This window comes from Streptomyces caeni, assembly GCF_042678285.1.
Taxonomy (GTDB): Bacteria; Actinomycetota; Actinomycetes; order Streptomycetales; family Streptomycetaceae; genus Streptomyces; species Streptomyces caeni.
Genome location: NZ_JBHUDX010000012.1, coordinates 1 through 57671, shown reverse-complemented (window position 1 = coordinate 57671; position 57671 = coordinate 1). Strand labels below are relative to the sequence as shown.

At 69.4% G+C, this 57671-nt stretch carries 51 protein-coding genes, 3 tRNA genes and 2 pseudogenes (1 of these 56 running past the window's edge); 31 read left to right on the top strand and 25 right to left on the bottom strand.

All coding sequences use genetic code 11. From position 1 onward, the window contains the following. The 7 genes from ACFSL4_RS05285 to trxA all read left to right on the top strand — a co-directional run. A protein-coding gene (locus ACFSL4_RS05285) for a DUF6049 family protein (protein WP_381079019.1) crosses the window boundary here: on the top strand, positions 1-883 show its end. Its footprint begins 1577 nt before the window's first position; only the last 883 of its 2460 coding nucleotides appear in the window; the start codon falls outside the window, past its left edge; its stop codon occupies positions 881-883. Between the two features lie 45 nt (positions 884-928). Next, positions 929-3244, top strand: coding sequence for a murein biosynthesis integral membrane protein MurJ (gene murJ / locus ACFSL4_RS05280; protein WP_381079017.1), 2316 nt, complete (start codon positions 929-931; stop codon positions 3242-3244). 118 nt (positions 3245-3362) lie between these two features. After that, positions 3363-5081, top strand: coding sequence for a protein kinase family protein (locus ACFSL4_RS05275; RefSeq protein ID WP_381079015.1), 1719 nt, complete (start codon positions 3363-3365; stop codon positions 5079-5081). Positions 5082-5105: 24 nt separating this feature from the next. Then, on the top strand, positions 5106-5819 hold the full coding sequence (gene sigM, locus ACFSL4_RS05270; RefSeq protein WP_381079013.1) for an RNA polymerase sigma factor SigM: 714 nt from the start codon (positions 5106-5108) through the stop codon (positions 5817-5819). After that, the gene (locus ACFSL4_RS05265) at positions 5816-6730 is read left to right on the top strand and encodes an anti-sigma factor family protein (RefSeq protein WP_381079011.1); all 915 of its coding nucleotides are present in this window, start codon (positions 5816-5818) and stop codon (positions 6728-6730) included. Before sigM ends, ACFSL4_RS05265 begins: the two co-directional genes overlap by 4 nt. Positions 6731-6912: 182 nt before the next feature. Continuing rightward, complete coding sequence (trxB, locus tag ACFSL4_RS05260; protein WP_381079010.1) at positions 6913-7884, top strand: thioredoxin-disulfide reductase; 972 nt, start codon at positions 6913-6915, stop codon at positions 7882-7884. 42 nt (positions 7885-7926) lie between these two features. Continuing rightward, positions 7927-8259, top strand: a complete 333-nt coding sequence (gene trxA, locus ACFSL4_RS05255) for a thioredoxin (RefSeq protein WP_381079009.1) — start codon at positions 7927-7929, stop codon at positions 8257-8259. A 117-nt stretch (positions 8260-8376) separates the two neighbouring features. On the opposite strand, the gene ACFSL4_RS05250 is transcribed toward trxA, so the two are convergent. The 3 genes from ACFSL4_RS05250 to ACFSL4_RS05240 form a co-directional block, all read right to left on the bottom strand. After that, positions 8377-8994 carry a GNAT family N-acetyltransferase gene (locus tag ACFSL4_RS05250; RefSeq protein ID WP_381079008.1) on the bottom strand — a complete coding sequence of 206 codons (618 nt, stop codon included), beginning with the start codon at positions 8992-8994 and terminating at the stop codon, positions 8377-8379. Between the two features lie 321 nt (positions 8995-9315). After that, positions 9316-10419, bottom strand: coding sequence for a ParB/RepB/Spo0J family partition protein (locus tag ACFSL4_RS05245; protein ID WP_381079006.1), 1104 nt, complete (start codon positions 10417-10419; stop codon positions 9316-9318). Continuing rightward, positions 10416-11489, bottom strand: coding sequence for a ParA family protein (locus tag ACFSL4_RS05240; RefSeq protein ID WP_381079053.1), 1074 nt, complete (start codon positions 11487-11489; stop codon positions 10416-10418). Before ACFSL4_RS05240 ends, ACFSL4_RS05245 begins: the two co-directional genes overlap by 4 nt. Positions 11490-12209: 720 nt before the next feature. Here ACFSL4_RS05240 and ACFSL4_RS05235 point away from each other — a divergent pair. After that, positions 12210-12389, top strand: coding sequence for a hypothetical protein (locus ACFSL4_RS05235; RefSeq protein ID WP_381079004.1), 180 nt, complete (start codon positions 12210-12212; stop codon positions 12387-12389). A 462-nt stretch (positions 12390-12851) separates the two neighbouring features. On the opposite strand, the gene rsmG is transcribed toward ACFSL4_RS05235, so the two are convergent. The 6 genes from rsmG to rpmH all read right to left on the bottom strand — a co-directional run bounded on the left by rsmG (position 12852) and on the right by rpmH (position 16445). Beyond that, positions 12852-13568, bottom strand: coding sequence for a 16S rRNA (guanine(527)-N(7))-methyltransferase RsmG (gene rsmG, locus ACFSL4_RS05230; RefSeq protein ID WP_381079002.1), 717 nt, complete (start codon positions 13566-13568; stop codon positions 12852-12854). Between the two features lie 160 nt (positions 13569-13728). After that, a complete protein-coding gene (locus tag ACFSL4_RS05225) occupies positions 13729-14241 on the bottom strand; it encodes a Jag family protein (protein WP_381079000.1) in 513 nt (170 codons plus the stop codon). A 15-nt stretch (positions 14242-14256) separates the two neighbouring features. Then, positions 14257-15558 carry a membrane protein insertase YidC gene (yidC, locus tag ACFSL4_RS05220; protein WP_381078998.1) on the bottom strand — a complete coding sequence of 434 codons (1302 nt, stop codon included), beginning with the start codon at positions 15556-15558 and terminating at the stop codon, positions 14257-14259. Positions 15559-15561: 3 nt separating this feature from the next. After that, on the bottom strand, positions 15562-15918 hold the full coding sequence (gene yidD / locus ACFSL4_RS05215; RefSeq protein WP_381078996.1) for a membrane protein insertion efficiency factor YidD: 357 nt from the start codon (positions 15916-15918) through the stop codon (positions 15562-15564). Then, complete coding sequence (gene rnpA, locus ACFSL4_RS05210; RefSeq protein WP_381078994.1) at positions 15915-16289, bottom strand: ribonuclease P protein component; 375 nt, start codon at positions 16287-16289, stop codon at positions 15915-15917. Before rnpA ends, yidD begins: the two co-directional genes overlap by 4 nt. Before the next feature lie 18 nt (positions 16290-16307). Next, positions 16308-16445: a 50S ribosomal protein L34 gene (gene rpmH, locus ACFSL4_RS05205; RefSeq protein ID WP_003956500.1), complete on the bottom strand. Its 138-nt coding sequence runs from the start codon at positions 16443-16445 to the stop codon at positions 16308-16310. Between the two features lie 424 nt (positions 16446-16869). Between rpmH and dnaA the strand changes: the two genes are divergently transcribed. The 9 genes from dnaA to ACFSL4_RS05160 all read left to right on the top strand — a co-directional run bounded on the left by dnaA (position 16870) and on the right by ACFSL4_RS05160 (position 29640). Further along, complete coding sequence (gene dnaA / locus ACFSL4_RS05200) at positions 16870-18798, top strand: chromosomal replication initiator protein DnaA (RefSeq protein ID WP_381078992.1); 1929 nt, start codon at positions 16870-16872, stop codon at positions 18796-18798. Between the two features lie 894 nt (positions 18799-19692). Next, positions 19693-20823 carry a DNA polymerase III subunit beta gene (dnaN, locus tag ACFSL4_RS05195; protein WP_381078990.1) on the top strand — a complete coding sequence of 377 codons (1131 nt, stop codon included), beginning with the start codon at positions 19693-19695 and terminating at the stop codon, positions 20821-20823. A gap of 193 nt (positions 20824-21016) precedes the next feature. Then, positions 21017-21892 (top strand): phosphogluconate dehydrogenase (NAD(+)-dependent, decarboxylating), encoded by an 876-nt coding sequence (gene gnd, locus ACFSL4_RS05190; protein ID WP_381078988.1) that lies wholly within the window; start codon positions 21017-21019, stop codon positions 21890-21892. Positions 21893-21944: 52 nt separating this feature from the next. Further along, positions 21945-23066 carry a DNA replication/repair protein RecF gene (gene recF, locus ACFSL4_RS05185; protein ID WP_381078986.1) on the top strand — a complete coding sequence of 374 codons (1122 nt, stop codon included), beginning with the start codon at positions 21945-21947 and terminating at the stop codon, positions 23064-23066. Next, positions 23063-23596, top strand: a complete 534-nt coding sequence (locus ACFSL4_RS05180; protein WP_381078984.1) for a DciA family protein — start codon at positions 23063-23065, stop codon at positions 23594-23596. The genes recF and ACFSL4_RS05180 overlap by 4 nt, the downstream gene beginning before the upstream one ends. A gap of 360 nt (positions 23597-23956) precedes the next feature. Continuing rightward, positions 23957-26041, top strand: a complete 2085-nt coding sequence (gyrB, locus tag ACFSL4_RS05175; RefSeq protein ID WP_381078982.1) for a DNA topoisomerase (ATP-hydrolyzing) subunit B — start codon at positions 23957-23959, stop codon at positions 26039-26041. 42 nt (positions 26042-26083) lie between these two features. Beyond that, entirely contained in the window at positions 26084-28678 is a 2595-nt protein-coding gene (gyrA, locus tag ACFSL4_RS05170; RefSeq protein WP_381078980.1) for a DNA gyrase subunit A, read from the top strand. An 18-nt stretch (positions 28679-28696) separates the two neighbouring features. Next, the gene (locus tag ACFSL4_RS05165) at positions 28697-29449 is read left to right on the top strand and encodes a DUF3566 domain-containing protein (RefSeq protein WP_381078978.1); all 753 of its coding nucleotides are present in this window, start codon (positions 28697-28699) and stop codon (positions 29447-29449) included. A 114-nt stretch (positions 29450-29563) separates the two neighbouring features. Next, positions 29564-29640, top strand: a tRNA-Ile gene (locus tag ACFSL4_RS05160). A 68-nt stretch (positions 29641-29708) separates the two neighbouring features. On the opposite strand, the pseudogene ACFSL4_RS05155 reads toward ACFSL4_RS05160, so the two are convergent. After that, positions 29709-30248: pseudogene (locus ACFSL4_RS05155) on the bottom strand (tyrosine-type recombinase/integrase); the annotation flags it as partial. Positions 30249-31143: 895 nt separating this feature from the next. Further along, positions 31144-31506, bottom strand: coding sequence for a DUF6344 domain-containing protein (locus tag ACFSL4_RS05150; protein WP_381078974.1), 363 nt, complete (start codon positions 31504-31506; stop codon positions 31144-31146). A gap of 347 nt (positions 31507-31853) precedes the next feature. Between ACFSL4_RS05150 and ACFSL4_RS05145 the strand changes: the two genes are divergently transcribed. Further along, entirely contained in the window at positions 31854-31982 is a 129-nt protein-coding gene (locus ACFSL4_RS05145; protein ID WP_003999697.1) for a DLW-39 family protein, read from the top strand. A 229-nt stretch (positions 31983-32211) separates the two neighbouring features. After that, entirely contained in the window at positions 32212-33666 is a 1455-nt protein-coding gene (locus ACFSL4_RS05140; RefSeq protein ID WP_381078972.1) for a hypothetical protein, read from the top strand. Positions 33667-34007: 341 nt separating this feature from the next. Here ACFSL4_RS05140 and ACFSL4_RS05135 read toward each other — a convergent pair whose 3' ends face one another. Together ACFSL4_RS05135 and ACFSL4_RS05130 are read right to left on the bottom strand one after the other, a co-directional pair. Then, positions 34008-35666, bottom strand: a complete 1659-nt coding sequence (locus tag ACFSL4_RS05135) for a serine/threonine-protein kinase (RefSeq protein ID WP_381078970.1) — start codon at positions 35664-35666, stop codon at positions 34008-34010. A 93-nt stretch (positions 35667-35759) separates the two neighbouring features. Further along, complete coding sequence (locus tag ACFSL4_RS05130) at positions 35760-36308, bottom strand: helix-turn-helix domain-containing protein (protein WP_381078968.1); 549 nt, start codon at positions 36306-36308, stop codon at positions 35760-35762. 181 nt (positions 36309-36489) lie between these two features. On the opposite strand from ACFSL4_RS05130, the gene ACFSL4_RS05125 reads away from it, so the two are divergent. Beyond that, positions 36490-36562, top strand: a tRNA-Ala gene (locus tag ACFSL4_RS05125). A 452-nt stretch (positions 36563-37014) separates the two neighbouring features. On the opposite strand, the gene ACFSL4_RS05120 is transcribed toward ACFSL4_RS05125, so the two are convergent. Then, the gene (locus ACFSL4_RS05120; protein ID WP_381078966.1) at positions 37015-37716 is read right to left on the bottom strand and encodes a DUF5324 family protein; all 702 of its coding nucleotides are present in this window, start codon (positions 37714-37716) and stop codon (positions 37015-37017) included. Between the two features lie 285 nt (positions 37717-38001). Between ACFSL4_RS05120 and ACFSL4_RS05115 the strand changes: the two genes are divergently transcribed. Together ACFSL4_RS05115 and ACFSL4_RS05110 are read left to right on the top strand one after the other, a co-directional pair. After that, positions 38002-38535, top strand: coding sequence for a peptidylprolyl isomerase (locus ACFSL4_RS05115; RefSeq protein WP_381078964.1), 534 nt, complete (start codon positions 38002-38004; stop codon positions 38533-38535). Between the two features lie 111 nt (positions 38536-38646). Next, the gene (locus ACFSL4_RS05110) at positions 38647-39561 is read left to right on the top strand and encodes a rhomboid family intramembrane serine protease (RefSeq protein WP_381078962.1); all 915 of its coding nucleotides are present in this window, start codon (positions 38647-38649) and stop codon (positions 39559-39561) included. A 304-nt stretch (positions 39562-39865) separates the two neighbouring features. On the opposite strand, the gene crgA is transcribed toward ACFSL4_RS05110, so the two are convergent. Beyond that, complete coding sequence (gene crgA / locus ACFSL4_RS05105; protein WP_381078960.1) at positions 39866-40120, bottom strand: cell division protein CrgA; 255 nt, start codon at positions 40118-40120, stop codon at positions 39866-39868. Positions 40121-40262: 142 nt separating this feature from the next. On the opposite strand from crgA, the gene ACFSL4_RS05100 reads away from it, so the two are divergent. Genes ACFSL4_RS05100 through ACFSL4_RS05075 form a run of 6 tightly spaced genes read left to right on the top strand, consistent with a single transcriptional unit; the run spans position 40263 to position 44723 of the window. Next, positions 40263-41066 carry a DUF881 domain-containing protein gene (locus ACFSL4_RS05100; protein WP_381078958.1) on the top strand — a complete coding sequence of 268 codons (804 nt, stop codon included), beginning with the start codon at positions 40263-40265 and terminating at the stop codon, positions 41064-41066. A gap of 37 nt (positions 41067-41103) precedes the next feature. Further along, the gene (locus ACFSL4_RS05095) at positions 41104-41790 is read left to right on the top strand and encodes a class E sortase (RefSeq protein WP_381078956.1); all 687 of its coding nucleotides are present in this window, start codon (positions 41104-41106) and stop codon (positions 41788-41790) included. 52 nt (positions 41791-41842) lie between these two features. Further along, positions 41843-42004 (top strand): hypothetical protein, encoded by a 162-nt coding sequence (locus ACFSL4_RS05090; protein ID WP_381078954.1) that lies wholly within the window; start codon positions 41843-41845, stop codon positions 42002-42004. Beyond that, complete coding sequence (locus ACFSL4_RS05085; protein WP_381078952.1) at positions 42001-42639, top strand: aminodeoxychorismate/anthranilate synthase component II; 639 nt, start codon at positions 42001-42003, stop codon at positions 42637-42639. The genes ACFSL4_RS05090 and ACFSL4_RS05085 overlap by 4 nt, the downstream gene beginning before the upstream one ends. After that, complete coding sequence (locus ACFSL4_RS05080) at positions 42636-43916, top strand: class E sortase (RefSeq protein WP_381078950.1); 1281 nt, start codon at positions 42636-42638, stop codon at positions 43914-43916. Before ACFSL4_RS05085 ends, ACFSL4_RS05080 begins: the two co-directional genes overlap by 4 nt. Before the next feature lie 45 nt (positions 43917-43961). Further along, positions 43962-44723 carry a class E sortase gene (locus ACFSL4_RS05075; RefSeq protein ID WP_381078948.1) on the top strand — a complete coding sequence of 254 codons (762 nt, stop codon included), beginning with the start codon at positions 43962-43964 and terminating at the stop codon, positions 44721-44723. 145 nt (positions 44724-44868) lie between these two features. Here the strand turns inward: ACFSL4_RS05075 and ACFSL4_RS05070 are convergent, their stop codons facing one another. From ACFSL4_RS05070 to ACFSL4_RS05040, 7 genes are all read right to left on the bottom strand, one after another. Continuing rightward, the gene (locus ACFSL4_RS05070) at positions 44869-45414 is read right to left on the bottom strand and encodes a hypothetical protein (protein ID WP_381078946.1); all 546 of its coding nucleotides are present in this window, start codon (positions 45412-45414) and stop codon (positions 44869-44871) included. Between the two features lie 133 nt (positions 45415-45547). Beyond that, positions 45548-47539 (bottom strand): Stk1 family PASTA domain-containing Ser/Thr kinase, encoded by a 1992-nt coding sequence (gene pknB / locus ACFSL4_RS05065; RefSeq protein ID WP_381078944.1) that lies wholly within the window; start codon positions 47537-47539, stop codon positions 45548-45550. 170 nt (positions 47540-47709) lie between these two features. Next, positions 47710-49197 (bottom strand): peptidoglycan D,D-transpeptidase FtsI family protein, encoded by a 1488-nt coding sequence (locus ACFSL4_RS05060; RefSeq protein WP_381078942.1) that lies wholly within the window; start codon positions 49195-49197, stop codon positions 47710-47712. After that, the gene (locus ACFSL4_RS05055) at positions 49194-50639 is read right to left on the bottom strand and encodes an FtsW/RodA/SpoVE family cell cycle protein (RefSeq protein WP_381078940.1); all 1446 of its coding nucleotides are present in this window, start codon (positions 50637-50639) and stop codon (positions 49194-49196) included. The genes ACFSL4_RS05060 and ACFSL4_RS05055 overlap by 4 nt, the downstream gene beginning before the upstream one ends. 27 nt (positions 50640-50666) lie before the next feature. After that, positions 50667-52205, bottom strand: coding sequence for a Stp1/IreP family PP2C-type Ser/Thr phosphatase (locus tag ACFSL4_RS05050; RefSeq protein ID WP_381078938.1), 1539 nt, complete (start codon positions 52203-52205; stop codon positions 50667-50669). Positions 52206-52325: 120 nt separating this feature from the next. Then, complete coding sequence (locus ACFSL4_RS05045; RefSeq protein ID WP_381078936.1) at positions 52326-52838, bottom strand: FHA domain-containing protein FhaB/FipA; 513 nt, start codon at positions 52836-52838, stop codon at positions 52326-52328. 10 nt (positions 52839-52848) lie between these two features. Then, a complete protein-coding gene (locus ACFSL4_RS05040; protein WP_381078934.1) occupies positions 52849-53694 on the bottom strand; it encodes an FhaA domain-containing protein in 846 nt (281 codons plus the stop codon). 639 nt (positions 53695-54333) lie between these two features. Between ACFSL4_RS05040 and ACFSL4_RS05035 the strand changes: the two genes are divergently transcribed. After that, a tRNA-Leu gene (locus tag ACFSL4_RS05035) sits at positions 54334-54420 on the top strand. Between the two features lie 209 nt (positions 54421-54629). On the opposite strand, the gene ACFSL4_RS05030 is transcribed toward ACFSL4_RS05035, so the two are convergent. The 3 genes and pseudogenes from ACFSL4_RS05030 to ACFSL4_RS05020 form a co-directional block, all read right to left on the bottom strand. Then, on the bottom strand, positions 54630-55151 hold the full coding sequence (locus tag ACFSL4_RS05030) for a hypothetical protein (RefSeq protein ID WP_381079057.1): 522 nt from the start codon (positions 55149-55151) through the stop codon (positions 54630-54632). After that, a pseudogene (locus ACFSL4_RS05025) lies at positions 55114-55803 on the bottom strand (MFS transporter); the annotation flags it as partial. The gene ACFSL4_RS05030 and the pseudogene ACFSL4_RS05025, both read right to left, overlap by 38 nt. A gap of 33 nt (positions 55804-55836) precedes the next feature. After that, entirely contained in the window at positions 55837-56430 is a 594-nt protein-coding gene (locus ACFSL4_RS05020) for an ArsR/SmtB family transcription factor (RefSeq protein ID WP_381078932.1), read from the bottom strand. A gap of 197 nt (positions 56431-56627) precedes the next feature. Here ACFSL4_RS05020 and ACFSL4_RS05015 point away from each other — a divergent pair, with 197 nt between their 5' ends. Next, positions 56628-57026, top strand: a complete 399-nt coding sequence (locus tag ACFSL4_RS05015) for a type II toxin-antitoxin system RelE/ParE family toxin (RefSeq protein WP_381078930.1) — start codon at positions 56628-56630, stop codon at positions 57024-57026. Further along, entirely contained in the window at positions 57023-57328 is a 306-nt protein-coding gene (locus tag ACFSL4_RS05010; protein WP_155056486.1) for a helix-turn-helix domain-containing protein, read from the top strand. The genes ACFSL4_RS05015 and ACFSL4_RS05010 overlap by 4 nt, the downstream gene beginning before the upstream one ends. Positions 57329-57671 lie beyond the last annotated feature (343 nt).

Below are 57671 nucleotides of genomic sequence, written 5' to 3'. Positions count from 1 at the left end.
GCGGTCGGCGTTCCAGCAGATCGAGGACACACAGGACAAGCTCGACAGCTTCAAGGTGATCCTCACCGGCCCCGCACGGGTCGTCACCCCCTTCGGGCGGGCCATAGACCGCGCCATGTCCGCTTCCTGGCGCGGTCACACCACCCAGGCATCGGTCTTCCGCCAGACGGTGGAGTCGTACCTCGACGGGCTCATCGGCCAGGTACGGCTGATCGAGAAGTCCGAGACCAAGCTCTCGGGCCGCAGCGCCACGATCCCCGTGACCGTGCAGAACAACCTCGTGCAAGGGGTCGAGCACCTCGTGCTGCGGCTCACCTCCCAGCAGCCGACCCGGCTGAAGATCGGCAACGATCCCTACGCGGAGCGGCCCATCACCGTCTCGGGCGGACACAGCCAGTCCGTGAAGTTCACCACCACGGCCAACGCCAACGGCCGGGCCGCCGTGGTCGCCCAGCTGTTCACGGAGGACGGCCAGGCATACGGGCCCGCCGTCACCTTCGACGTGAACGTCACCGAGATCACCCCCACGGTGATGCTGGTCATCGCCGGCGGTGTCCTGCTGCTGGTGCTCGCCGGGTTCCGCATGTACACCCAGCGCAAACGCCTGGCCGCGCGGCAGACCGAGGAGGAGCAGCCGAGCACCCCGGAGAGCCCGGAGGCGGCCACACGGGAGAGGGCGCTGAACGCGGCCGCGGACGGGACCGTAGACACTGGGGGCACCGAAAGCTCCACCGATGCAACCGAAGGGTCCGCGACGGCATCCGAAAAGGAGTCGGACGCGGAGTCCGGGGCAGGCGGCCGGGAGCAGCCGAGTGACCCGGCACCGGACACCGCACCGGAAAGCGCAGACCCGTCCGGCACGGGTGAGAAAGTGGACCGTTGAGCGATGTCGTGGCCGGTGGGCCGGGGACGATGAGGTGGGGTAACCATGAACGCGCCGTACGACGGTGACCGCGGCCAGGGCGCCGCGGGCAGCTCGGGCTACCCCGAGGGCCCGCCGCAGGAGCCCGGCCCGGTGCCGCCGCAGCCCCAGGCGGACGCGTATCTCCAGGACGCCTACGACCAGGACCCCTACCGTGCTCAGGACCTCTCCGCCCAGGATCCGGTGACGGAGGCGCTCTACGACCGTGCCGCGCACCCCCCGCCGCCCCCGGGCACCTACCAGCCGCAGCAGCCGCTGTACGCGCAGCCTCCGACACCGCGGTACACCCCTGACCCCCGCGTGTGGGCCCGGCCGCCGGCGCCCGAGCCGGAGGGGCCGGCACAGTACCTGCCGTACGGCGACGATCCCCGGACGACGCAGTTCGTGGGGGTCGACGACCTGGTCACCACCCAGACCGGCGAGGAGTACCACCAGCCGGACGCCTTCGCCCACCTCTTCCAGGACCAGCAACAGGGCGGTGGACCGCCGTACGCGGACCGGCCCTCCTTGCCCGGCCCGGCCGCCGCACCGCCCCCGGCCCAGGGCCCGACCGGGCCGTACACCGGCCCCGTCCACGCGCCCGCGCAGGCCGGAGCGTACGCTCCCCTGCCCCCGCCCGGCGCGGGGGCCGCACCGGCCCCCGCGCCCGCACCGGCCGCCGCTCCCCTACCCGCGTCCGCCACGAAGAAGGGCGGGCGGGCCTCGGGCCTGCTGAAGTCCAGCGCGGTGATGGCGGCCGGCACGATGGTCTCCCGCCTCACCGGCTTCATCCGCTCCGCGCTGATCGTCTCGGCGCTGGGCGTCGGCCTGCTCGGCGACACCTTCCAGGTCGCCTATCAGCTCCCGACGATGATCTACATCCTCACCGTCGGCGGCGGCCTGAACTCCGTCTTCGTGCCGCAGCTCGTGCGGGCCATGAAGGAGGACGAGGACGGCGGCGAGGCGTACGCGAACCGGCTGCTGACCCTGGTCATGGTGGCCCTCGGCGCGCTGACGGTGCTCGCCGTCGTCGCGGCCCCGCTGCTGATCCGTCTGCTGTCCGACTCGGTCGCCGGCGACCCGGCGGCCAACGAGGTCGGCGTCACCTTCGTCCGCTACTTCCTGCCCTCGATCTTCTTCATGGGCATCCACGTGGTGATGGGGCAGATCCTCAACGCGCGGGGGAAGTTCGGCGCGATGATGTGGACCCCGGTCCTGAACAACGTCGTCATCATCGTGACACTCGGCGCGTTCATCTGGGTGTACGGCAGCGCGGCAAACTCCGGGATGAAGGTCACGAACATCCCGCCGGAGGGGCAGCGGCTGCTCGGCGTGGGCGTTCTGCTCGGCCTCGTCGTCCAGGCCCTCGCGATGATCCCGTATCTGCGGGAGACCGGGTTCCGGCTGCGGCTGCGCTTCGACTGGAGGGGCCACGGCCTGGGGAAGGCCGCCACGCTCGCGAAGTGGACGGTGCTGTTCGTCCTCGCCAACCAGGCAGGCGCACTCGTCGTCTCCCAGCTGTCCACCGCGGCGGGCAAGAACTCCGCCATCGACGGCACCGGCTTCGCCGCCTACGCCAACGCCCAGCTGATCTGGGGCCTGCCGCAGGCGATCATCACCGTCTCCCTGATGGCCGCCCTGCTGCCCCGCATCTCGCGTTCGGCCGCCGAGGGCGACGGCGGTGCCGTCCGCGACGACATCTCCCAGGGTCTGCGCACGACGGCCGTGGCGATCGTGCCGATCGCCTTCGGATTCGTCGCGCTCGGCATCCCGATGTGCACCCTGATCTTCGGCTCCTCCGGCACCGGTGCCGCCACCAACATGGGCTACATGCTGATGTCCTTCGGCCTCGGGCTCATCCCGTACTCCGTGCAGTACGTCGTGCTCCGCGCCTTCTACGCATACGAGGACACCCGCACCCCCTTCTACAACACGGTCATCGTGGCCGCTGTGAACGCGGGCGCCTCCATCGCCTGCTACTTCCTGCTCCCGGCCCGCTGGGCCGTGATCGGCATGGCGGGGTCGTACGGCCTCGCGTACGCGATCGGCGTCGGGGTCGCCTGGACGCGGCTGCGCAAGCGGCTGGGAGGCGACCTGGACGGCGCACGGGTGCTGCGCACCTACGCACGGCTGGGGATCGCCTCGGTTCCGGCCGTTCTGCTGAGTGGAGCGGTCTGCTACGAAATCGGCCACACGCTGGGCCAGGGCGTCGGCGGCTCGCTCGTCGCCCTGCTCGGTGGTGGCGCCCTGCTCTTCGGTGTCTTCTACGTGGCCGCACGGAAGATGCGCATCGAGGAACTCAACTCAATGGTCGGCATGGTCCGCGGGCGCCTGGGGCGCTGAGGCGGGGGTACGCGCACAACCATCGTCCGCCGCCGTGTGTCGTGCATAGCGGCGGACTGTGGGCACAATTGGTTTCTGCGTCGGACAGCGCGCAACGGATGGGGAGGCAGGAACGACGGTGGCGGAACGGAGCACGGCTGCCGTCGACGTGGCAGACAACAGCGGCGACGAGCCGCTGACCGCCAAGGCGGACCAGTCCACGTCCGACGGGGTGGCCAAGGACCGGGAGCGGAACACGGACGGCGACGATGCGCGGGGGAGCGGCGGGACCGAGCGCCCAGGAAACGCCTCACCGCCCGAGCTGCACAGCGGCCACAAGCTTGCCAGACGCTACCGCCTCGAGGAGTGCGTCACCCGTTTGGACGGCTTCAGCAGTTGGCGTGCGGTGGACGAGAAACTCCGCCGCGCCGTCGGCGTCCACATCCTGCCCGCGGACCACGCTCGCGCCCGTTCCGTGCTGGCCGCGGCCCGATCCGCCGCGCTGCTCGGCGACCCCCGCTTCGTGCAGGTCCTGGACGCCGTCGAGGAGAACGACCTCGTCTATGTCGTCCACGAGTGGCTGCCCGACGCCACCGAGCTGACCACGTTGCTCGCCACCGGGCCGCTGGAGGCGCACGACGCCTACCAGATGGTCACCCAGGTCTCCCAGGCGATGGCCGCCGCGCACCGCGAGGGCCTCTCCCATCTGCGCCTGAACCCGAGCACGGTGCTGCGCACCTCGTCCGGCCAGTGGCGCATCCGCGGCCTCGCCGTGAACGCCGCACTGCGCGGCATCGGCTCCGACACCCCCCAACGAGCGGACACGGAGGCCATCGGCGCACTTCTGTACGCCGCGCTCACCCAGCGCTGGCCGTACGAGGACGACGCCTACGGCCTGTCCGGGCTGCCCAAGGGCGTCGGCCTGATCGCCCCCGACCAGGTGCGCGCCGGCGTCCACCGCGGACTGTCCGAGCTGGCCATGCGCGCGCTGGTCAACGACGGCGCCACCGCGTCCCGCCACGAGGCGCCCTGCACGACGCCCGAGGAGCTGGTGAAGGCGATCGGTGAGATGCCCCGCATCCGCCCGCCGGAGCCCTCCTTCACGGCACCACCGGAGTACCAGCGCACGACGTACCAGCAAGGCACCTACGGCCGCCCCGCGCCCCACCCCGGCGCCACCCAACCCGTCCCGGCTCCGCCGCCCCCGCTCCAGAGCCGCACCGGCAGGGTCCTGAAGTGGGCCGTCTCGGCCCTGCTCATCGCCGCACTGGGCCTCGGGAGCTGGCAGCTCGCGGAAGCGCTCATGGACGGCGGCAAGTCCGAGAACACCAACCGGACGCACACGACGGACGGCAACGACAAGAACGGCGGCGCGACGACGCCGGTCAGACCGATCAAGATTGAGAACGCTGAGGAGTACGTCGCCAAGGGTGGCGCTCAGGCGCCGGAGGACGTGACCAAGACGTATGACGGCGACAGCTCGACGTACTGGCGGACCAAAAGCTACCGAGACGGTCCCGATATGAAGCCGTCCTACAAGCCCGGCGTCGGCATCGTCTACGACCTCGGCTCGGCACAGACGGTCTCGGCCGCATCGATAGGGCTGCGGTATCCCGGCGACCATACGACGATCACGCTCTACGCGACGGACTCGATGGGCTCATCCACCCCGCTCGACTCGATGCGGAAGCTGGGGACGCTCACGACGACCGGCACCTCCCCGACGGTGAAGGCCACCAAGCCGGTGAAGACCCGGTACGTTCTCGTGTGGCTCACTGCTCTGCCGCACGCGGAGGGCGACCAGTACAGCGACGCAGGCTACAAGCAGGCCATCACCGACGTGAAGTTCACGGGCTGAGTACGGGCTGGGGGGAGGGGGCCGATGGCCGATGGAGCCGGGTACGGCGAAGCAAGCGATCAGGACCTCCTCACCCGTCATGTGGGGGGCGACCCCGACGCCTTCGGTGAACTCGTACGACGCCACCGTGACCGGCTCTGGGCCGTGGCTCTGCGGACCCTGGGAGACCGGGAGGAGGCCGCCGACGCCGTCCAGGACGCCCTCGTCTCCGCATACCGGGCCGCCCACACCTTCCGCGGCCGGTCGGCCGTCACCACCTGGCTGCACCGGATCACGGTGAACGCCTGCCTGGACCGTGCCCGCAAGGCGGCGTCCCGGAAGACCTCACCCGTCGAGGACACGGAACGGCTGGAACAGCTCCTGGAGCCACATGAATCGGCGTCCGCGCCGGCCGAGCGCAACGATCTGCACCGCGAGTTGCTCGAAGCCCTGGGCACGCTGCCGGCCGACCAGCGTGCCGCCCTGGTCCTGGTGGACATGCAGGGTTACCCGGTCGCGGAAGCCGCCCGCATCCTGGAGGTGCCGACCGGGACGGTGAAGAGCCGCTGCGCCCGCGGCAGAGCCAGACTGCTGCCGCTGCTCACCCATCTCAGGACGGAGGGCTGCGGCCAGGACGGCAGGACACCGGGCCATGGACGGAACCAGGCGCAGGGAGCATCCGTCCCACCCGCAGCGGAACCACACGATGCAGAACCTGGCGATTCAGCTGCTGTGAAGGGCGGAGGTGGGCGAGCGTGACATCCACGACCGACGCGGCCGGGCATCCGGAGGTCGAGGAGCTCTCCGACCTCAGCGAAGGTCTTCTTCCGCCTTCCCGCACCACGGACGTACGACGTCATCTGGACGGCTGCGTCCTCTGTGCCGACGTCTACGAGTCCTTGGAGGAGATCCGCGGCCTCCTGGGCACCCTTCCGGGACCATCCCGTATGCCGGGCGACGTGGCAGGCCGGATCGAGGCCGCGCTCGCCGCGGAGGCCCTGCTGGACGCGACCGCTCCCCTGGACGTTCCCTCCTCTGAGTCTTCCGTCGCGCATGTTTCACGTGAAACATCGCTCTCGTCGCCGACCGGCCGCTCTCCGGGGCACGCCCGTGCGGGCACCGGGCCGGGTCGAGGGAAGCGTGGGCGCCGCAGCGTGCGGCGGACCGTGACCCTGGGAATCGTCTTCACGGCCGCCGCCCTGGGCCTGGGCACTCTCCTGGTGCAGACGCTGAGCGACGACCCGGGCAAGGCGTCCCAGACGGCCGCACAGCAGCAGACCGACGCGGCGCACACGTACTCCGAGGGGACCCTTCAGAGCCAGGTGGCAACCCTCCTGGCCACGGGGACGAGCCGGGGCCGCACCGACAGCGCCAAGCCCTGGGGCGTCGCGTCCGACGACGGCACGAGGAGTTCCACGGGCATGGAGCCGAACAAGACATTGGAGGGCACCACCATCAGTGTGCCCCGCTGTATAGAGCAGTCGCTCAGCAACACAACCGTGCTGGCTGTGGACGAGGGGGTGTACCACGGGACCGCCGTCTACCTCGTGGTGACACCCGATGCCTCGGACCCCACGAAGGTCACGGCCCGCATCGTCGACGCCGCGTGCGTGAAGCATGCCACGTCCCCCGGCAAGGTCCTGCTCACCCGTTCCTACGCCCGTTCCTGAGGTCCCCACAGCGGGACGGTTCCCACCCGGGTGTTCTTCTGGCATCTGTGTGCGGTGCCGTGTCTCCGTGTGCCCGGACACACCGGGAATGCGGGCCCCTTAGGATCCGTTGGGTGGGTGAGAGTGATGGGAGAGGCTCCCATCCGCAGCAGCAGCAGTCTCCAGAGACGAGGAATGAAGCCGTGAGCGACGTCCGTAACGTGATCATCATCGGCTCCGGGCCCGCCGGCTACACGGCGGCGCTCTACACCGCGCGCGCGTCGCTGAAGCCACTCGTTTTCGAGGGTGCCGTCACCGCGGGCGGTGCGCTGATGAACACCACCGAGGTGGAGAACTTCCCCGGCTTCCAGGACGGCATCATGGGCCCCGAGCTCATGGACAACATGCGCGCGCAGGCCGAGCGCTTCGGCGCCGAGCTGGTCCCGGACGACATCGTGGCCGTCGATCTCACGGGTGAGATCAAGACCGTCACGGACACGTCCGGTACGGTCCACAAGACGAAGGCCGTCATCGTCGCCACCGGGTCCCAGCACCGCAAGCTGGGCCTGCCGAACGAGGACGCCCTGTCCGGACGCGGTGTCTCGTGGTGCGCGACCTGTGACGGCTTCTTCTTCAAGGACCAGGACATCGCCGTGGTCGGCGGCGGCGACACCGCGATGGAGGAGGCCACCTTCCTCTCGCGCTTCGCCAAGTCCGTCACCATCGTCCACCGCCGTGACACCCTGCGCGCGTCCAAGGCCATGCAGGACCGCGCCTTCGCCGACCCGAAGATCCGGTTCGTCTGGGACAGCGAGGTCGCCGAGATCAAGGGCGATCCCAAGCTGGAGGGCCTGACGCTGCGCAACCTGAAGACCGGGGAACTCAGCGAGCTGCCGGTGACCGGTCTGTTCATCGCGATCGGACACGACCCGCGCACCGAGCTCTTCAAGGGCCAGCTCGACCTCGACGAGGAGGGCTACCTGAAGGTCGGCGCGCCCTCCACCCGGACCAACCTCAGCGGTGTCTTCGGCGCCGGCGATGTCGTCGACCACACCTACCGCCAGGCGATCACCGCAGCAGGCACCGGCTGCTCCGCTGCTCTCGACGCCGAACGCTTCCTGGCCGCCCTCACGGACAGCGAGCAGCAGGCCGAACCCGAGAAGACCACCGTCTGACCCCCGTACGCACGATCGCTTCACCAAGTTAAGGAGCCCGCCGTGGCCGGCACCCTGAAGAACGTGACCGACGACTCCTTCGAACAGGACGTCCTCAAGAGCGACAAGCCTGTCCTGGTGGACTTCTGGGCTGCCTGGTGCGGTCCTTGCCGCCAGATCGCCCCGTCGCTCGAGGCCATCGCCGCCGAGTACGGTGACAAGATCGAGATCGTCAAGCTCAACATCGACGAGAACCCGGGCACGGCCGCCAAGTACGGCGTCATGTCGATCCCGACCCTGAACGTCTACCAGAGCGGCGAGGTCGCGAAGACCATCGTCGGTGCCAAGCCGAAGGCCGCGATCCTCCGGGACCTCGAGGACTTCATCGCCGAGTAGTGCGGTGCGGACGCCGCTGAACCAACGCAGCGACGTTTCACGTGAAACCCGAATGGGCCGACCCGTCAGGGTCGGCCCATTCGCGTGACCGGAGCAGATGAGAGGGGACGGCCGTCCTCACAGCGGCCGCAGCGCCGGTTCCTTCTGCACGGCTCCCAGGAGGCGGTCCAAAGCCAGTTCGACGTCTTCCTTCCAGGAGAGCGTCGAACGCAACTCCAGCCTCAGCCGGGGGTACGTGGGGTGCGGCCGTACCGTCTTGAAGCCGACCGCCAGGAGATGCTCGGCGGGCAGGAGGCAGGCCGGCTCCTTCCAGCGGGCGTCGCCGAAGGCTTCGATCGCCTTGAAACCGCGGCGCAGAAGATCCTTGGCCACCGTCTGGACCATCACACGGCCGAGTCCCTGGCCCTGATAGCCCGGCATGATGAAGGCCGTGATCAACTGAACGGCGTCCGGTGACACCGGACTCGTCGGAAAAGCCGAGGAGCGCGGCACATACGCGGGTGGCGCGTAGAGCACAAAACCCACCGGCACCTCGTCGACGTAGACCACCCGGCCGCAGGATCCCCAGTCCAGCAGAACGGCGGAGATCCACGCCTCCTTCTCCAGCGCGGCCGTGTCGGCCCTTACCGCTGCCTCACCGCTGACGGGGTCCAGTTCCCAGAACACGCACCCCCGGCAGCGTTTCGGAAGGTCGGAAAGGTTGTCCAGCGTAAGCGGTACCAGCCGACGCCCCATGAAAGGAGTTCCTCGCTTCCTTCGCCCGCAGCACCTCGGGCGGCTGTCAGAGTGCTCCGCTCCCTGAGCAAGCCGCCACGAACCCCCCGACCGCCCCCAGGCCCAGGGCCACGGTCACCAGCCCGGTGCGACTCATGGTCCGCATGACCCCCGCCTCCCCGATGAAGGCGCCAGATGGATGCCAAACCCGTTCGCATCGTATCCATGATGTGATTCCATCGATACCACCTGAAAGCAAAGAGCAGGCCGTGTTCCGGTACACACCGGACACGGCCCGCTCCAGTGGCCGGACGGCCATGGGACGCCGACCCAGGGGTCGAATCAGTCCTCCGACTCCTCATGGTCAGGGTCCAGAAGGCTCTTCTGGAGGACCGGTCCCTCACCGGGAGCAAGGGTGCCGAGGATCCGCTCAAGATCATCCATCGAGGCGAACTCGACAGTGATCTTTCCCTTCTTCTGGCCGAGGTCGACCTTCACCCGGGTTTCGAAGCGGTCCGACAGCCGGGTCGCCAGTTCGCTGAGCGCGGGAGAGACCCGGGTGCCGGCGCGTGGCCCCTTGGAACGCGGGGCACTCTGCGGCCGTGACCCCATCAGAGTGACGATCTCCTCGACGGCTCGCACCGACAGCCCCTCGGCCACGATGCGGTGCGCCAGCCGGTCCTGTTCCTCCGAGTCCTCGACGGACAGCAGGGCCCGGGCATGGCCCGCTGAGAGCACTCCGGCGGCCACCCGACGCTGCACCGCAGGGGACAGCTTCAGCAATCGCAGGGTGTTGGAGACCTGTGGGCGGGACCGGCCGATGCGGTCGGCCAGCTGGTCGTGGGTGCAGTTGAAGTCCTTGAGGAGCTGGTCGTAGGCGGCCGCCTCTTCCAGCGGGTTCAGCTGGGCCCGGTGGAGGTTCTCCAGGAGGGCGTCCAGGAGCAGCTTCTCGTCGTCCGTGGCCCGCACGATCGCGGGGATGGCCTCCAGGCCGGCCTCGCGACAGGCCCGCCAGCGCCGCTCACCCATGATCAGCTCGTAGCGTGCCGGACCCATCTGCCGCACCACGATGGGCTGGAGAAGCCCAACCTCCTTGATGGAGGTGATCAGCTCAGCGAGGGCGTCCTCGTCGAACACCTCCCGAGGCTGCCGCGGATTGGGGGTGATGGAGTCGAGGGGCAGCTCGGCGAAGTGGACACCGAACGGGACCGCAGGGGTCTCCGAGACACCGCTCGCCGACGACTCCTCCGTTTCACGTGAAACAGGTGGCAGCGTCGCCACCTTCGCAGCCGCCACTCCCCGCTCCGCCGTCAGTACGGGCACTGTGGCCGGTGGCACAGACGCACCGCCGCCCACTCCAGCCGGGCCGGCAGCCTTCTCCCCCGTAGGAGCAGCAGGGATCAGTGCGCCGAGACCACGACCCAGCCCCCTCCGTCGCTCGCTCACTGGATCCCCTCCACCATGCTCTGTTCCGTCTGGGCGCCGATGTGGGCATGTTGCACGTCGTACCGTACGCCCACGCCCTTCAGCGCGATTTCCCGTGCCGCCTCAAGATAGGAGAGAGCACCGCTCGACCCCGGATCGTAGGTCAGCACGGTCTGTCCGTAGCTCGGCGCCTCGGAGATGCGGACCGAGCGGGGAATGCTCGTCCTCAGCACCTCGTCGCCGAAGTGGTTGCGCACCTCTTCCGCGACCTGGGACGCCAGACGCGTCCGGCCGTCGTACATGGTGAGCAGGATGGTCGACACATGCAGGGCGGGGTTGAGGTGCCCCCGCACCAAGTCGACGTTGCGCAGCAGCTGGCCCAGGCCCTCCAGCGCGTAGTACTCACACTGGATCGGGATGAGGACCTCCTGCCCGGCGACCAGTGCGTTGACCGTCAACAGGCCGAGCGAGGGCGGGCAGTCGATGAGGATGTAGTCCAGAGGCTGCTCATAGGACTGGATCGCCCGTTGCAGTCGGCTCTCCCGCGCCACCAGGGACACCAGCTCGATCTCCGCGCCGGCGAGATCGATCGTGGCCGGGGCGCAGAAGAGACCCTCCACATCGGGGACCGGCTGGACGACCTCCGCGAGCGGCTTGCTCTCCACCAACACGTCGTAGATGGAAGGGACATCAGCGTGATGGTCGATTCCCAACGCAGTGGATGCGTTGCCCTGAGGGTCGAGGTCGACAACGAGGACGCGGGCGCCGTGCAGGGCAAGGGACGCGGCAAGATTGACCGTTGTCGTCGTCTTGCCCACCCCGCCCTTCTGATTGGCAACCACCATGACCCGGGTCTGCTCGGGCCGTGGCAGACCCTCGCCGGCGCGCCCCAGTGCCTCCACCGCAAGTTGGGCAGCACGACCGATGGGAGTGTCGTCCATCGGGGGCGGTGTTTCACGTGAAACATCCTCCCCCATCGACTCGGTACGGGGACCGGGGACCGGATCGGTCATCGGTCCCGCGATGTTGGCGTCGGACCGCAAGGATTCACTCTCCTCGACTTCAGGCTCGCGATGAACAGAGCCTCCCATGTCTTCGGGGTCGTGAACCAGTGAGGTCTGGCCTTCTGTGGAGAAATCCACCTCTGTGGACAACTCCGTACCCTCCACGGGGGACCGGGCACTGTGGGTGGACGACTCTCCGAGGGATCCAAGGGGCTTACGGTCACGGGGTTCGGCCGCAGCCCGGCCGCGACTGATGATGCCGTGCAGCAGTGAGCGACGTTTCACGTGAAACACGATGCACGGCGGTCAGGTTGACACCTACACGACACCCCGATATGCGTACGTTTGGCTACTTGCGTGGAGTATGCCCACTCAACAACCGGCCCACAGTAACGCCAACGCAGCCGCCGACGCAGAGCCGCGACTGTCCGGGCTCGCCGCATACCCGGGAACTCTCGCCCGCCTGGTCGTCGACGTGACCGTCGCACTCATCGTCTTCTTGCAGGCGGTCGCATGGCAGGGCTGGCTGGCGGAGCATCGAGGGCCAGGCGACCTTCGGCCGGATCGGACGCGCGTGGTCGAGGTCGTCCCGAACGGCAAGGTGGCCACCGGCCAGATGGCCTCCTTCCTTCACATGCTCCCGGAAGCCGAATCCGTGCTCCTGACGCCTCCGTCCGACAGCCCCGAACACATGCTCTCCCTCCAGGGCGACTGCCCCGCCCTGGAGAACCTGCACCTGCCGTGTCCGGCCGAACCCGTCCGCCTGGACCGTCTGCCTTCAAACACGCGTCTCCAGGAGCTGATCAAATGGCGCGTGGGGAGCAGTTCCTTCGCGGAGGCATCCGGATCGGCACCGGCAACCTCGCGAGGCAGGCGGCAGACGACACCACCAGCAGCTTGACCCTGGTGCAGCCCGGCGGTCGGAACCTGGCCGTCCCCGCCCTCAAGACCCTCGGCTACCGGGTCATCCCCCGGGGGCAGGGGTGAAGGCACTCGGCGAGGAGAGCATCACGGCCGGCGTCCCCCCGCGACCAGGGCCGCTGGGTCGTGCTTCTGGAGATCGCAGGGATCAGCGTGGTGTCCGTGGCCCCGGGATGCGCCGCCACCGATGTGTTCCTGCGCCGGGTCCGGGCGCTCGCCAGGCGGTCGACGACGGCCGACCTCAGTCGGGTCATACGGGGCACGGCACTGTGGTACGTGCTGCTCCCCCCTGGCCCGCCGCGAGCCTCGTCGGCCCCCTCGTAGCCGCCTGGCTCACCACGCCGGACAGCAGGGGAGGCCCGACGTACGTCTCCTCCGGGCTGCTGGTCACCTGCGGGCACCTTCGTCGTGGTCGTGGCTCTGCTTGCGTGGCTGTGCTCCACGCTGATCGCCACTCGTCGCGCCCACTCATGGGTCGGGCGGCCGACTGAACGGGCTGCCGGGGGCTGACGCGGCCGGCTGCCGGGATCAGCGCCGCCGCCGGGTCCGTCCGGTCCTGGCCGCCTTCGCCCGCTTGGCCGCGAAGCGCACACCGCCTGGGCTCTCCCCGACCTCCACGCGCACCACGGTCGACGGCGGATCCACGATCCCCTCACCGACGTGGAGGATGGACGTCTCCACGGCTCCGAGCTTGCTCAGGGCGCTGGAGGCGCTCTTGAGCTCCTCCTCCGCGGTGTCCCCCTTGAGCGCCAGCATCTCCCCGTACGGGCGCAGCAGTGGAATCCCCCAGGTCGCCAGACGGTCCAGCGGGGCCACGGCCCGCGCGGTCACGACGTGGACCGGCGGAATCCTGCCCATGACCTCCTCGGCACGGCCACGGACGACGGTGACGTGGTCAAGGCCCAGCAGCTCGACGACCTCGGTGAGGAAGTTGGTACGCCGCAGCAGCGGTTCGAGCAGCGTGATCTTCAGGTCGTCGCGGACCAGAGCGAGCGGGATACCGGGCAGTCCGGCGCCGGAGCCGACGTCGCACACGGTCACTCCCTCGGGCACGACCTCCGAGAGCACCGCACAGTTCAGCAGATGCCGCTCCCACAGTCGGGGCACTTCCCGTGGGCCGATCAGACCGCGCTGCACACCCGCCTCGGCGAGCAGTTCCGCGTAGCGGACCGCGTCCGCGAACCGATCGCCGAACACATCGCGGGCCTGCTCGGGCGCGGGGGGAAGCTCTGCTGCCTCCGTCACGGGGACCGTCCTTCCGTACGGCCGGGGAGCGCTCGACGCACCCCGCCAGGACTATCAGGGACCATCGGCTGCCGGGACCGCAGCCGTGGGGGACTACCAGGCTGACAAAGTTCGGCCCCGTCTGCGCAACAGACGGGGCCGGAACAACGTACAGACCGGATCAGGCAGGCAGCACGACGACGAAGCGCTCCGGCTCCTCGCCCTCCGACTCGCTGCGCAGGCCCGCGGCCTTGACCGCGTCGTGCACCACCTTGCGCTCAAACGGCGTCATCGGCTTGAGCTTCACAGGCTCGCCGCTGTTCTTGACCTCGGCCGCCGCCTCGGCGCCCAGCTCCGAGAGCTCGGCACGCTTCTTGGCCCGGTAGCCCCCGATGTCCAGCATCAGCCGGCTGCGGTCGCCGGTCTCCCGGTGCACGGCCAGGCGCGTCAGCTCCTGGAGCGCCTCCAGCACCTCGCCGTCACGGCCGACCAGCTTCTGCAGGTCGCGGCCGCCCGTGTCGCTGATGATCGACACGGAGGCGCGGTCGGCCTCGACGTCCATGTCGATGTCGCCGTCCAGATCGGCGATGTCCAGCAGACCCTCTAGGTAGTCCGCCGCGATCTCGCCCTCCTGCTCCAGGCGGGTCAGGGTGTCTGCACCCTCGGCAGCGGCGGAGGTGGTGCCTTCCGTCACGGGATGGACTCCTTCTTACTTCTTGGACGGGGACTTGGGCCGCTGCGGACCCTTGCGCTGGCCGGACTGGGCCTTGCTGCGGGCGCCGGAGCCGGGCTGGGCGCCCGGCTTCTTGGCGGAACCGGCCGGCTTGGCGTCCTTCGGTTCGACGTCCTGTGGCTCGTCGGACTTGCTCAGCGACCGCGACGAGGACGACATGGGCTCGGAACCACCCGCCGACTTGGACCCACCGGTCTGACGCTGCGCCTTGCTCTGCCGCTTGGGCTGCTGGCGCTTGGGGGCGCTCGTGGTCGGCGCACCGTCCTCGACGGTGGCGACGGCCGCGGCCTCGCTCTGCACCACGGTCCCGTCGGGCTGGGCCGCGAGGCCCGCCTTGTTCAGACCGTTGATGAACTTGCGCTCGAACTCGTTGCGGTCACGGCCCTTGATGACGATGGCCTTGACGATGGTCCGCTCACGCCGGTTACGGGTCTTGCCGTGGTGCGTGACGTGCTTGTACAGGCGCTCCAGGTAGGCGGCCTGGGCCTTGGAACCCGGGGTCGGGTTGTTGTGGATCACATACATCTGCTGGCCCATGGTCCAGACGTTGGTGGTCAGCCAGTAGACCAGGACACCGACGGGGAAGTTGATGCCGAAGACGGCGAACATGACGGGGAAGACGTACATCAGCATCTTCTGCTGCTGCATGAACGGCGTCTTCACCGTCGTGTCGACGTTCTTCGTCATCAGCTGGCGCTGTGTGTAGAACTGCGACGCCGACATCAGGACGATCATGACCGCGGTGACGACCCGGACGTCGGTCAACGAGGCGCCGAGCTGGGCCACCTTGTCCGCGTTGTCCGTGAACTTGGCCGCCAGCGGGGCGCCGAAGATGTGTGCCTTCCGCGCGCTTTCCAGCAGCTGCTCGTCGATGACGCCGATCTTGTCACCCGATGCGATGCCGTTGAGCACGTGGTACAGGGCGAAGAAGAACGGGGACTGCGCCAGGATGGGAAGGCACGAGGAGAGCGGGTTGGTGCCCGTCTCCTTGTACAGCTTCATCATCTCTTCGGACTGACGCTGCTTGTCGTTCTTGTAGCGCTCCTGGATCTTCTTCATCTCCGGTTGGAGCGTCTGCATCGCGCGCGTCGCCTTGATCTGCTTCACGAAGAGCGGAATCAGGGCGATACGGATCACTATCACCAGGGACACGATGGACAACCCCCAGGCCCACCCGGTATTGGGCCCGAAGATCGCGCCGTACACCGTGTGGAACTGGACGATGACCCAGGAGACGGGTGTCGTGATGAAGCTGAAGAGGCTGGCAATCGTGTCCACTAATCATGCTCCTTGGGCATGGGACGAGGTCTCTGCGGCCGGGCTCGACGGGATGGTGTCCCCCTCGGTGGCCGGCTCGGCGGCGGAGGGCCCGCCCTTGCGTGCACGCCAGGCGTTGCGCAGCATCTCGTGCCACCGCGGACGCTTGCGCGGCGGGACATGGTCCACACCGCCGAGCGACCACGGATTGCACCGCAGAATGCGCCAGGCCGTGAGTGCCGTCCCCTTGACCGCGCCGTGCCGGTCTATGGCTGTGTAGCCGTAGTGAGAACACGAGGGGTAGTACTTACAGACCGGTCCGAGCAACGGACTGATCGTCCACTGGTACAGCTTGATCAGAACCAGTAGCGGGTACTTCATCGCGCGCCCCCTCCTCCCAGCAGCCGTTGAAGGGCGGCATCCAGGTCTCGGGCCAACTGTGCATGGTCGGCGTCACCCGCACCGGGCAGCGCTCGTACGACTACCAGGCTACCGGGGGGCAAATGGGCCACTCGGTCACGCATCAGATGGCGAAGCCGGCGCTTCACCTTGTTGCGTATGACCGCGCCACCCACCGCCTTGCTCACGACGAAACCCGCACGCGTCGGGGGAGCGCTCTCCCCAGGCGCGTGCGGGTCCGTGGCACCGCTACGAAGGTGGACGACGAGAAGCGGGCGTCCGGCCCGACGTCCCCGGCGTACCGCGGTCGCGAAGTCCTCGCGCCGCCTCAGCCGATGCTCGGTAGGCAGCACGTCATGACCTGTCCGCGATCAGGCGGACAGTCGGGCGCGACCCTTGCTGCGGCGGGACGCCAGGATGGCGCGGCCGGCACGGGTGCGCATACGCAGCCGGAAGCCGTGGGTCTTCGCGCGACGACGGTTGTTCGGCTGGAAGGTGCGCTTGCTCACTCGGGGGCTCCAGTAGTGATTCGGTGGGTGGCGGGGCGTCGCCTGGCTGTCACCGTGCGCCCACGAGTAGCTCGCATTACGCCCGAGTGCACCGCTTCCCGATCACCGAAATGTGCCCTGGTCGGGGCACTGGTGCGTGATCTGTGCCCATCGGAGGCAGGCGGCAGCAGCCATCGACAACTCGACCTGGTTACGGTACGCGGGGCCGCGGCATCCGGTCAAACCAGCGACCCGGGAGAGACACTTGTCCACAGGCTGGGGACAACAACTTGAACCGTACCGGTCGCGCTGACTACCGTGACTGGACTCCGATTCGTTCCCTTGTCCCCGGACCGGCTGATTCGTTCCCGGCCGGTCCGCCCGACCGACGTCCCGACCCGTCCCACGACCACACGTTCGTGGGACCTGTGAGAGAGCGTGCCCTGTGGCTGACGTACCTGCCGATCTTGCCGCAGTGTGGCCACGCGTACTCGAGCGGCTTCTCGGTGAGGGGCGCGGACCGGGTGTCGAGGCGAAGGACGAGCACTGGATCAGGCGCTGCCAGCCGCTGGCTCTGGTCGCCGACACCGCCCTGCTCGCCGTACCGAACGAATTCGCGAAGGGCGTCCTCGAGGGCAGGCTCGCCCCGGTCGTCAGCGACACGCTGAGCCGTGAGTGCGGCCGCCCCATCCGCATCGCGATCACCGTCGACGACTCCGTCGGCGAGTCCCCGGCTCCGGCCGCCACCGCCCCGCCGCGCTACGAGGAGTCCGAGCTCCCCACCCCCCAGGGCCGTGACACCTATGAGGGCCATGACGGCCATGAGGGCCACGGGGGCTACGACGGATACGGCCGCCACCGTGCCGACGACCACCGCGCGGGCCGGCCCGACCGGCTCCCCACGGGCCCCGGCGACCAGCTCCCCGCCCCCCGCACCGAACAGGTCCCGCCGGCCCGCGCGGACCAGCTGCCGCCCGCCCGGCCCGCGTACCCGGGCGAATACCGGCGCTCCGAGCCCGGTGCCTGGCCGCGCTCCCCCCAGGACGACTACGGCTGGCAGCAGCAGCGGCTCGGCTTCCCCGAGCGCGACCCGTACGCGACGCCGCCGCCGGACTACCGCACACCGTCGCCGGCCCGGCCGCCGTACGAGCAGCAGCGCCCCGAGTACAGCGGCGGGCGCCCCGACTTCGACCAGCAGCGCCCCGACCGCCGCGACCTCCCGGAGCCGCCCGGCGGCGGCCAGGTGCACCGTGGCGGGCCCACCGGGACGGGCCGGCCCACCAGCGGCGCCCCCGGTCCGCTGGCCGCGCAGCCCGCGCCGGCGACGGGCCCGGGCGAGCCCACCGCGCGCCTCAACCCGAAGTACCTCTTCGACACGTTCGTCATCGGCGCCTCCAACCGCTTCGCACACGCCGCCGCGGTGGCCGTCGCCGAGGCACCGGCGAAGGCGTACAACCCCCTCTTCATCTACGGGGAGTCGGGGCTCGGCAAGACGCACCTGCTGCACGCCATCGGGCACTACGCGCGCAGCCTCTACCCGGGCACCCGGGTGCGGTACGTGAGCTCGGAGGAATTCACCAACGAGTTCATCAACTCCATCCGCGACGGCAAGGCGGACGCGTTCCGCAAGCGCTACCGCGACATGGACATCCTGCTCGTCGACGACATCCAGTTCCTGGCGCAGAAGGAGTCGACGCAGGAGGAGTTCTTCCACACCTTCAACACGCTCCACAACGCCAACAAGCAGATCGTGCTGTCCTCGGACCGGCCGCCCAAGCAGCTGATCACCCTGGAGGACCGGCTGCGCAACCGCTTCGAGTGGGGTCTGATCACCGACGTCCAGCCGCCCGAGCTGGAGACGCGCATCGCGATCCTGCGCAAGAAGGCGGTCCAGGAGCAGCTGAACGCGCCGCCGGAGGTCCTGGAGTTCATCGCCTCCCGCATCTCCCGCAACATCCGCGAACTGGAGGGCGCGCTGATCCGGGTGACGGCGTTCGCGTCGCTCAACCGCCAGCCCGTGGACCTCGGCCTGACCGAGATCGTCCTCAAGGACCTGATCCCGGGCGGCGAGGACACGGCCCCCGAGATCACGGCCACCGCCATCATGGCCGCCACCGCCGACTACTTCGGGCTGACGGTCGAGGACCTGTGCGGCACCTCGCGGGGGCGTGCGCTGGTGACCGCCCGCCAGATCGCGATGTATCTGTGCCGTGAGCTGACGGATCTGTCGCTGCCGAAGATCGGCGCACAGTTCGGCGGCCGGGACCACACGACCGTGATGCACGCGGACCGCAAGATCCGCGCGCTGATGGCGGAGCGGCGCTCGATCTACAACCAGGTGACGGAGCTGACGAACCGCATCAAGAACGGCTGACGTCCGTCCGCGCGGACGACGCCGGACAAGGCGCCGAGGGCGCCCCGGGAGGTCTTCCCGGGGCGCCCTCACTCGTTCCGCGGCACCCGCCCCGGCTCGTTCCGCGACCGCCCCTGTTCGAATGCCCGCCGGGTTACGGCCCCTCTCCACAGATTCCGCGACTTTCCTCCGTCCACATCCTGGGGACCGCGCAGTTGTCCAGACAGCGTCCACAGGTGGGGTGGCAGGATGTCGATCACACCAGCTCAGCCGCCTGTGGATTCGTGGACGGACGCTCTCCACAGCCTGTGGACAGGGCGAAGATCCACAGGCTGTGCACGCAGTTGTCCACCGGCGGCCCACAGGCTGAAGGCGGTTGTCCCCAGCGATCCCCGGCTTCTCCACATCGCTGTCCACTGTTCGGCAACATGACGCGTCTCCTCACCGCGTCGAGTGAAAGGCGTCACATCGAGGTGCCGGATTGACCTGTGGGAAAGGCGGGTAAAGCTGGGGACGGCACTGGGGAGAAGTGCCCCGAGGCTGTGCACGGGATGTGCAGAACTTTCCGTTCTCCACAGACAGGCCCGGTTGTCCACGGCCGCCGCCCACAGGGCCCGTGGACAAAATCTCAGGTGTGACCTGGGTCTATGTGGTTATCCACGGTTTCCACAGGCCCTACTACTACTCCCAATCAGAGAGACCGGGGAGTTCGCTTCGAAGCGGGTGCTGTGCACAACTCGCCCTCCGGCTTCCGGCCGCCCCTCGTCACGACTTGACCCCGACGGGCATCCACTGTCGGTGCCGTGCGTCAGACTGGTCCCCGGTGTCCTTCCCGTCCCAGGGGTCCGGGACACCACTCAGACGACGAAGGCGAAGCAGGGCGAGAACGCCGGCAACAGCAGGAGGCGGCTTACCGTGAAGATCCGGGTGGAACGCGACGTACTCGCGGAGGCAGTGGCCTGGGCGGCGCGCAGCCTCCCGGCCCGTCCGCCGGCGCCTGTCCTCGCCGGCCTGCTCCTGAAGGCCGAGGACGGGCAGCTGAGCCTGTCCAGCTTCGACTACGAGGTCTCCGCGCGCGTGTCCGTGGAGGCGGAGGTCGAGGAGGAGGGCACGGTCCTCGTCTCCGGCCGCCTCCTCGCCGACATCTCCCGCGCCCTTCCCAACCGCCCGGTGGAGATTTCCACAGACGGTGTACGGGCGACGGTGGTCTGCGGCTCCTCGCGGTTCACCCTCCACACCCTTCCCGTGGAGGAGTACCCCTCGCTGCCCCCGATGCCGAACGCGACGGGCACCGTCCCAGGCGAGGTCTTCGCCGCGGCCGCCGCCCAGGTCGCCATCGCAGCCGGGCGCGACGACACGCTGCCCGTGCTCACCGGTGTACGCATCGAGATCGAGGGCGACACGGTGACGCTGGCCTCCACCGACCGCTACCGCTTCGCGGTCCGCGAGTTCCTGTGGAAGCCGGAGAACCCGGAGGCGTCCGCGGTCGCCCTGGTGCCCGCCAAGACACTCCTGGACACCGCCAAGGCGCTGACCAGCGGCGACAGCGTGATCCTGGCGCTGTCCGGCTCGGGTGCGGGTGAGGGCCTGATCGGTTTCGAGGGCGCCGGGCGGCGTACGACGACCCGTCTCCTGGAGGGCGACCTCCCCAAGTACCGCACGCTGTTCCCGACGGAGTTCAACTCGGTCGCCACCATCGAGACCGCCCCCTTCGTCGAGGCCGTCAAGCGCGTCGCCCTGGTCGCCGAGCGCAACACCCCGGTGCGCCTCAGCTTCGAGCAGGGCGTGCTGACTCTGGAGGCCGGCTCCAGCGACGACGCACAGGCCGTGGAAAGGGTCGACGCCCAGCTGGAGGGCGACGACATCTCCATCGCGTTCAACCCGACCTTCCTGCTGGACGGACTGAGCGCGATCGACTCCCCGGTGGCCCAGCTGTCCTTCACGACGTCCACGAAGCCCGCGCTGCTCAACGGGAAGCCGGCGGTGGACGCCGAGGCGAACGAGGCGTACAAGTACCTGATCATGCCGGTGCGGCTGAGCGGCTGAGCGGCCGTCCACAGCGCTTGCCGGCCCTGTTGATCGCGGGTATGCCGGTCATCCCGGCCCGTCAGGTGAAGCCGCAGGTCGTGGCCACACGCTTGAGCGTGTATGCCCACAGATGTGCGTGAGCGTCCGGGTTTAGGCTCGGACGCGGGCACGGAAGTGCCCTCACGTCACGTCGCAACCTAAGGAACAACTGATGGAGCTCGGTCTCGTCGGACTCGGCAAGATGGGCGGCAACATGCGCGAGCGGATACGCCGCGCGGGGCACACCGTCATCGGATACGACCGCAACCCGGACCTCGCGGACGTCCACAGCCTCGAAGAGCTGGTGGGCAAGCTCGCGGGCCCGCGCGTGGTGTGGGTGATGGTTCCGGCCGGTGCCCCGACCCAGTCCACGATCGACGAGCTGGCCGATCTCCTGGAGCCGGGTGACGTGGTCGTGGACGGCGGGAACTCCCGCTGGACGGACGACGAGAAGCACGCCGGGCAGCTGGCGGCCAAGGGCATCGGCTTCGTCGACTGCGGCGTCTCCGGCGGCGTCTGGGGCCTGCAGAACGGCTATGCGCTGATGTACGGCGGGGACGCCGAGCACATCGCCAAGGTGCAGCCGTTCTTCGACGCGCTCAAGCCTGAGGGGCCGTACGGCTCGGTCCACGCGGGCAAGGTGGGGGCGGGCCACTTCTCGAAGATGGTCCACAACGGCATCGAGTACGCGATGATGCAGGCCTACGCCGAGGGCTGGGAGCTGCTGGAGAAGATCGACTCCGTGGACAACGTCCGCGAGGTCTTCCGCTCCTGGCAGGAGGGCACGGTCATCCGCTCCTGGCTGCTCGACCTCGCGGTCGGTGCCCTCGACGAGGACGAGCACCTGGACCGGCTGCGCGGCTACGCCGAGGACTCCGGCGAGGGACGCTGGACCGTGGAGGCCGCCATCGACAACGCGGTGCCGCTGCCGGCGATCACCGCGTCGCTGTTCGCGCGGTTCGCGTCCCGGCAGGACGACTCGCCGCAGATGAAGATGATCGCGGCGCTGCGCAACCAGTTCGGCGGCCACGCCGTCGAGACGAAGTGATCCACAGGGCCGCCCGGCGGTCCGCAACCCTGGGGGAGGTCGGCGAACGACCATGCACGTCACGCACCTGTCGCTGGCCGACTTCCGCTCGTACGCCCGGGTCGAAGTCCCGCTCGACCCGGGCGTCACCGCCTTCGTCGGCCCCAACGGCCAGGGCAAGACGAACCTCGTCGAGGCGGTCGGCTACCTGGCCACCCTGGGCAGCCACCGCGTCTCCTCCGACGCCCCCCTCGTCCGTGTGGGCGCCGACCGCGCGATCGTCCGGGCCGCGGTGCGCCAGGGCGAGCGCCGGCAGCTGATCGAGCTGGAGCTGAACCCCGGCAAGGCCAACCGCGCCCGCATCAACAGGTCCTCCCAGGTCAGGCCCCGCGACGTGCTCGGCATCGTACGGTCGGTGCTGTTCGCACCCGAAGACCTCGCGCTGGTCAAGGGCGACCCGGGCGAGCGGCGCCGCTTCCTCGACGAGCTGATCACCGCCCGCTCCCCGCGCATGGCGGGCGTCCGCTCCGACTACGACCGGGTGCTCAAGCAGCGCAACACCCTCCTCAAGTCGGCCGCGCTGGCCCGCCGCCACGGTGGCCGGTCCATCGACCTGTCCACCCTCGACGTGTGGGACCAGCACCTCGCCCGCGCGGGCGCCGAGCTGCTCGCCCGGCGCCTCGACCTGATCGCCGCGATCCAGCCGCTCGCCGACAAGGCGTACGACCAGCTGGCGCCCGGCGGCGGCCCGGTCGTCCTGGAGTACCGGCCGTCCGCGCCCGGTGAGGCGTACACCCGTGAGGCGCTCTGCGAGCAGTTGACGGCCGCGCTCGCCGAGGCCCGCAAGCAGGAGATCGAGCGCGGCGTCACCCTGGTGGGACCCCACCGGGACGATCTGCTGCTCAGACTCGGCCGACTGCCCGCCAAGGGATACGCGTCCCACGGGGAGTCCTGGTCCTGCGCGCTGGCGCTGCGCCTGGCGTCGTACGACCTTCTGCGCGCGGAGGGCAATGAACCGGTGCTCGTCCTCGACGATGTCTTCGCCGAGCTGGACACCCGCCGTCGTGAGCGCCTGGCGGAGCTGGTCGCGCCCGGGGAGCAGGTCCTGGTGACCGCCGCGGTCGACGACGACGTACCACACGCCCTGACGGGGACCCGGTACACCGTGTCCGACGGCACCGTGGAGCGTGCATGAGCACCGACGAGCCCGCCCCCGGCAAGACCCCCGGCCTCTCGGGCGTGGACCTCGCACGCGTGGCACTGAGGAACGCGAAGGAACAGGCACGCGCGCGTGGGGACGCGGCACAGCAGAAGAAGCAGGCGCGGCGCGGTGGCCTGCGCTCCGGCGCGCGCGCCGACCGCCGCGATCCGATGGCGCTCGGCGCGGCCATCAACCGGTTGATCACCGAGCGCGGCTGGGAGACGCCGGCCGCGGTGGGCGGCGTGATGGGCCGCTGGCCGCAGATCGTCGGCGAGGACCTCGCCAGGCACTGCGTCCCGCAGCGGTACGACGAGGACGAACGCGTTCTGACCGTGCAGTGCGGCTCCACGGCGTGGGCGACGCAGTTGCGGTTGCTGGCCCCGCAGCTGGTCGCGCGCCTCAACGAGGATCTCGGGCACGGGACGGTCCGGATGATCAGGGTGCACGGCCCCGACGGGTCCGCCCGCCGCTTGGGTCCCCTGCGCGCCCCGGGGAGCACCGGGCCGGGCGACACCTATGGGTGACATACATCACCCGAGGCCGCCCGGAGCAGTCCCTGAGGGGGCCTCCGTCACGCCCCGCGTGGGGGCGGACACCGACCTGACTCCGCAGTAGCCAAGGGTTGACAGCCGGAAGCGCTGAGTGCCGCTCAGAGCCTCTTGGAGCCCCGTTCCGTATATGGGGAGTCGGGTGAGACCGGTTGAGGGCGGCACATGCGGACTCAGGTACCGGCAAACCCCCATCACTGTCGGCGCTACCGGTAGACTGGGGGACAATCCCGCCCCGTTCGTGGGGACCGTCCGGGTAAAGCTGAGCAACGCTGATCAAGGCTTACCAACGCAACATGCCGCAGCCGCTCCGGCAACCGCCGACGAGCCTGGCTTGTGCTGTGCCAGAAAGGGCGCTTCGTGGCCGATTCCGGCAACCCCAACGAGAACATCCCGTCCACCGACGCCGGCGCACACGCCGAGGTCACCTCGTCCACCGGCGAGGTGACCGCTTCGTATGACGCCAGCGCGATCACCGTCCTCGAGGGTCTGGACGCGGTCCGCAAGCGACCCGGTATGTACATCGGCTCGACAGGTGAGCGCGGTCTGCACCACCTCGTGTACGAGGTCGTCGACAACTCCGTCGACGAGGCGCTGGCCGGGTACGCGGACACCATCGACGTCACGATCCTTCCCGACGGCGGGGTACGGGTCGTCGACAACGGCCGTGGCATCCCGGTCGGCATCGTCCCCTCCGAGGGCAAGCCGGCCGTCGAGGTCGTGCTGACGGTCCTGCACGCGGGCGGCAAGTTCGGCGGCGGCGGCTACGCAGTCTCCGGCGGTCTGCACGGCGTGGGCGTCTCCGTTGTGAACGCCCTCTCCAGCAGGGTCTCTGTCGAGGTCAGGACCGACGGCCACCGCTGGACGCAGGACTACAAGATGGGCGTCCCGACGGCCTCGCTCGCGCAGCACGAGGCCACGGGCGAGACCGGCACTTCCGTCACCTTCTGGGCCGACCCGGACATCTTCGAGACCACCGAGTACTCCTTCGAGACGCTCTCGCGGCGCTTCCAGGAGATGGCGTTCCTCAACAAGGGTTTGACGATCAAACTCACTGACGAGCGCGAGTCGGCGAAGGCCGTGACCGGTGCGGACGAGGCGGGCGCCGACGAGAAGGACGAAGTCAAGGCCGTCACCTATCACTACGAGGGCGGCATCGTCGACTTCGTGAAGTACCTCAACTCCCGCAAGGGAGACGTGGTGCACCCCACCGTCATCGACCTGGAGGCGGAGGACAAGGACAAGAGCCTGTCCCTCGAGGTCGCGATGCAGTGGAACAGCGGCTACAGCGAGGGCGTGTACTCCTTCGCCAACATCATCCACACGCACGAGGGCGGTACGCACGAGGAGGGCTTCCGCGCGGCCCTCACGAGCCTGATCAACAAGTACGCGCGCGACAAGAAGCTGCTGCGCGAGAAGGACGACAACCTCACCGGTGACGACATCCGTGAGGGGCTGACGGCGATCATCTCGGTCAAGCTGAGCGAGCCGCAGTTCGAAGGCCAGACGAAGACCAAGCTGGGCAACACGGAGGCGAAGACCTTCGTGCAGCGGGCGGTCTACGAGCACCTCAACGACTGGCTGGACCGCAACCCGGTGGAGGCCGCGGACATCATCCGCAAGGGCATCCAGGCGGCCACCGCGCGTGTGGCGGCCCGCAAGGCGCGTGACCTGACCCGGCGCAAGGGCCTCCTGGAGTCGGCGTCCCTGCCGGGCAAGCTGTCGGACTGCCAGTCGAACGACCCGACCAAGTGTGAGATCTTCATCGTCGAGGGTGACTCCGCCGGCGGCTCGGCCAAGTCCGGCCGCAACCCTCAGTACCAGGCGATCCTCCCGATCCGCGGCAAGATCCTCAATGTCGAGAAGGCCAGGATCGACAAGATCCTGCAGAACCAGGAGATCCAGGCGCTGATCTCCGCCTTCGGCACGGGTGTGCACGAGGACTTCGACATCGAGAAGCTCCGCTACCACAAGATCATCCTGATGGCGGACGCCGACGTCGACGGCCAGCACATCAGCACACTGCTGCTGACCTTCCTCTTCCGTTTCATGCGGCCGCTGGTCGAGGCCGGGCACGTGTACCTGTCCCGTCCCCCGCTGTACAAGATCAAGTGGGGCCGGGACGACGTCGAGTACGCCTACTCGGACCGCGAGCGCGACGCACTGATCGAGATGGGCCGCCAGCGCGGCAAGCGGGTCCGCGAGGACTCGATCCAGCGCTTCAAGGGCCTCGGCGAGATGAACGCCGAGGAGCTGCGCGTGACCACGATGGACCAGGAGCACCGGGTCCTCGGCCAGGTCACCCTGGACGACGCCGCCCAGGCCGACGACCTGTTCTCGGTCCTCATGGGCGAGGACGTCGAGGCCCGCCGCCAGTTCATCCAGCGCAACGCCAAGGACGTCCGCTTCCTCGACATCTGAGTCGGTCTCAGCTGACCGCACCAGGAAGGATCCCCACCGGCAATGGCCGACGAGAACACCCCAGTCACCCCCGAAGAGGGCGGCGAACTCGCGATGCGTGTCGAGCCCGTCGGGCTCGAGACGGAGATGCAGCGCTCGTACCTCGACTACGCGATGTCCGTCATCGTCTCGCGTGCGCTGCCCGACGTCCGGGACGGGCTCAAGCCCGTGCACCGCCGCGTCCTGTACGCGATGTACGACGGCGGCTACCGGCCCGAGCGCGGCTTCTACAAGTGCGCCCGCGTCGTCGGCGACGTCATGGGCAACTACCACCCGCACGGCGACTCCTCGATCTACGACGCGCTGGTCCGCCTCGCGCAGCCGTGGTCGATGCGGATGCCGCTGGTGGACTCCAACGGCAACTTCGGCTCCCCGGGCAACGACCCCGCCGCCGCCATGCGCTACACCGAGTGCAAGATGGCGCCGCTGTCCATGGAGATGGTCCGCGACATCGACGAGGAGACCGTCGACTTCACGGACAACTACGACGGCCGCTCCCAGGAGCCGACGGTCCTTCCGTCCCGCTTCCCGAACCTGCTGATCAACGGCTCCGCCGGTATCGCGGTCGGCATGGCGACCAACATCCCGCCGCACAACCTGCGCGAGGTGGCGGCCGGCGCCCAGTGGTACCTGGAGAACCCGGACGCCTCGCACGAGGAGCTGCTCGACGCCCTCATCGAGCGGATCAAGGGCCCGGACTTCCCGACGGGCGCCCTGGTGGTGGGCCGCAAGGGCATCGAGGAGGCCTACCGCACCGGGCGCGGCTCGATCACCATGCGCGCGGTCGTCGAGGTCGAGGAGATCCAGAACCGCCAGTGCCTGGTGGTCACCGAGCTGCCCTACCAGGTCAACCCGGACAACCTCGCGCAGAAGATCGCCGACCTGGTCAAGGACGGGAAGATCGGCGGCATCGCCGACGTCCGCGACGAGACGTCCTCGCGCACCGGCCAGCGGCTGGTCATCGTGCTCAAGCGCGACGCGGTCGCCAAGGTCGTCCTGAACAACCTCTACAAGCACACCGACCTGCAGACGAACTTCGGCGCCAACATGCTGGCGCTCGTCGACGGGGTGCCGCGCACCCTGTCCCTGGACGCGTTCATCCGTCACTGGGTGACGCACCAGATCGAGGTCGTCGTCCGCCGTACGCGTTTCAGGCTGCGCAAGGCCGAGGAGCGTGCGCACATCCTGCGCGGCCTGCTGAAGGCCCTGGACGCCATCGACGAGGTCATCGCGCTGATCCGGCGCAGCGACACGGTCGAGATCGCCCGTGAGGGTCTGATGGGCCTGCTGGAGATCGACGAGATCCAGGCCAACGCCATCCTCGAGATGCAGCTGCGGCGCCTCGCCGCCCTGGAGCGACAGAAGATCGTCCAGGAGCACGACGAACTCCAGGCGAAGATCCGCGAGTACAACGAGATCCTCGCTTCGCCGGTCCGCCAGCGCGGCATCATCAGCGAGGAACTCGGCGCGATCGTCGAGAAGTTCGGCGACGACCGCCGCTCCAAGCTGGTGCCCTTCGACGGCGACATGTCCATCGAGGACCTGATCGCCGAAGAGGACATCGTCGTCACCATCACGCGCGGCGGCTACGTCAAGCGCACCAAGACGGACGACTACCGTTCGCAGAAGCGCGGCGGCAAGGGCGTGCGCGGCACGAAACTCAAGGAAGACGACATCGTCGACCACTTCTTCGTGTCCACGACGCACCACTGGCTGCTGTTCTTCACCAACAAGGGCCGCGTCTACCGCGCGAAGGCGTACGAACTGCCCGACGCCGGCCGGGACGCCCGCGGCCAGCACGTCGCGAACCTGCTCGCCTTCCAGCCGGACGAGTCGATCGCGGAGATCCTCGCGATCCGCGACTACGAGGCCGCGCCGTACCTGGTGCTCGCCACCAAGGGCGGTCTGGTCAAGAAGACGCCTCTGAAGGATTACGATTCGCCGCGCTCCGGAGGCGTCATCGCGATCAATCTCCGTGAGACGGAGGGCGGATCCGATGACGAACTGATCGGGGCCGAGCTGGTTTCGCCCTCGGACGATCTGCTCCTGATCAGCAGGAAGGCGCAGTCGATCCGGTTCACCGCGACCGACGAGTCCCTGCGGCCGATGGGCCGTGCCACCTCGGGCGTCAAGGGGATGAGTTTCCGTGAGGGCGACGAACTCCTCTCGATGAATGTCGTTCGACCCGGTACGTTCGTGTTCACTGCCACCGACGGCGGGTACGCGAAGCGGACCGCCGTCGACGAGTACCGCGTCCAGGGTCGCGGCGGCCTCGGCATCAAGGCCGCCAAGATCGTCGAGGACCGCGGCTCGCTCGTCGGCGCGCTGGTGGTCGAGGAGAGCGACGAGATCCTCGCCATCACGCTGTCCGGCGGTGTGATTCGTACGCGAGTCAACGAGGTCAGGGAGACGGGCCGTGACACCATGGGCGTCCAACTGATCAACCTGGGCAAGCGCGATGCCGTCGTCGGTATCGCACGTAACGCCGAGGCGGGACGCGAGGCGGAGGAAGTCGACGGCGAGGAGGCCGTGGACGAGATCGCCGAGGGTGCCGCGACGACCGGCACGGACGAGGGTGAAACGCCCTCGGCCGAGTAGCACGAGGAGTGAGTCAGCGTGAGCGGAGCCACGGGCGCCGGACCGACGGGTACGGAGACGGACGGCGGCCATGGTTCCGGCACGGATCAGACCGGCTCCCATCAGTCTCATGGATCCCAGGGGGGAACTGTGACGGACACCCGAGGCCCGCAGACCCAGCAGTACGTGGCTGGAGCGGGCCCGGCCGCTCCGGGCGCCGCGCCGGCCGCTCCGGGCGCCGCGCCGGCCGCACCGGGCGTACAGCAGGCCCCGGGTCAGGGGCCGGCGGCCGCGTCCCCGCTGCCGGGCGATCGGCAGCCGCAGCAGCCCGCGGGGCCCTACCACCCGCCGCAGGCCTACCCGGCGCAGACACCGGCGGGCGCCGTACGCCGCCCCCGCACCGGCGCGCGCACCACCCCCCGGACGCGCAAGGCGCGCCTCAGGGTGGCGAAGGCGGACCCGTGGTCGGTGATGAAGGTCAGCTTCCTGCTCTCCATCGCGCTCGGCATCTGCACGATCGTGGCGTCGGCGGTGCTGTGGATGGTCATGGACGCCATGGGCGTCTTCTCGACGGTCGGCGGCACGATCTCGGAGGCCACCGGCTCGAACGAGTCGAACGGATTCGACCTGCAGTCGTTCCTGTCGCTGCCGCATGTGCTGATGTTCACGATGATCATCGCTGTCATCGACGTCGTTCTGGCGACCGCCCTGGCGACGCTGGGCGCGTTCATCTACAACCTCTCCGCGGGTTTCGTGGGCGGCGTCGAGCTGACGCTGGCGGAGGACGAGTAGCCGGGGTTCCCGAGCGCGCCCCGGACGGACCCCTGGTTATCGATTTTGGGACTGCCCACGTCGTGCGCTAATCTTCAGGAGTCAGCGCGCGGGACGCACACCGCAGAGCGCGGCGGGGCTATAGCTCAGTTGGTTAGAGCGCATCCCTGATAAGGATGAGGCCACAGGTTCAAATCCTGTTAGCCCCACCAGCGAAGAGACCCCCGGATCATCGGTCCGGGGGTCTCTTGGCACCAGCGATTGACACCAACAGCGGCGATCAGCCGATGAGCGGGTCTTCCAGCAGCTCGGCGAGCATCGCGACGGCTTCCCGCTCGCTGTTGCCCACCACGTGCGTGTAGACGTCCATGGTCATGCTGATCTGGCTGTGCCGGAGGATCGCCTGAGCCACCTTGGGGTGCACCTTCAGGAAGGCGAGCAGGGTCCCGCAGGTGTGCCGGGCGAGCCGGACCGTGATGCGGCGGACGCCGGCCCGCTCGACCAGCCGATCGAAAGTGCGGGAGAAGCCCACCGGATCGATCATTCCGCCATGCTCGGACGAGAAGATCAGGTCTTGGTCCGGCTCCTGAGACCAGTGCTGACCGGCGATCTTCTGTTCCAGCTCTTGCAGCTCCCGCCGCTCTTCCAGGGCGCGGGCACAGAACTCCGGCAAGGGGAGCACCGCCTGTGACGACTCGGTCTTGAGATCCTTGAGGACCAGACCGACGCCCTTCACGCGCTGCACCTGCTTGACCGGCGTGAACTGCCTAGCCTCGGAGTCGATGTCCTGCCGGCGCACGCTGTGCCGACGCGCGCCCACTGCGGACAGGGCCAGGCGCTATGAGTCGATCACCCCATAGAGCAGCTCACGGCCAAGACAATGCCTCCGGCGGGGGATCGGCCGGCACCGGGATGGAGGGGGCGCCGCCGCCGGCTGCGGGTCCCTAGGGGCATGCGCGGGGAGCTCGTCCCGGCCCCCCCGCCGACCCAGGCAGAGCCGAGCAGACGCGGCCCAGGGCGTCAAGGTCGTTCGTACGGTGGCGCGTTCCACCTTGACGCCCTGAACCACGCCCGCTCCACGGTGTGTGGGTCGACGGCGGGCGGGATGGGAGCTGGGGAAGGTGGTGGGCTGAGGTTGCGAGCTGATAAGCACGGCCGATATGACTGCCAGTGACCGAGCCGTGTAGAGCTGCGGAACTGATCGTTTCCTGCCCGCGTCATAGCGTTTATGGCACAAGGTGGGAGCACGATGGGTGAGGAGCCGACGTGGGCAGATCTACTGGTCACCTTCCTCTTCATAGGGGCCGTTCCTACCCTCATCGGAGGGGCAGCCGTCTTATCCCTTATCGGACTGACGATGTGGATGACAGCACCGCTGAGGAGACGCAGGCGGAAACGAAACGCCTAGCGTGCCGGATTGGATCTGCCAAGACCGCCCCACTCCGCTGACACCAGCGGCTGACACCAACAAGCGCGAACGGCGGTGACCCGAACTGGACGGCAGTGAACGGTCAGGTGAGGCATGGAGAGCGCTGGCCGATGTTGCCGACACCGCATGATCGACCGGATAAGGATGAGGCCACAGGTTCAAATCCTGTCAGCCCCACCAGCGAAGAGACCCCCGACCGGCCATGGTTGGGGGTCTTCGCCGTGAAGGCGTCGTACGCAAGATCGCCCGAGATGTCGTCGTGGTGCCGGGGGTGGCGGTTCCGAGGTCACAGCCGCAGGCGCACCGTCGGCTCGATGGAGGTGGCAGGTTCGTGCAGGCTCCTGAGGGCATGGCGGGCGATCGGGACCGACGCGACGGCGGTCGTGCGCGCGCGGTGGCGGCAGGTCGGGGCGGCTCCGTGGGCCTCGGCGCTGATGCGTTGCTTCATCGTGGGGGGCAGGGACCGGTCGCGCGCCCAACTGTCGGGAGCGGGCATCGGGAGCGTCGCCTGTGGGCTGCCGTTGTGTGCCGGCTGTGTCTGGGCCACGGCCGCCTCGGCGGTCGTGGTGGCGAATCCGAGCGCGGCGCACAGCGCCAGGAAGGCTGTGACGATGGCGGTCCACAGTTTCATGACCTTGTTCCCGGTCATGACCCCTCACTTTCAGGTTGGTCGATTTGCGTACTTTCCTCATGATGTGTAAGGGCGCTGGGAAGTGGTGGACCGACGCCCGTGGCGCGTCGATCTTCCGATGAACACCACCCGGACGGGCGCAAGAGGCCCCGAACGTCCGGTTCGGGTGAGGAAGGTAGTGAACATCACGTTCTGTGAGGTCTGATCGCGCGTAGATCGGAGCGGTGCCGTCCTGCCGTACTGGGGTGTGCAGGGCGGCAGTTGAGGACCAATGGAGGACCGACGCAGGTCACTGGTCGATATCGGCCGGTGTGTATAGTCGGGCGCCAGAGGTCCCCTACGTCAAGGAAAGACGAGGTCGCGCGGTGAAGAAGCTTCTCCTGGTCGCACTGGCCGCCATCGGCGGGCTCCTCGTGTACCGCCAGATCCAGGCGGATCGCGCCGAGCAGGATCTGTGGACGGAGGCGACCGACTCCGTGCCCACGGGTTCCTGAGCCCGACGGACGACAGAATCAGAGCAGGCCCCGGCCGTCGATGCGGTCGGGGCCTTGTGTTGCCCCGGAGGCGGGGCGGGTGTAGGGGGCGTCGGCAATGGAGCGCGCCCCCTGCCCGGTGTCCTGGGGAGGCCGTTTCGGCCGCTCGTACGCAATGCGCGGGTGCCGACGTGTCGTGCGGTGCAGGATGGGCGACGGTCCGGGCAGCGCAGGACGGGGGTGGCGGGTGATGAGGCGGCGCACGGAGCCTGGTTGCGGGGCGCTCCGGCGCGGCCGCACGCCGGCACGCGCGGCGGTCGCCCTGTGCACGGCGGTGCTCGGCGTGAGCGTGGCGCTCCCCGCGCGGGCCGCCACGGTCGCCATGCCTGGGGCCGCCGCGCCGGCCCCGTACGCGTTCGACCCCGGCGCCCGGACGGTCGCGGGCGCCACCGGCACCGCGGGCGCCGTACGCCTGGACCCCGGGCGTACCTACAGGAGCAGCCTGCCCGCCGACGGCAAGCGCTACTACCGACTCGACCTCGACGCCACCGCCACCGCCTATGTCTCCGCGACGGCCGTCCCCGGTGCGGGCGCGGCGGTCTCCTCCTCCGACGGTCTCAAGGTGTCCGTCCAGGACGCCGACGGCACCCTGTGCTCCTCGGGAACCACCCACGTCGGCCCCACCCAGAGCCCGCACCCCATCGCCGCGTGGGCGGCCCGGGAGACCGGTCCGGGCACCTATGTGTGCCGACGGGCGGGGGTGTACTACGTGGTCGTCGAACAGCGCGACCTGTCCGCCCCCGCGTCCGGCGACTGGGACCTGGAGCTGGACTACGTGTCCGAACCCGCCCTGCGGCAGCCGGGCCGGACGGTCCCGCCCGGCGCATGGAACTCGGCGGCACCGCAGCCCCTCGCGGGTGACGCGACACGGCGCGAGGGCGGAGCCGGCTTCGCCACGGCGAGCGCCCTCGGGCAGGGCGTCTGGCAGGACGCGATACGGCCGGGGCAGACCCTCTTCTACAAGGTGCCCGTCGACTGGGGCCGGCAACTGTCCGCCACCGCCGAACTGGGCGGCTCCACCGGAGGCTCCGGCTATGTGGGCACCGCCATGGTCATGTCGCTGTACAACCCGGTCCGCGCGCACGTCGACGACGCCGACGCCGGTTACAGCGGCGCCCGGGCATCGGCCGCGCTCGATCCACTGCCGCCCGTCGAGTACGCCAACCGCCACGCCGTCGGCAGCAGGGCGAGCGGGATGCGGTTCGCCGGCTGGTACTACCTCGCGGTGCACCTCGGCGCACCGGTCGCGGACAGGTTCGGGCAGGGGCCGTTCACGCTGACGCTGCGCGTGCGGCTGAGCGGGACTCCGGCGTCCGGTCCGGCCTACGCGGGACGGCCGTCACCTCGGGACGTGTTCGAGGTGACGGCGGCGGACCGCCAGGAGGCGGAGGCCGGGGCGGAGGCCGGGGCGGAGGAGGGAGGCGGCGGGGGAGACCGCGCCGTCGGCACCGGGGGCGCCGTGCCGCGGGCCGACGGCGACGGGGGCGGCGGAAGCGGGAGCCGGAGCGAAGGCGGGGGACGGGACAGCCGCGCGATGAAGCTGGTCGCCGTGGGCGGCATCGGCACCGGGAGCGTCCTGGTCCTGGGGCTCGCGCTGTGGACCCTGGCCGCCCGGCGGCATGTGCGCGGCGGCCGGGCCGGATGACGACCTGGCGGGCGGCGCGGGCCGGGGCGCGTGAGCCGGGCGAGGAGGCGAGAGGGGCCGGGTGGCCGCCACCAGACGCTTGCCCAGCGCTCCATCCTTCAGGGTGGAGGTGTGGGTCATCCTGCCTGTAGCGCCCCGAAGGGTCGCGGCAGCACGACTGGAAGCGCCCGGTCCGACAACCGAGTTGCCAAACCCAGCGTCGGACGGGCGGGAAGTCAGGCCTGCTGAGGCCGTGTGAGACCGCCCCTCACCGGACGGCAGTGGCCCGTGAAACAGGAACGCGAGGTGGTACCGCGGAGCGGTGCGGACCGGAATCTCCCGCCCTCGGGCAGGAGAGGGCGTCAAAGCCGTGCGAGGGCCCAGAACCCCACCGCGAAGCACACGAGCGCGGCGAGCAGGACCGGCACGGCGACCTTCGCAGGGGGCCCCGGCCGGCGTGCGGTGGGTCGCCTGTGGTGCCGTGTGATCTGCCGCGGCTGTGTGGGGGCGTACGGGGACGGGACGGGGTACGCGGCGTGGACGGACTGCGGCAGCGCCGCGCCGAGGACCGCGGGCGGGACGGGGGAGGACGAGGACACCCGCGGGGGCTCGTGACGCGGGACGGCGGAGGCAACCGTGGGCACCGCCGGTGCCGTGGGAGCGGGGGCCGGGGCCACGGCCCCGGCGGACGGGGCGGGCGGCTGCCCGGGCGGGCCCTGCAGGGCACCCAGCGCCTCACGCGGCAGCGGCGGCGGAAGATGGAAGCTCCCCGTGTCCGACATGGCCGACGGCTGCCGGGCCGGCGCCGGATCGACGGCGGGCCTGGGCGGTACGGCGGGAGGCGTGGAGTCCGGCCGCACCGCGCTGGGCGCAGGGCCGGGCGCCGCCCCGGACGTGCTGTCGCCGGTGCCGGTGCCAGTGCCGGAGGCAGAGGCGGCCGGGGCGGTCGTGGGCCGTGGCGGTATCGGCCCGGTCGTGGGCCGTGCCGGTCCGCCGTCCGTCCCGGAGCCGTGGGTGTGCGGCGGCTGCGGCTGCGGCGCGGAACCCGCGTCGGCGGACGCCGTCACCGGCCGGACGGACGGGTCGCCCGGCGCGCGGAGCGGGGCCGCAGCCGATCCGTTCGTCACTCCCGATGCCGTACGCAGCGGTCCCTCGGGGCCGAACCCGGCGGGGAGCGGACCGAGTTGGTCGAAGATCTCCACCTGCTCGTCATCGGGTCCGGGCTCGGGCAGCAGCTCCGCGGCCGCGGCGAGGGCCTTGCGCGCGCCCGTGGCGGTGCGGAACCGCGCGGCCGGGTCCGGCTGCAGCAGCGTCGCCACGACCTCCCACAGGGGCCCGGGAATCCCGCGGGGCGGCCCCGGCGTGCCGTTGGCCGTGAAGTGCGCGACGAGCGCCTTGGCGTCCGGCTTGGCGCCCTCCAGAAGGTAGAGCGCGACCAGGCCCACGGCGAACAGATCTGCCGTGAAGTCCGGGTCCGCGCCCATCAGCTGCTCGGGGGCCAGATAGCCGGGTGTCCCCACCACGTAGTCGGTCTCGGTCAGCCGCGGCTCGCCCAGGCGCATGGCGATGCCGAAGTCCGACAGCCGCAGCCGGGGGCGGGCGGTGCCGGTGGCCTCGAGGAGCACGTTGGCGGGCTTGATGTCGCGGTGCACGACCCCCTCCGCGTGCACGGCGGCGAGCCCGGACAGCAGCTGGTCCAGCAGCACGCAGACGAAGCGCGCCGGCAGCGGGCCGTAGTCCCCGACGAGATGGACCAGCGAGCCCCCGGTGACCAGGTCCATGGTGAACAGGACCTTGTCGTCGTCCGCGGCCCAGCTGGCGGGCGCGAGCACATGGGGGTGGTCGATCCGCAGCGCCTGCTCGCGCACGAACCGCAGCAGCGCGTGCGCGTCGCTCTGCTGCAGGACCTTGGCGGCCACATAGCGCCGCCGCCGGTGGTCCCAGGCGCGCCAGACCGCACCGACTCCCCCGCGCCCGATGGGATCGACCAGTTCGTACCGCCCGGCGAAGACCTCACCCATGGTCGTGCGTCGCTCCCCCTTCCGGCCTCCGGACGGTGCCGGGTACCCCCGCGCACCCCCGGCGCGGGAGTCCCCGGCGGCCGGGGCGTCGGCTCAGCTCTGGTGGGACTGGTAGTGGGCGACGGCGTCGGAGGTACGGCCGGCGCCGTACACCCGGAGGAACTCTGCCAGCTCCGGGTGGGTCGGGGCGAGGGTGTCCGCGGCCTCGATGATGTCGCCCGCCGCCGCCACCGAGCGCAGCAGGGACTGGATCTCGCGCACCACCCGCTTGACCGTCGGGGCACCCGAACTGCTCGTCGACTGCGTGGCGTTGCTCAGCACGGAACCCCCCTGCGACTTCCTGATCTCGTCCATCCGCTCGGTCGCCTCCGCGGCGCTCACGCTGCCGTCCGCGACCTGCCCCGCCAGATCCTGCAGCAGCTGCACCCGCTGGACCACCGCGGGATTGCCGATCTTGGCACGCTGACCACTCATCAGCTGCGACAGCATGGGAGCGGACAGCCCCAGCACCCCCGCGAGACGAGCCTGGTTGAGACCCAGATCGTCGATGAGCCTACGGAACAACGCCCCCAACGGCTCCCCGTACCAGTTCCGCTGCAGCTCCCGCGCTCTTGCGGTGGCTTCCTGCTGTGCGGCGTCCATTGCGTCTCCCCATCGCTTCCCCAACTACCGTGGTTCGCTGTAGCGAACCACGACGAGCATCTTACGGAGAGTGGTCGTCCACGGGGACCCCCCAACTTTTTGCGAGATACCGGGGGTGACCCGCTACGCTGGTGCGCAGCGCCCGCCGGTCCGCTTTCCGTCGGCCGGTCGCGCCTTTCTCGGGGCCTTAGCTCAGTTGGTAGAGCGCTGTCTTTGCATGGCAGATGTCAGGGGTTCGACTCCCCTAGGCTCCACATCCCGGACCGGTCAGGTGCCCCTCGCGGCGGCTGACCGGTTTCTTGTTGCGCGGTGACCCGAGTCACACAAAGGATTTGCAGTCATTGCATTCTTTTGTGCAAATGGCCGTCGGTGCCGGGCCTCCCGGGGTCCCCGGCCGGGCGGTCGCCGGGGCGGCCGGGCGGTCTGTCGCGGGGTGAGCGGCCTTGTGTGCACGGGGGTGGCCGCAGATGCGTAGCCGAATGAATGCCTTACGTCACCGAAGTCTCCATGGAACGTGCACACGAGGGGCGTTGCAAACGTCATCGGGAGGAGAACGCGTGAACGCTTCCGCACCTTCCGGACGGCTCCGTGCGCGAAAACCGCCGTGGGGCGGGAGACCCGAAGGCCGCCCGCCCCACGGCTGGTCTCACGCTCCACGGCACCGCAGGACCCGCGCCGGGCGTAGCGGGCGAGGGTCCGGTGAGGTTCAGCGGCGGTCGTCGTGCTCGGTGGGATCGTCCTCGGTCTGCTTCGACTGCACCTCGGGGTCGAGATCGCTCGGTCCGCTGCCGTCCACCGAGGTGAGGCGGTCGCTCTGCGAGGTCTCCGTGGCGGCGGGCGGCTCCACCAGCCAGTCGGGGTTCGCCTGCCTGTCCCACCACTTCCAGGCGGCGAAGGCGCCGGCGCTCAGGACGCCCATCAGCGCCAGCCCCTTGGCGCCGCGCCGGCACCGGGCCCGCCGCTCCTGCCGGCGCACCAGCCTGCGGACCTGCTGCGGCGAGACCTGGCCGCGCAGTGCGGCCAGCGCCGCGGCACCGCGGGCCACCGCCTCGTCGCGGGCCGGACCGGCCGTGGCGATCGCCTGCTCGATTCTCGGGCGGGAGTAATCGGCCGCCTGGCGGGCGGCCTTGCGGGTGTAGAGGGCGGCTTCGTGAGCGGCCTGGTCCACCCTGGGCGGCACATGGGTGCGGGCCTGCTCCAGGCGCGGCGCGAGATGGGCGCCGTACTGGACGCGGGCCTGCTCGGCGGCCTGCGTCATCTTCGGCGCGAGACGGACGCGTGCTTCGTGCGCATAGTGCGCCGCCTTGTCCTTGGCCGTGTCGGCGTAGGGCGCCACCACTTCCGCGGCGTGCAGCACGCTGTCCTTCGCCGAGCCCGTCGCGGCGCGCACGCTGTCGATGCGGGTCACGGGTTCCTCCTCCTGGGTGGCGTACGTATTTCGACTTTCCAGCCTTTTACGGATCATGCCTCCCCAACACCTCCTGAGCATGCGAGGGAGGGCATCCGGGTCATTCGGCTCAAAAGGGGCCACCATGGTCCGCGCGTCCACGGCGGCCGTCCGGCCGCTTTGGCCACATCACTGGTCCACCAAGGGAACACTCCGTGCATGTCGGGCCAGAGGTGGCGGCCGGACGACCCACAGGGCGTACCGTGCGAGGATCGGGGGGTCACAGAGGACAACGGAAGGCAGATCGTGGCTGAGCAGCTTTACGCCACCCTGAAGACCAACCACGGCGACATCCAGGTCCGGCTGCTGCCGAACCATGCGCCCAAGACGGTCCGTAACTTCGTCGCGCTCGCCCAGGGCGAGCGCGAGTGGACGCACCCCGCGACCGGTGAGAAGTCCACCAAGAAGCTCTACGACGGCACGGTCTTCCACCGGGTGATCAGCGGTTTCATGATCCAGGGCGGTGACCCGCTGGGCAACGGCACCGGTGGTCCGGGATACCAGTTCGAGGACGAATTCCACCCGGACCTCGCCTTCGACAAGCCGTACCTGCTGGCCATGGCCAACGCCGGCCCGGGCACCAACGGCTCCCAGTTCTTCATCACGGTCGCGCCCACGGCCTGGCTGAACCGCAAGCACACCATCTTCGGCGAGGTCGCCGACGCGGCCAGCCAGAAGGTCGTGGACTCCATCGCCACCGCCCAGACCAACCCGCGCACGGACCGCCCGGTCAACGACGTGGTCATCGAGTCGGTCGTCGTCGAGACCCGCCAGGGCTGAGTCCGAGGGCACACCGCACGAGGGAACAACCGCACGAGGGAACAAAAGCGCCCCGCCCATCCGTCCAAGGAAGGGCGGGGCACCCCGTCGTACGGAGAGGTGAGGGACCCGATGGACCAGGCGCCAGGCAGCCCGCAGGGCCCGCAGAACCGAGAATCGCACGCAGCCCCGGAACTGCCGGTCTGCTACCGGCACCCGGACCGGGAGAGCGGCATCCGCTGCACACGCTGCGAGCGTCCCATCTGCCCGGAGTGCATGGTCAGCGCCTCGGTCGGCTTCCAGTGCCCGGAGTGCGTCCGCAGCGGTTCCGGCACCGGACACGCCCCGGGGGCCTCCCGGCCCCGTACGCTCGCCGGCGGCACCATCACCCAGGACCCGCGTCTGGTCACCAAGGTGCTGATCGGCCTCAACCTGGCTCTCTTCCTGGTCCAGCGGTCGGTCGGCGATCGGTTCACCGAGTGGTTCGACCTTCTCGGCCAGGCGTACGTCCCGCTGCTCGGCTCCGTCGAGGGCGTCGCACAGGGCCAGTGGTACCGGCTGCTGACGGCGATGTTCCTGCACGGCAGCTACATCCACATCCTGTTCAACATGCTGAGCCTGTGGTGGATCGGCGGCCCGCTGGAGGCGGCCCTGGGCCGTGCCCGCTATCTCGCGCTCTATTTCACCTCCGGGCTCGCCGGCGGCGCGCTCACCTATCTGATCGCCGCGCCCAACCAGCCCTCGCTCGGCGCCTCCGGCGCGATCTTCGGGCTCTTCGGCGCCATGGCGGTGCTCATGCGGCGCCTCAACTACGACATGCGCCCCGTGATCGCCCTGCTGGTGATCAACCTGATCTTCACCTTCAACCCGGCGTTCAACATCGCCTGGCAGGCCCATATCGGCGGACTCGTGGCCGGCGTCGTGGTCGGGTACGCCATGGTCCACGCCCCGCGGAAGCGGCGGGCCCTCGTGCAGTACGGAACATGCGCACTGGTGCTGGCCGTCGTGGTGTTGATGACGCTGCTGAGAACCGCCCAGCTCACCTGAGCGGCGGACAGGCACAGGTCGTAGCCCGAGGTTGTACCCAGCGTTGTCCACAGTCAGTGGCGGATCTTGTGCATGTAGTGGGGAACACGCGCGCCCCCTGTCACCGACCGGAGTTTTCCCAGGTCAGGCAGGGGGCGAACGGGTTTGCGAAGCTGGGTGGATCTGTCATACCGGCGTCAATGCTCGATGGGTTATCCACAGATCGTCGTTCTTTTTCCACTGGTCGCAAGCTCTGTGTACAGAGCTGTGGATAACTCGGCGCAGGCCGCGGCCGGCGCCGGAGGGGAACCCGGTGGAGCGGGAGCTACTTCCACTGAGTGGACACGCCGAATCCCGCCGCGATGAACCCGAAGCCCACCACGATGTTCCAGTTGCGCAGCGCGTGGATCGGCAGCGAGCCGTCGGTCACGTAGAAGATGACGATCCAGGCGAGACCGATGATGAACATGGCCAGCATCACCGGCGCCACCCAGCCGCGGCTCTGCAGCTTGAGGTTCGTCGCCTGCTTCGACGGCGGCGGCGTGTAGTCGGCCTTCTTGCGGATACGTGACTTCGGCACGAGGGTCTCTCCTGTCGATGCGCTGCGTGGCCGCGCAGGGATCTGGGGCGGGCTCCGGGCGAGCGTACAAGGGGATACTGAGTGCTCCCCCGGGCGTCCGTTAGCGTAGTGCTTCCGTGGCGCCGAAGGAGATAAGGGTACGTTGAGCAATACGGCCGACTCCCCCCAGGAGGGTTCCCGTCCCCCGCAGACGGGGTCCACGCCCTCCCGACCGCACGGTGTGCGGCCCGTGCGGGTCCTCACCGTCGGAGTCTTCGCGCTCGCCGGGCTCCTCTTCATCACCAGTTTCAACACGGCCAAGGGCACCAACATCCGCACGGACTCCTCGCTGCTGAAGCTCTCGGACCTCATCCACGACCGCAGCCACAAGAACGCCCGGCTCGACGAGTCCAACGCCGCCCTGCGCAACGACGTCGAGGCCCTCGCCAAGCGCACCGCCGGCGGCACCAGCGAGGCCGACCAGGCGCGGCTCACGGCGCTGGAGAAGAACGCAGGTACCCGCAAACTCACCGGCAAGGCCGTCACGGTCACCCTTAACGACGCCCCGCCCAACGCGACCGCCAAGCTCCCCGGCTACCCGGAGCCGCAGCCCGACTACCTGGTCATCCACCAGCAGGACCTGCAGGCCGTGGTGAACGCCCTGTGGCAGGGCGGCGCCCAGGGCATCAAGGTGATGGACCAGCGGCTGATCTCCACCAGCGCCGTGCGCTGCGTCGGCAACACCCTGATCCTCCAGGGCCGGGTCTACTCGCCCCCGTACAAGATCACCGCGATAGGCAACCCGGACAGGCTCCAGAAGGCACTCGCCGACTCGCCCGCGATCCAGAACTACATGGTGTACGTCAACGTCTACGGTCTCGGCTGGAAAGTCGCCGAGAACGGGACGGTGACTCTTCCCGGCTACTCGGGCACAGTGGATCTGCATTACGCGAAGCCTGTGGAGTAGGGCCCGGGAACGGCTGCCGCTGGGGGAACCTGTGTCGGTGCGTGTGATCGTCAGGACCGTCAGTGAACTGTGCATCACCCTCGGCGCCCTCATCGTTCTGTTCGTCGTCTACGTGCTCTTCTGGACGGGCGTGAAGGCGGACGGCGCCATGAACGACCAGATCGACCGGCTGCAGCGGCAGTGGGCGGCGGCAACGGTGCGCCAGGCCGCCGCGCCCGGGAGCCCGGCGAGCCCGAAGCGGCCGGCGCCGTACGCGCCGGGCAGGCCCTTCGCCGTGATGTACATCCCACGGCTCGGTTTCACGTGGAACAAGCCCGTGCTCGAGGACACCGCCGTGGGCACCCTCAAGAAGGGCCTCGGTCACTACAAGGGCACCGCCCGGCTCGGCCAGGAGGGCAACTTCGCGGTCGCCGGTCACCGGCGCACCTACGGCGACCCCTTCAAGGACTTCCCCGGGCTGCGCCCCGGCGACGCGGTCGTCCTCACCGACGGAAGCACCTGGTTCACGTATCGGATCGACAAAGGGCCCTACAAAACCGTGCCGACGGACGTCGAGGTGATCGACCCTGTGCCACGTAAGTCCGGGTATACGCGTCCGGGCCGCTATCTGACGCTGACGACGTGCGATCCCGAGTGGGGGCACAGTCACCGGCTGATCGTCTGGGCGCATCTCGATTCCACACAGCCTGTGGAGGCAGGGAAACCGGCGGCCCTCCGCCGTTAGTCTGGTGGCGTACGGCGAGAGTCTGGTGCCGTGGTGAGACGGAAGGGACGGCATGTACGGCTGGATCTGGCGGCATCTGCCGGGAAACGTATGGGTGAAGGCGCTGATGTCCGTCGTGCTGGCGCTGGCCGTGGTCTACGTCCTGTTCCAGTACGTCTTCCCGTGGGCCGAACCACTGCTGCCCTTCAACGATGTGACGGTGGACAACCAGTGAGCGCGCGCATTCTCGTCGTCGACAACTACGACAGCTTCGTCTTCAACCTGGTCCAGTACCTGTACCAGCTGGGCGCGGAGTGCGAGGTGCTGCGCAACGACGAGGTGGCTCCCGAGCACGTTCAGGACGGCTTCGACGGTGTGCTGCTGTCCCCGGGCCCCGGCACCCCTGAGGAGGCCGGCGTCTGCGTCGACATGGTGCGCCACTGCGCCGCGACCGGTGTGCCCGTCTTCGGGGTCTGCCTGGGCATGCAGTCGATGCAGGTGGCCTACGGCGGCGTCGTCGACCGCGCGCCGGAGCTGCTGCACGGCAAGACCTCGCTGGTCGAGCACGAGGGCAGGGGCGTCTTCGCGGACCTGCCCTCCCCGTTCACCGCGACCCGCTACCACTCGCTCGCCGCAGAGCCGGACACCGTGCCCGCCGAGCTGGAGGTCACGGCGCGGACGCACGACGGGATCATCATGGGGCTGCGGCACCGTGAACTTCCGGTCGAGGGCGTGCAGTTCCACCCCGAGTCGGTGCTCACCGAGCATGGTCACCGGATGCTGGCCAACTGGCTGGCGGAGTGCGGTGACCAGGAGGCCGTGGCGAGGTCGGCGGGGCTCGCCCCGGTGGTGGGCAGGGCCACGGCGTGACCGCGCTGCGTCCCGAGCGCGAGAGCGGTGCCGCCTACGGCGACGCCGCGGAACACGGGTCCCCGTACGGGCAGCAGTCCTACGACGGATCCGGCGCGTGGCAGGGGCAGGGGCAGGGAGAGGGGTGGTCCGGTCACCCCGCCCACACCGCGGGAGCACCCGTGGGACAAGGGCAGCGGGCGCCCCAGCCGGCGTACGACGCCACGGCGGTGCTCCCCCCGTACCAGGAACCCGCGGCCGCCCCCTCGTACGGGGGAGCCGCGGCCGCCGTGTCGTACGGCGTGGCGGCTCCCGGCGCGCCGGCTCCCGGCGTGGCGGCCCGTGCCGACGGCCCCGTCCCCGTGGTCCCGGCCGCTCCCCAGGACAGCGAGACGGTCGCGCTGCGCGCCGCGGACATCGAGGAGGCCCGTCGGGCCGCGGACCGTGTGGGGGAGCCCGTCCCGTCGCCCGGCGGCCGTGCCGCGCGACGCAAGGCGGCCAAGCGGCAGGGCGGAGGGCACGGGCGGCACGGAGGCGGCCCGCAGACGCCCGAGAAGCCCGCCAGGGCGGCTGGAGAGGCGCCCCTGTCCCGTGTGGAGGCCCGGCGGGCCGCGCGGGCGCAGAAACCCGGTGCGGCGGTCATCGCGAGCCGTCTGGTCGGCGAGCTGTTCATCACGACCGGTGTGCTGATGCTGCTGTTCGTGACGTACCAGCTGTGGTGGTCGAATGTGCGGGCCCACCAGGAGGCGGGCAGCGCCGCCAGGCACCTCCAGCAGGACTGGGCGAGCGGCAAACGCGAACCGGGGGTGTTCGCGCCCGGCCAGGGCTTCGCCATAATCCACATCCCGAAGCTGGACGTGGTCGCCCCGATCGCCGAGGGCACCAGCAAGACCGACGTGCTCGACAAGGGCATGGTCGGGCACTACGGCGAAGGCGGCCTCAAGACGGCGATGCCGGACGCGAAGACGGGCAACTTCGGGCTCGCGGGGCACCGGAACACGCACGGAGAGCCGTTCCGGTACATCAACCGCCTCCAGAAGGGCGACGCGATCGTGGTGGAGACGCAGGACGCGTACTACGTCTACAGAATGACCTCCATCCTTCCGGTGACGTCGCCGTCGAACACGAGTGTTCTCGACCCCATCCCGAAGGGCTCGGGTTTCACCACGCCGGGCCGCTACATCACCCTCACCACCTGCACGCCGGAGTTCACCAGCAAGTACCGGCTCATCGTCTGGGGCAAGATGGTCGAGGTACGGCCGCGCAGCAAGGGCAAGCCGGACGCGCTCATTTCGTAGGGCACGCGGAGCCGTGAGGCACGTGGAACAGACAGGGCAGATGCAGTGGGACTGACGACCGACCGGGACGAGCGGACCGCCGCGCCGTCGCCGGGCTCCGACTCCCGGTCCGGGCGGCGGCGCCGCGGGCGCGGCCGGATCGCGCTGGCCGTCAGCGTCTTCGGGGAACTTCTCATCACGGCCGGACTGGTGCTCGGGCTGTTCGTCGTCTACTCGCTGTGGTGGACGAACGTCATCGCGGACCGCAAGGCGCACCAGGAGGGCGACAGGGTGCGCGACCACTGGGCGGCCGAGCCGGACAGCGGGCCGGGCGCGCTGGACACCAAGGACGGCATCGGCTTCCTGCACGTGCCCGCCATGGACAACGGCGAGGTCCTGGTGGAGAAGGGCACGTCGACGAAGGTCCTCAACGACGGTGTGGCCGGCTACTACACGGACCCCGTCAAGGCGACCCTGCCGACGACGGGCAAGACCGGCAACTTCACGCTGGCCGCGCACCGGGACGGGCACGGGGCGAAGTTCCACAACATCGACAAGCTGAAGAAGGGCGACCCGATCGTCTTCGAGACGAAGGACGACTGGTACGTCTACAAGGTCTTCGCCATCCTCCCGCAGACGTCGAAGTACAACGTGAAGGTCCTCACCGCCGTCCCGAAGGAGGCGGGCGTGAAGAAGCCGGGCCACTACATCACCCTGACGACCTGCACCCCCGTCTACACCTCGGAGTACCGCTACATCGTGTGGGGCGAGCTCGTACGGGTCGACGGCGTGGACGCAGCGCGGACTCCGCCGAAGGAGCTGCGCTGAGGAGGATGCCGAGGGCCCGAAGCCGCAACTTCCTCTTGCGGCTTCCGGCCCCTGTGTTTGCCGTGCCCAGTGAAGGATCTTGAGGCGCACTCCGGTGCGGTGCTCCATGCTTCCAGCTCGTCGCGGCTCACTGGGACGGTGCCGCTCAGACGGGCGATCGCCCGCGCATCGTGGGTGAAGTGGCAGGCGGCGACGAAGAGGGCGACGTCCGCCGGATCGACGGCGCGTGCGGCGCCGGCGAACTTCTGCCTGTCGGAGCTCTACACGCACTGCCGGCCGGTGCGCTTCTCGCACTGGACGGCCACCGTGCGTCCGTCGGCCGTACGGCGGTGATGTCGATGCCGCGGTCGCCCTGGGCCTGACGTACGACGACCTTGGTGCAGCCGCCGCGCTCCAGCGGATCGGCGACGTGGCGTTGGCATGCCTGCCAGGTCATGTCCCTGATGGACGCGCTGACCTCGTTCGTGGGCGCCTCACCCTCCAGCGCGCTGAGCCGCTGGTGGTGCCAGCAGGGCCTGCGCTCGACGTTCTGGATGTCCTCGCGGAGAGAGGTCGGCTCTCGGCGGTGCTCTCCGGAGCTCTGGATCAGGGCGTTGAACATGGGGACGACGGTCTTGCCGAGGATGTGCGCGACGCGTTGACCGATGCGGTCGTCGAGAGGGACCGGGTGGGTGCGAGCGGGGTTTTCCACAGGCCGTGTGCGGTCGATGACCGGAGATTCGATCGGGTTGCGAAAGGCCGGTGTTGTGTGCCGGGGCCGCCACGAATGAGCCCCGGCGGCCCTTTTGGGGTGCCGGGGCTCTGCTTGCTCGTGATGGGTGGGGTCAGCCGCTCGCTCCGCCGAAGAAGTTGGTCCCGCCGTTCCCGCCGTTGCCGCCGCCCCCGGCCGTGACCAGGTTCACCGGGGTGCCCTGGTTGACCGTGGTGCCCTGAGGTGGATTCGACGTGAAGACGATGGCGTTGTCGTCCTGGGAGCCGGTGATGTTGCCGACCTGCAGTCCCACCTGCTCCAGCATCTTCCTGGCGTCCTTCAGCCGCTGGTTCTGGATGTTCGGGACCTGGACCTGGGTGTTCTGGGCCTGCTTGCCGATCTGGATGGTGACCGTGGAGCCCTTCTTGACCTGGCTGCCCTTCGGCGGCGAGGTCTGGATGACCTTGCCGAACTGGTTCGGGTCGTTGGTGTCCACCTCGGTGCAGTTGCCGGTCAGGTTGCTGGCCTGCATCTGCTGCTTGGCGGCGTCACAGGTCTGGTTCGTGACGTCCGGGACCGTGACCGTCTCCGGTGCCTTGGCGACGGTGAGGGTGATCGTGGAGCCCTTCTCCACCTTCTTGCCGAACCCCGGGTCCGTCTCCAGCACCGTGCCCGGTTCCTGCGCGGACTCCCTGGTCCTTCTCTCGACCTTGAACCGGTAGTCGTCGCCTTCGAGCTTCGTCGTGGCGTCGTCGACGTTCTGGCCGACGACGTCCGGCACCGTCACCTTCGGGGCGCCCGTCGACACCACCAGGTTGACCGTGGAGCCCTTGTCGACCGTGGTGTTGGGGGTCGGGTCCTGGGTGCAGATGTTGCCCTGCTTCTGGTTGTCGCAGGGCTTGCTGGTGAAGGACAGCTTGAGTTCGGCGTTGGTCGCCTGCTGCTGGGCGTCGCTCTTCGTCTGGCCGACGAAGTTGGGCACGGCGACGGTGTCGTTGCCCACGCCGCCGCCGCTGAAGATCCACTTGCCGATGAGGATGGCGCCGACCAGCACCAGCACACCGGCCACGACCAGCAGGATCGTCGAGGTGTTCGTCTTCTTCTGGCGGCGGCGGTCCGGGCGGTCGTCGTAGCCGTAGCCGCCGTCGTCCGGGTTCATCGGCGGCAGCATCGTGGTCGCGCCGACACCGGCCGGGCCGCCGCCCGCGTGCAGGGCCGTCGTGGGCTGGTCGTCGGGGTAGGCCCCGTAGCCGACCGAGCCCATGGCCGCCGTGGCCGCGACGGGCTGGCCGTCGAGGCACGCCTCGATGTCGGCGCGCATCTCGTCGGCGGTCTGGTAGCGGTAGTCGGGGTCCTTGACCAGCGCCCTGAGCACGATCGCGTCCATCTCGGGCGTGATCTCGGGGTCGAAGACGCTCGGGGGCTGGGGCTCCTCACGGACGTGCTGGTAGGCGACGGCCACGGGGGAGTCCCCGACGAACGGGGGCCGGACCGTCAGCAGCTCGTAGAGCAGGCAACCCGTCGAATACAGGTCCGACCGGGAGTCGACCTGCTCGCCCTTCGCCTGCTCCGGCGAGAGGTACTGAGCCGTGCCGATGACCGCCGCCGTCTGCGTCATGGTCATGCCAGCGTCACCCATGGCGCGGGCGATGCCGAAGTCCATGACCTTGACCTGGCCGTTGCGCGTCAGCATGACGTTCGCCGGCTTGATGTCACGGTGGACGATGCCGTTGCGGTGGGCGTACTCCAGGCCCTGGAGGATGCCGATGGTCATCTCCATGGCCCGCTCGGGCAGCAGCTTGCGGCCGCTGTGAAGAAGCTCACGGAGCGTGGAGCCGTCGACGTACTCCATCACGATGTACGGGATCGAGACCCCGTCGATGTAGTCCTCGCCGGTGTCGTACACCGCGACGATCGCGGGATGGTTCAGCGAGGCGGCCGACTGGGCCTCCCGGCGGAACCGGGCCTGGAAGGTGGGGTCGCGTGCGAGGTCCGCGCGCAGCGTCTTCACCGCCACGGTGCGGCCGAGCCGGGTGTCATGTGCCAGATAGACCTCGGCCATGCCACCACGGCCGAGCACCTGGCCCAGCTCGTACCGGCCGCCGAGGCGACGCGGCTCTTCCATAGCTTCCTACCAGCCCTCTCCGTCGGTCCCGACCACACCCGCGTGTGGTCCGGCGGTGTGCTGTCCGGGCATACGGTACCCGGCTCGCTTTGTGTGACCTGGCCACATCCGCCACCCGATACAGGACCGGTATCACACCGTGCACTGATGTGAAGGGGGCGTGACAGGGGTCACTTCCTGCTGTTGATGACCGCCTCCATGACCTTCTTCGCGATCGGGGCGGCGAGACCGCCACCCGAGATGTCGTCACGGTTGGCGCTCTCGTCCTCGACCACCACGGCCACGGCGACCGGCGAGCTGCCGTCGGCGAGCTTGGCGTAGGAGATGAACCAGGCGTACGGCTTCTCGCTGTTGTTCAGGCCGTGCTGGGCGGTACCGGTCTTGCCTCCCACGGTGACGCCGGGGATCTGCGCGTTGGTACCCGTGCCCTTCTCGACGACCGTCTCCATCATCGACTGCAGGATCTGCGCGTTCTGCTCCGACAGCGGCCGGCTCAGCTCCTCCGGCTGGGTCTGCGAGACCACGTCCAGGCTGGGTGCCTGCAGCTTGTCCACCATGTACGGCTTCATCAGCTTGCCGTCGTTGGCGACCGCCGAGGCGACCATGGCCATCTGCAGCGGCGTCGCGGCGGTCTCGTACTGCCCGATCGAGCTGAGCGCGGTCGACGGCCGGTTCATCTCCTTGGGGAAGTTGGAGGCGACGGCGCGCACCGGCGTGAACTGCTCGGAGTCGAAGCCGAACTTCTTCGCCTCCTCCAGCATCTTGTCCTTGCCGAGGTCGACGCCGATCTTGCCGAAGACGGTGTTGCAGGAGTACTGCAGCGCGACCCGCATGCTCGCGTCCTTGCAGGGGATGTTGCCCTCGTTCTTCAGCGGGGTCGTGGTGTCCGGGAGGGTGTACGGCAGCGGCGAGTCGGTCTTCTGGTCCGCGCTCGTGTAGAGCCCGTTCTCCAGGGCGGCCGCCGCCGTGACCACCTTGAAGGTGGAGCCCGGCGGGTAGGTCTCGCGCAGTGCCCGGTTCAGCATCGGATCATCCGGGTTGTTCTTCTTCTGCAGACTCGTCCACGCCTTGGAGTCGACCGAGGTGGAGTTGCCCGCGAACGACGACGGGTCGTAGGAGGGGTAGGAGGCCAGCGCCAGGATCGCGCCGGTCCCCGGGTCGAGTGCCACCGCGGCGCCCTTGCCGCCGACCTTCTTCAGGCCGTCGTAGGCGGCCTTCTGCGCGGCCCCGTTGAGCGTGGTGACGACGTTGCCGCCCGCCTTCTCCTTGCCGGTCAGCATGTCGAGGGTGTTGCGGAAGAACAGCCGGTCGTCGGTGCCGGTGAGGATGCCGTCCTCGATCGACTCCAACTGGGTCGCGCCGAACGCCTGCGAGGCGAAGCCGGTGACCGGCGCCCACATCGGGCCGTTCTTGTAGGTGCGCTTGTAGGCGAAGTCGTTGAGGCTGTCGGTGGGGGTCTTCTTGGACCCGGTGATCGGTTCGCCGTCGACGACGATGTCGCCGCGCGGCGTGGAGTACCGCGCGATCAGCACACGGCGGTTGCTCGGGTCGGTGCGCAGCGTGTCGGCCTGGACGTACTGGAGCCAGTTGTCGCGGATGAGGAGCGCGAGGACGAGGAGCCCGCAGAAGATCGCAATCCGGCGCAGGGGCTTGTTCACGGGCGGACCACCTGGGTCATCTCGGCGTCGGGGTTCGGGGCGGGAGACGGGGCGGGGCGGCGCGCGGTGTCGCTGATCCGGATCAGGACGCCGATCAGGGCCCAGTTGGCGATGACCGAGGAGCCACCGGAGGCCAGGAAGGGCATCGTCATACCGGTCAGCGGGATGAGTCCCATGACGCCGCCGGCCACCACGAAGACCTGGAGCGCGAAGGCGCCGGACAGGCCGACGGCGAGCAGTTTGCCGAACGGGTCGCGGGCGGCGAGGGCGGTGCGCACGCCGCGCTCCACGACCAGGGCGTAGATGAGCAGGATCGCCATGATGCCGGCCAGGCCCAGCTCCTCGCCGAAGGTGGCGAGGATGAAGTCGGAGTTGGCGGCGAACCGGATGAGGTCGGAGTGGCCCTGGCCCAGGCCGGTGCCGAGGGTGCCGCCGGACCCGAAGGCCCACAGCGCCTGCATCGCCTGTTCGGAGTGGATGGTGCCGTCGTTGGTCCCGGCGCGGCTGAGCTGGTACTCGCGCATCGGGTCGAGCCATGCCTGCACACGCGTCTGGATGTGCGGTTCGAAGCTGGCCACGCCGACGGCGCCCACCGCGGACATCAGCAGACCGAAGACGATCCAGCTGGTGCGCTCGGTGGCCACGTACAGCATGATCACGAACATGCCGAAGAACAGCAGGGAGGTACCGAGGTCGGTCTCGAAGACCAGGATGAGGATCGAGATCGCCCAGACGACGAGGATCGGGCCGAGGTCGCGGCCGCGCGGCAGGTACAGCCCCATGAAGCGGCGGCTGGCGAGCGCCAGCGCGTCCCGCTTCACCATCAGGTAGCCGGCGAAGAAGATCGCCAGCACGATCTTCGCGAACTCACCGGGCTGGATGGAGAATCCGGCGACCGAGATCCAGATCTTCGCGCCGTAGATGTCGGCGCCCAGGCCGGGGACCAGCGGCAGCAGCAGCAGGAGCAGCGCGCCGACCATGGAGATGTACGTGTAGCGCTGCAGGGTCCGGTGGTCCTTGAGGAAGATCAGCACCATCACGAACAGCGCGATGCCCAGCGCCGTGTACATCAGCTGGCGCGGTGCCGCTCCGCCGGCCTGGTTGATGGACTGCAGCAGCTTCGACTGGTCGAGGCGCCAGATGATCACGAGCCCGAGCCCGTTCAGCAGCGTGGCCAGCGGCAGCAGCAGGGGGTCGGCGTACGGGGCGAACTTCCGTACGACGAGATGGCCCACACCGGCCAGCAGGCCGAGCCCGAGGCCGTAGCTGAGCAGGCCGGGCGGCACCGTCTTGTTGATGGCGAGACCCACGTTGGCGTAGGCGAACACCGGGATGACGACCGCGAACACCAGCAACGCCAGTTCGGTGTTGCGGCGACTCGGTGTGCCGATCGAGCCGATCGTGGATGTGTGATGTGTCGTCGCGTTCGTACTGCTGCTCATGGTGTGACAGGGCCCCTCACGGCTTGCTTACTGCTTACCGCACAGTGAGACGACCTTCTGCTCTTCCTCCGAGAGGGTGGGGCCGGGTGTGGGAGTTGGTGCGGTCTGGGTCTTGCTCGGCGATGCCGACGAGCTCGGTTTCGGCGTCGATGTGGCGTTGGACGTCCCAGAGGGGGCTGTGGTTCCCGTCGTGCCTCCGGCCTCCTCCTCGCCGGCTCTGGCGTTGTTCTCGCTCTCGGCGGCGCGGCGCTGGGAGTCCTTCTTGCACGCGGACGCCTGCACGGCCAGCTCGGAGATCTTCGACTCGGCCGCCTGGAGACCGCCCTCGGTGATGGTCGCCCTGAGCTGCTTCTGCTGGTACGGCGGCAGGTACTTGAGTTCGATCTCGGGGTGGTCCTTCTCCACCTCGGACAGCGACACCCAGGCCAGGTCCTGGCTGATGCCGCGGTACAGCGCGACATGCCCGCCGTTCGCGCCGACGTAGTACTGCGTCTGCGTCCACCGGTAGGCGCCGTAGCACCCTCCGCCGACGACGGCGAGCGCCAGGACGGTGTAGAAGGACCGCTTGAGCCACCTGCGGCCCTTCTTCGGCTTGACGAAGTCGTCGTCGGTGTAGGCGCCGAAGCTGCCCGCCGGGGCGTAGCCGGTGGTGTCGCCGCTGCCGGGCGGGCCGAACTCGCCCCCGCCGCCCTGTCCGTGGCTCTGGCCCTGGCGGCCGAGGCCGGCCGCGCGGCCCGCGGGCGTCTGCATGATGCCGTTGTCGTGCAGGTGGTGCTGGTTCTCGGCGACCGCGCCCACCACGACCGGGGTGTCGGAGAGCTGCCCGGCGAGGGTGTCGCCGGTGTCCAGGTCGAGGACGTCGGCCACGATGACCGTGATGTTGTCCGGGCCGCCGCCGCGCAGCGCGAGCTGGATCAGCTCCTGCACGGTCTCCTGCGGGCCCTGGTAGCTGGCGAGGGTCTCCTCCATCGTCTGGTGGGAGACGACCCCGGACAGTCCGTCGGAGCAGATCAGGTACCGGTCGCCGGCGCGCACCTCGCGGATGGACAGATCGGGTTCGACGTGGTCGCCGCTGCCGAGCGCGCGCATCAGGAGGGACCGCTGCGGATGGGTCGTGGCCTCCTCCTCGGTGATACGGCCCTCGTCGACGAGCCGCTGCACCCAGGTGTGGTCCTGTGTGATCTGGGTCAGGACGCCGTCGCGCAGCAGGTAGGCGCGGGAGTCGCCGACGTGTACCAGGCCGAGCCGCTGACCGGTCCACAACAGGGCGGTCAGGGTGGTTCCCATGCCCTCGAGCTGGGGGTCCTCCTCGACCATGGAGCGCAGCTGGTCGTTGGCGCGCTGCACGGCGGTACCGAGCGAGGTGAGGATGTCGGAGCCGGGGATGTCGTCGTCGAGCGCGACGATGGTGGAGATCACCTCGGAGGAGGCGACCTCGCCGGCGGCCTGGCCGCCCATGCCGTCGGCGATCGCGAGCAGGCGCGGCCCGGCGTAGCCCGAGTCCTCGTTGCCCTCACGGATCATGCCTTTGTGCGATCCGGCGGCGAAGCGCAGTGACAGACTCATGCGCACCTCGCCCGTCGGCTCCGGGTACATCCGCACGGTGCCCACCCTCCGGTCGGGAGCGCGCCGGGGCCCGTCGTGTGGGCCGCCGCTGCGTGCTCGCTCCGCTGGCTCATTGTCGTACTACTTCCGCAGCTCGATGACGGTCTTGCCGATGCGGATCGGCGCGCCCAGCGGAATCGGCGTGGGGGTCGTCAGCCGCGTCCGGTCGAGATACGTGCCGTTGGTGGACCCGAGGTCTTCGACGATCCACTGGCCGTCCCGGTCGGGGTAGATCCTGGCGTGCCGGCTGGAGGCGTAGTCGTCGTCCAGCACGATCGTGCTGTCGTGTGCGCGGCCGAGCGTGATGGTCTGGCCCTGCAGTGCCACCGTCGTGCCCGTCAGGGAGCCCTCCGAGACGACCAGTTTGGTGGGGGCGCCGCGGCGCTGGCGGCCGCCGGCCGGCTGCTGGCGCTGCTGCGGGGGTGTCGCCTGCCGGGCGGCCTGCTGCGGCCGTCCACCGTCCCGGCGCGAGCCGCGCTGTGTGACGCGCGTACCGAACAGGTCGCTGCGGATGACCTGCACGGCCACGATCACGAACAGCCACAGTACGGCCAGGAAACCCAGCCGCATGACCGTGAGGGTCAGCTCTGACATTGCCCCCGCTTCACCCTTCGGCTTGCCGGTAAATGATGGTGGTGCTGCCCACGACGATCCGCGAGCCGTCGCGGAGCGTAGCGCGGGTGGTGTGCTGTCCGTCCACCACGATGCCGTTGGTGGACCCGAGATCCTGGATCGTCGAGGGCGTTCCGGTCCGGATCTCACAGTGCCGGCGGGAGACGCCGGGGTCGTCGATCCGCACGTCGGCGTCGGTGCTGCGGCCCAGCACCAGCGTCGGGCGGGAGATCTGATGGCGGGTGCCGTTGATCTCGATCCAGTAGCGGGTGCGCCCGCCGCCCATCGGGGCGGCCGCGGGCCGCTGCGCGGCGGGCTGCGGGTAGCCGTAGCCGCCGGGGCGCGCGCCGGGCGGCGGCGCGGACGGCATGGGAGGAGCCCCCCCCGGGCCGGCGGGCGGGTAGCCGTAGCCGCCGGGGCCCTGCCGCCCGGCCGGGGAGGAGGTGGGCGCCTGCTGGTTGGTGGAGGAGGCGAGCGTACGGCTGCGCACCCGGTACAGGCCGGTGTCGAGGTCGTTCGCCTTCTCCAGGTGGACGCGGATGGGGCCCATGAAGGTGTAGCGCTGCTGCTTGGCGTAGTCGCGCACCATGCCGGCGAGCTCGTCTCCGAGCTGGCCGGAGTAGGGGCTGAGGCGCTCGTAGTCCGGCGCGCTCAGCTCCACGATGAAGTCGTTGGGGACGACCGTCCGGTCGCGGTTCCAGATGGTCGCGTTGTTGTCGCACTCCCGCTGGAGCGCACCGGCGATCTCCACGGGCTGGACCTCGGATTTGAACACTTTGGCGAAGGTGCCGTTGACCAGACCTTCGAGACGCTGCTCGAAACGCTTCAGGACTCCCATGGGGCACCTCCTCCGTCGTTGCCGTCCTGCGTACTGCTTACCTGGTACTGCTTACTGATCGTATCCACGCGCCGGAAAATCGGCTGGTTCCCCCTGTCGGCCCCGTCGACGGGTGTCGACGCCTCCGGAAGTTCCCTCCGGAGGACCCCTTCGAACTCCTCCTGGACGCAGTCCCCGACCGTTCTCCTGGCATGGATCGTAGAGGTGGCCGAAGACCAGTGTCCCGCACCTGACTGTGCACCTCGTCCGCCTCCTGGAGAGATGGGCGTCACCGGTACGAGGTTGATACGTGGACAGGCACACGTTGAGACGTTCCGCGGCGGGTCCGTGGGGCTTGGGGGCGCCGGGGAGAGGGAGGGGGTGGCTGGAGGAGGCCCGGGGGTGCTGAGGGCGCCGGTTCGGCCGGCACACGGCCCTGGACCGGCTCGGCGGCCCCGGCTCGTCCGGGGCCGGGCTGTCGGGGACGGTGCCCGGGCGGGGGCGGGGTTGCCGCTGGTCGGGCGGAGGGCGGCCGGGGCGGGGCGGGGTGGGGTGGCGGGCGGAAAAGGGATGTGAAGGCACCCTCGCCAGCGTGCTAATGTTCTGGATGTCGGAAGGCGCCGACACCGCAAGGGGGCGACGCCGGAGGACACACCCAATGCGCGGGTGGCGGAATAGGCAGACGCGCTGGATTCAGGTTCCAGTGCCCGCAAGGGCGTGGGGGTTCAACTCCCCCCTCGCGCACCACACACACCACACCACGGAGCATCGACGTTAGGTGCTTCTGAGCAGTGGCGGAACGGTCCTCATCGAGATCACGATGAGGACCGTTCCTTTTTGCTGCGGTAGCTGGGATCAGGATCGGTGGTGCGGGTGCGTGTCTGGTTGTCCCAGGGGTCTGTGGCGCCAGGCTGGGCTGTCCGCTGTGTGATTTTCCGGTCTGTGTGAGGTCTGTCTCACTGGCTGGTGAGGTGGCCTGTGGGGGTCCAGCTGCCGAGCGGTTTGGTCGGTCGGCGGCGGGTAGGCCGTCGGTGCGGTGGGTGGCCGTCGGGCGGGATGGTGGCGAGCCAGCGGTCGATCTTGCGGCGGTTTGCGTGGGCGAGCTGGAAGGCCAGCAGGAGGGTCTGAGCGGCGATGCCGCGGATGCGGCGGGTGCCGGGCTGCTCGATCGCTTCGTGGAGGGGGTCCTTGGCGAAGCCGTTGAAGCCTTCGACGCTGTTGCGGAGCCTGAAATACGTGCGTTGCCAGTCTCCGCCGCCGTAGGGGAGCGTCTGGTGATGCTGGGCTCCTGCTTCGGGCGGGATGGTGATGGACTGCTGGGTGCAGATCTTGGCTGGTCCGGCGGGGCTCGGCTCCGGGTCGGCCAGGGGGAGGCGGGTATCGCGGCCGAGGCTGGAGGTCTTGAGCGGGCACTGGACGCGTCCGGCGGCGGCCGGACAGGTGGCGGCGGATATAGCGCAGGCCGTTGAGCAGGTCATGCCACGCGGTGCCGGGCTCCGGCCGCTCGGCGTCGCGCGCCCCGAGGGACCGTATCCGTATCGTCAGCAGGAGCGGCAGGGACAGTGCGATGAACAGGCCGGCGATGGTGAAGGCGGCGGCAGGTCCACCGAGCCCCATGGCCAGGCCGCCGATCGGCGGGCCCGCGATCTGGCTGAGGCGCATCGACAGCGAGCGCATACCGGTGACCCGGGCCAACTGGTCGGGGCTGGTGATGCGCGGAGGGAGGGCACCGACAGCGGGTACGAACAGCGCGTCCACGGCGCCGAAAACGAGCGCCACCGCGACCAGGATCCACAACGCCGGTGCCGTCAGCGCGATTCCGGCGGCCACCGCCAGGATGAGGAGGCAGCGCAGCGCGTCACTTCCGAGAATCACCCGGCGGGGGTTGAACCGGTCGGCCACCACGCCCCCGCCGAGCATGAGTAACGCTCGTGGTAACGCCCCTGAAGCCATGACGAGGCCGACTTCGGTAGGGCCGGCGGCCTGCTGGGCGGACCAGCCCAGGGCGACGAAGTACACGCTGTCGCCGATGAGGGAGGCGGTGTACGCGGTGAGCCAGCGCAGCACGTTGCCGTCGCGGTGGGCCGGTGTGGTGGCGCGTTCGGGCAGGGCTGTCTCTGCGGTGGCCATGGTGGGCTCCAGTAAGTCGGGAACTCGGCTGTGTCAGGGCCGGAAGGGGAAGCCGTAGAGGTGCACGGACACGTGCTCGCGGTCCTCGATGTCGCCGTCCGCCTTGGCGGCCTTGCCGCGCTCCCGCCAGCGCCGGGCCAACGCCTCAAGTTCGTCGCTCATCTCGGCGAGTTCGGCCGGGGTGAGGTCGAGCAGCCACTCGGAGCTGAAGGACGCGTCGGTCCACGCTTTGCCCCAGGCGGACTTCTGGTCGAGATACGTGCGGTACTGGGCAACGCGGGTGTCAAAGATCCCTCGGGTCACCGCGCCGACGGCGGCGGCGCCCTCCGGGGTGTCAGCGAAGTCCGAGTCGCGGAAGCCCCAGCCCTCCTCGGACGCCACTTGCCACCACCGCTCGCGGCCATCGGTGCCCTCGTCGCTCGCCTGTGTCACGAAGCCGTGCTCGGCCAGCTTGCGCAGGTGGTAACTGACTAGCGACGGCGTCTCGTCGACATGCTCGGCGAGCTGGGAGGCGGTCGCGCTGCCCGCGGCGTACAGCAGCCGGTAGAGCTGCATCCGCAGCGGGGTCATGAACACCCTCAACCGTGACAGGTCGGTGATCTGCTCAGGCTTGTGCTTCGGTCGCATGCACCAACCGTAGGTATGAAGTGAAAACTTCGCAATAACTCCTTCAGAGCTGCGCCTCCGAGGTGGGATAGGTGTGTGACGTCGGCGATCACCTCCGCCGGGCCCGACTGAGGCGTGGTGGCGGCTCTCACTCCAACGTTCCGCAATCGCCGAGGCCACCACTTGCCCGGAATATTAGGTCGTGCTAATTTTTTGTGGTGGCCGAACCCTGTGAGCTGCGGTTCTTTGAAGATGTGCTGGACTGGATCAAGACGCTAGCTAAGGAGGATCCGGACAGCCACCTTCATGTCATAGCCGCTCTGGAACGGCTCCAGGAGGTGGGCCCGGCGCTTCGCCGTCCGACGGTCGGTGCGATCGAGAGAAGCCGCTTCCGGAACATGCGGGAACTGCGTCCGCGCAGCGGCGGGGCGGTGAGCATCCGGATGTTGTTCGTCTTCGACCCCGAACGGCGGGCCATCTTCCTGGTGGCGGGCAACAAGGCGGCCGGGCGGCAGTGGGCAGCCTGGTATCCCAAGGCGATCAAGGAAGCGGACGACAAGTACACGGCCTACCTTGAAGCGCTGGAGCAGGAGAAGAAGGAGGGACAGGGCAGATGAAACTCGGCACCATGGCCGACCTGACGGCCGACATCACCCCCGAGAAGCGCGAGCGCATCGATGCCATCAAGGCGGAGATGGTCGACGCCGAGCGGGGACACGAACTGGCCGCTCTCCGTAAGGCTCAGGGCTTCACGCAGGTCCAGGTCGCCAAGGCCATGGGGGTCACCCAGGGGCGGGTCAGCCAGATCGAGCGGGGCCTTGCCCGCCTGGACACCTCGACCATGGCCGCATATCTGCATGCGATCGGTGGCGAGCTGACCATAACGGCCACGGTAGGAAACCTCTCCGTGAAGCTGTAGGAGACAGAACCACCGCCTGGATGCGGTGACCGGCGGGCGCTTCCTTGCGATGGGAAACGATCTGCGTGAGCGTGGGAAGCGATCAACACCGACTGGGGAATCTGCCCTGGCTGCAGACTTCCGTCGGTGCCCCACCACGATGAAACGGCCGTCATCGGATTCCGGTGACGGCCGTTTCGCTGTAGTGGGCGGCAGGGCCTTGGCGGGCAGAATGTGAGGAACGTCTCAGCCTCGCGGTGCTGACGTGTTCGCGGCTGAGCAGTGCTCAGGTTCCGACTTCCCGGCCCCGGCGGCCGGTTCCCGGCGGCCCGGCCCCGGCCCCGGCCCCGGCCCCGGCCCCGGC

What these genes read in the sequence shown, in the direction of transcription:
- pknB (WP_381078944.1), bottom strand. Translation starts at nt 47,539, where the DNA reads ATGGAAGAGCCGCGTCGCCTCGGCGGCCGGTACGAGCTGGGCCAGGTG.
- murJ (WP_381079017.1), top strand. Translation starts at nt 929, where the DNA reads ATGAACGCGCCGTACGACGGTGACCGCGGCCAGGGCGCCGCGGGCAGC.
- ACFSL4_RS05250 (WP_381079008.1), bottom strand. Translation starts at nt 8,994, where the DNA reads ATGGGGCGTCGGCTGGTACCGCTTACGCTGGACAACCTTTCCGACCTT.
- ACFSL4_RS05030 (WP_381079057.1), bottom strand. Translation starts at nt 55,151, where the DNA reads ATGACCTGCTCAACGGCCTGCGCTATATCCGCCGCCACCTGTCCGGCC.
- ACFSL4_RS05180 (WP_381078984.1), top strand. Translation starts at nt 23,063, where the DNA reads ATGAGCACCGACGAGCCCGCCCCCGGCAAGACCCCCGGCCTCTCGGGC.
- ACFSL4_RS05010 (WP_155056486.1), top strand. Translation starts at nt 57,023, where the DNA reads ATGAAACTCGGCACCATGGCCGACCTGACGGCCGACATCACCCCCGAG.
- gnd (WP_381078988.1), top strand. Translation starts at nt 21,017, where the DNA reads ATGGAGCTCGGTCTCGTCGGACTCGGCAAGATGGGCGGCAACATGCGC.
- gyrA (WP_381078980.1), top strand. Translation starts at nt 26,084, where the DNA reads ATGGCCGACGAGAACACCCCAGTCACCCCCGAAGAGGGCGGCGAACTC.
- ACFSL4_RS05240 (WP_381079053.1), bottom strand. Translation starts at nt 11,489, where the DNA reads ATGGGAGGCTCTGTTCATCGCGAGCCTGAAGTCGAGGAGAGTGAATCC.
- ACFSL4_RS05130 (WP_381078968.1), bottom strand. Translation starts at nt 36,308, where the DNA reads ATGGACGCCGCACAGCAGGAAGCCACCGCAAGAGCGCGGGAGCTGCAG.
- recF (WP_381078986.1), top strand. Translation starts at nt 21,945, where the DNA reads ATGCACGTCACGCACCTGTCGCTGGCCGACTTCCGCTCGTACGCCCGG.
- sigM (WP_381079013.1), top strand. Translation starts at nt 5,106, where the DNA reads ATGGCCGATGGAGCCGGGTACGGCGAAGCAAGCGATCAGGACCTCCTC.
- ACFSL4_RS05040 (WP_381078934.1), bottom strand. Translation starts at nt 53,694, where the DNA reads ATGGGAGTCCTGAAGCGTTTCGAGCAGCGTCTCGAAGGTCTGGTCAAC.
- ACFSL4_RS05140 (WP_381078972.1), top strand. Translation starts at nt 32,212, where the DNA reads ATGAGGCGGCGCACGGAGCCTGGTTGCGGGGCGCTCCGGCGCGGCCGC.
- ACFSL4_RS05090 (WP_381078954.1), top strand. Translation starts at nt 41,843, where the DNA reads ATGTACGGCTGGATCTGGCGGCATCTGCCGGGAAACGTATGGGTGAAG.
- ACFSL4_RS05135 (WP_381078970.1), bottom strand. Translation starts at nt 35,666, where the DNA reads ATGGGTGAGGTCTTCGCCGGGCGGTACGAACTGGTCGATCCCATCGGG.
- ACFSL4_RS05050 (WP_381078938.1), bottom strand. Translation starts at nt 52,205, where the DNA reads ATGAGTCTGTCACTGCGCTTCGCCGCCGGATCGCACAAAGGCATGATC.
- ACFSL4_RS05045 (WP_381078936.1), bottom strand. Translation starts at nt 52,838, where the DNA reads ATGTCAGAGCTGACCCTCACGGTCATGCGGCTGGGTTTCCTGGCCGTA.
- ACFSL4_RS05110 (WP_381078962.1), top strand. Translation starts at nt 38,647, where the DNA reads ATGGACCAGGCGCCAGGCAGCCCGCAGGGCCCGCAGAACCGAGAATCG.
- ACFSL4_RS05020 (WP_381078932.1), bottom strand. Translation starts at nt 56,430, where the DNA reads ATGCGACCGAAGCACAAGCCTGAGCAGATCACCGACCTGTCACGGTTG.
- yidD (WP_381078996.1), bottom strand. Translation starts at nt 15,918, where the DNA reads ATGAAGTACCCGCTACTGGTTCTGATCAAGCTGTACCAGTGGACGATC.
- ACFSL4_RS05235 (WP_381079004.1), top strand. Translation starts at nt 12,210, where the DNA reads ATGGCGCGTGGGGAGCAGTTCCTTCGCGGAGGCATCCGGATCGGCACC.
- ACFSL4_RS05150 (WP_381078974.1), bottom strand. Translation starts at nt 31,506, where the DNA reads ATGACCGGGAACAAGGTCATGAAACTGTGGACCGCCATCGTCACAGCC.
- ACFSL4_RS05055 (WP_381078940.1), bottom strand. Translation starts at nt 50,639, where the DNA reads ATGAGCAGCAGTACGAACGCGACGACACATCACACATCCACGATCGGC.